We start from the raw sequence: 56,010 nt of genomic DNA, 5'->3' as shown, positions 1-56,010 counted from the left end.
AAAGATGCTAACTGACAAGAACGATCCCGCTAGGTCGGCTCTCGTCTGGAAAAATCTAATGTTCAGCACTAGCACCCGCAAAAAGGTGCATCGTAGAAATCATTTACACATGGGCAACGCGCCTCTCTGGCTTGAGCCTGACCTCATTGATGACTTCGCCAAACTCCTACAAGTGCCCAAACCCCTCCAGGAGGGTTACAGGCAACTGGCTAGAGTAAGGGCGCGGGAAAAAGACTGATCCACTTTTTACCCAACGCTCTCATCAGTGCGCTGCGAGCCGCTAACGGATCCAACGGCCGCAATTACGCACCAAAACAGAGCGCCAGTCCCATGGCGGTCCCATGGGGCTATTTTTTGGATGCTAAAAACCACAAACCCCCGACTTTCTCTAGGAAAATCAGGGGCTTGCGTTTTCATAATGTGGCGGTGAAGGAGAGATTCGAACGCCCGGTACGTTTGAATCTCTTTCTGCATTGGCGATAAATTTATTTATGGGAAATCCTGCTTTTTCAGCTTGGCTAAGCCTTGTTTGATGTGGCCTGCATTCTCACCAAGCGTTTGAAGGGCGCCACGAACGTTTTCACCAGTCGTCAACTCGCCACGCTCTTCTGTCCCCAACACCAACTCCATTATTGCCGCCTCTAACGCCAGTTGGTTCTCATACATCCTTTCCAGCACATCCGCTAGTGAGTATTCGCTCGCCATCAATATCGCCCTGGTTCCTAAAGCTTGAAGCATAGCAGCGGATATTCGCGGAGCCGATACGATCGAAGAGCTGCCGTCCTTGGCAGGGGGGTGGTACAGAAGTGGTACGGGGATTTTTATGGTGCGCTACAGGGTACGTATTTAAAGGTCTGTAGGGTTAGTGGTTCCAATCCATCATCGGGGCGACGGAGAAGCGGCGGGAGAGTGGGGCGGTTTGTAGGGGCATGGGGGAATCTGAGTTGGCGAGACGAATGGGGCGCAGTTTATCAGGAACGGATCTTGGGTGCCGGAGAGGCAAGTTTTGCGCGCATTACCACTTCTAGCGAGGACGTTGCCGTGTGTGGAATACGCCAAGGATCTGCAGTCGATCGCCCCGCACTCTTTACGGGATCAGATAAGACCAGTTGGGAACTGCCCATTCGAGGGTATGTTTCACCCGACCTTCGCGGCCTATGGAAGGAAACTGAGCGAGCCTGTCGACACTGGTGAAAATGGCATCCGAGAAGTCGTCAGCGGCTTTTGGATTTTCGAGAGCGATATAATTTGCTTCGGCTTCCAGATTTTTGAGTGTTTTTTCAAGCCCTCAACCCGCATTCTTGCTCCAGCGCCTAGCGCGCATGGCTGCCACTTGGTCATCAGTGGCGAATTTGCCTTCGTCGGCATCTTTTACCGCCAGCTCGATCTGAGCGGTTAGCGTTCTTTCGTGCTCGATGTAGTCACGAAGAACGTCCATCGCCAGGTAGCTCGCTGTCTGCCCGTTGGTTTTGGCTAGGTCGGCGAGAGAGTTGGACAGGTCTTCCGGCAGGTTTAGGGATATCCCAGTCATGGCGGCCTCGATGGTGGACGGTTGTGGGGCATCTTACACCTTGGTGTGCTTGGGTGGCTCAGCAGTCTGTCGTGAGGTGTATCTGGAAGTGAATTGCTTTTCGCTACCTACTCAAAATTAAGTATCGTGGTCTGGCTTCGATATCCGCCCATGAGTGACGCGGTTCACGTCATAGGCTTTCGTAAAGCCAACAAACTGGGAGGGCAAAAATAATGACCAGAAACTCCCGTTCTGAAAGGGTGGATGCAGTGAGCCCGGAATGGTCGGCTGAGGACTTTTCTAAGGCCAAACCAGCGAGCGAGGTGCTTGTGAGATTGTTTGGTAAAGCTCAGGCGAAGGAAATGCTCAAGCCCAAGCGGGGCAATCGGCAGTAACCAAAGAGCACTTCAAAGTTTGTTTTGATGCTGACGTGCTGGAGCGATTCTGGGCTTTCGGGCTAGGCTGGCAAAACGCGAATGAATGCCGCTTGGCCGATTGGCTCAAGACGCACACGACAGATGAACTGAGGGCTTAATGACTAAAGGTTTACCCTAAGACAGTTAGCCACCTAGTGATTGGCTTTTCCTTGCTACGGTATAAATAAATCTGTCTCCTTTTGCTACCCGATAACTCTTGCGTTAAATGGCACATTGCCATTTCATAGGGTTCGACGTTTTGTCAGGGAGTGATGGCTATGGCAGATTCAAAAGTTGGCGTTTTTTTTAAAACAGCTGCAATGTGGCTGCTGTGCGTGATCTTCGTGATCATCGGCCTTGCGGGGATGTTTACGAGCTTTCTTGCGGGGTGCGTCCTTCTCCTAGCTGCTTGCATCTTTGTCCCGCAGTTCAATCGAAAAATTAAAGATAAATTAAACGTCACGGTGACTCCAGGAGCGCGTGCGGTGATTGCCGTTGTTTGCCTCGGCCTATTTTTCTATACCGGCAGCAAATCTCTGGATGCCGATCGGGCCCAGCATCAGGTTCAGAAAGCCTTGGCGGACCAGCAGAAGGCCGAACAGGCTCAAAAGAAAAATCGCGAGGATGTTGCTGCGAATAAAGATGCAATCTTGGTAGAAATGCAAAGCCTAACCGCCAAGCAAGACTACTCAGGGGCAATCGCTCTAGGTAGTAAGTACAGCAATGTAGGCAGCCTCGAAATTGATCAAGCTCTTTCGCAGGTACACGCTAAAAAGGTAGACGCTGATAAGCAGCAACTTAAAGCGACGCTCCTCATTTCTCTGGGAAATATCAAGCAGGACGATTACAAAGGCCTAGCTTCTACTTACTCGCAGCTTGCTTCGATTGACCAGGCATACCAACCCAACGCTGACAAATTCTCCAAACTTTCTGACCAGCAAGTCCAAGAACAGAAGGCTCGTGAGCACGCTATTTCGGAAAAAGCACGTCGGCAGAGCATGGGCCTTACTTGGAACTATGCAGATAGTGAAGACAACATGTCCGGTAAGCTGGTCCGTCAAGCTTACGTGATGTCAATCAATACTGTTGATTTCAATTTTCCGTACCGAGGCGTTCAGCGAGCAACATTGACCATCCGCAAGCATCCGCGCTGGGGCACCTCGGTGTATGTGGCGATTAAGAAAGGTCAGTTCGTATGCGGGTACGATGACTGCGATGTTGGAGTGAAGTTTTCCAAAGGTAATTCCAGGCGCATGTCGGCGAGCGAGCCAGACGATCACAGCTCCAATCTGCTTTTCATCAGTAATGCTTCGTCGTTCATTACCCAAGCTCGGAAGTCCGATAAGGTTTACATTGAGGCCAGCTTCTACCAAGAAGGCAGTAGGGTCTTCGAATTCGACATCTCAGACCTTGAGTGGAAATAATTAGAGTCCGCGACTTATCGAGGCAGTCAGTATATTGCATGAGAAACTTCCCACACTTTTCTCGGCTTGCCCCTCAGACCTTCCATAGCTAACCTCCTCAAGTCGCTGCTAACCCAGTGGCCGGAGGTGGAAGTCCGTATTGCTAAGGCGTTTTTAACTCCCGAAAATATTTGGAGCTTCGCCCATGCACAACAACACACGCAGTTCTTCACTTGATCAAAGCGCATCGCCCGTCGATCCCAAGCTTCAAGCCGCAGCTCAGCGCGCAATCAATCATCACTTGCCCCCATCCGACGACGCTGCACCCACCGAACGCCCAAGCAACAACCTATTCCTCGTCAACCCAACCATCGACCCCGAAACCCTCCTGGCCAACGCCGCCGAGAACCTCGCATCCGCCAACGAAATGGCCGCCACCTTGGCATTCGATCTCGACGACTCCCAGCGCGCCATCGCCCTGGGCATTCAGCAGTTAATCGAGTTGAGCTCGCTGCTCGTTGACCGGGCCCAGGAGCAAGTTGCGCCTGTAACCGCCCCAGTCAAAGCCTGACAACTAACCCTGCCGCCTTACCCAAGGCGGCAACCTGAACTCATGCTGTCACCCAGCAAAGTTTCATAATTCCCTGCGTCGTTGAGGTCTAGGATTCCCTACAAGAGAGGACCCCAGCGCCTCCAGCCCACAGGGAACTGAAACCATGATTTCGAACCTCGTCAAAGTCGTGATGATCACCGGCACGTTGTTGTTAAGCGCTTGTTCATCTTCATCGAGCGTGACCAACAGCGACCCGTGCTTTTCAGGCGGGTGCCAGGCATTTGGCGACCATAGCCCCAGCAAAGCTGCCAAGATGAATTTTGGCGGTAGTGGGCTGGGCAGTAGTTATGGGGAGTATGGTTCGGGGTTGTTGCATGATGATTGATGAGTGGTGGGGCAAGCATTAATGCCTGCCAGTTAAGCGTCATCGCTTTCTGTAGGAGCGAGCTTGCTCGCGAAAAACCTCAACGATAACGCGGGCTTCCTGAAGAAATGCGGCGTCTGTGAGTTTTTCGCGAGCAAGCTCGCTCCTACAAGAAGCCCTCCTACAGTTTGATCCAGTAGGGCGTTAATGGCCGCCTTTCATCCGCCGGGCGATCAGGTAGAGGCCCAGGCCCACCAGCGCTGTGGCGGCGCCGATGTAGCCGGTGCTGGTCCAGCCGAGGCCGGCAGTGATGGCCATACCGCCAAACCACGGCCCCAGCGCATTCGCCAGGTTGAACGCCGCATGGTTCGACGCCGCCGCCAAGCTCGGCGCTTCGTGTGCGATGTCCATCAAGCGAATCTGCAACGGCGCTGCCAGCGCAACCATAGTGCCCACCAACCCCATGCTCAGCAGCACGCCCCACAGCGACGCCGCGGCGAAGGGGAAGAACAGCAGCACGGCCATCGACCACACCAATATCAAACCCACCGCCCGAAACTGCATGCGGTCAAACAGCTTGCCGCCGGCAATGTTGCCGATGATGCCGCCCACGCCAAAGGCGGCGAGGCCGAAGGGAATCCACTGGGGCGAGACTTTGGTCACTTCGAGCATGGTCGGCGCCAGGTAGCTGAATACGCAGAACATCCCGGCAAAGCCAATCGCGCCGATGGACAGGGCCATCCATACCTGGGGTTTGGTGAAGGCGCGCAGTTCTTTGCGTGGGTCGCTGCGTTGTTCGTCGTGGCGGTGGGGTACGAATTGCCAGACCAGGGCGATGGTGAGCAGGGCGATCACGCTGACCAGGGCGAACGCCGAGCGCCAGCCCAGGTGTTGCCCGAGGAAGGTGGCGATGGGGTTGCCCAGCAGCATGGCCAGGGTCAGGCCCATCATCACTCGGGCCACGGCGCCGGCGCGTTTGTCGGTGGGTACCATGCTGGAGGCAACCACGGCGGCGATGCCGAAGTAGGCGCCGTGGGGCAGGCCACTGATAAAGCGGAAGGCCACCAGCGAGCCGAAGGTGGGGGTGAAGGCGGTGGCGAAGTTGCCCAAGGCGTACAGGCCCATCAGCAACAGCAGCATGTGTTTGCGCAGCAGCTTGGCGCCGAGGATGGCCAGCAGCGGGGCGCCCACCATGACGCCAAGGGCGTAGGCGCTGATGGCGTGGCCCACCTGGGGTTCGCTCAGGCCCAGGTTCTGGGCGATGTCGGGCATCAGGCCCATGACGGCGAATTCGCCGGTGCCGATCGCGAAGGCGCCCACGGCCATGGCTGCTTCCATTTTGGCGGCGCTGCGCGCGGGCAGTACGTGCCCGGGTGTTTGCTGGATAGTCATGGGTAACTCTGTGTGGAGGGTGTGCACGAAGGACGTCGCCGATGCTACGCAAGCCGCGACGAAGGTGTCTAGAACCGCCATTTTCGGCAGAGTTCCACGCCTGTGACCGCAGGTCGCGGCTGCCAGGCTTGACAGGGGCGCATTAAAACCCGCGATTTAGGCCTGTCAATTGGCCAAACGGCGCATAAACGCTGTTTAGCGTGATATTCTGCGCGCCGTCTTGGGCTAGTCTTTCCCTGGTGCGTACACCCGTATACGTCCCAGCGGTTGGCTGTCGCCCAGGTAGCTGAAGCCAATAATGATAAGAAGTCAGCGCAGAAGGGACATAACAGTGAGGTCGATCCATCGGCCTTGTGTGCCCACCCTGCAGCCTTTATGTGACTGTGCAGACCCTGCGGTACGTTGCCTGACGTAGCGTGAACGAGGGTTACTCATGATCAGGGGCGGTAGGGCGGATGGCGTTTTATCATAGGTGCTACTGATGTTTAAAAAAGTAAACACTGCCCTGCTGGGGCTGGCTTTGTCGATGGGGATCACGTCCGTTCACGCGGAAGAGGCAAAGAAAGTCGATGTGCTGCTGATCGGCGGCGGCATCATGAGTGCAACCCTGGGTGTCTGGCTCAATGAGCTGGAACCGGACTGGTCGATGGAGATGGTCGAGCGCCTCGATGGCGTGGCCGAAGAAAGCTCCAACGGTTGGAACAACGCCGGTACCGGTCACTCGGCCCTGGCTGAGCTGAACTACACCCCGGAAGACAAGAACGGCAACGTTGAGATCCCTAAAGCGGTCGAGATCAACGAAGCGTTCCAGATCTCCCGTCAGTTCTGGTCCTGGCAGGTTCAGCAGGGCGTGTTGAAGAACCCGCGTTCGTTCATCAATTCCACTCCGCACATGAGCTTTGTGTGGGGCGATGACAACATCAAGTTCCTGAAAAAACGCTACGAAGCCCTGAAGGCCAGCCCGCTGTTCGCCGGCATGCAGTACTCCGAAGACCCGGCGCAAATCGCCAAGTGGGTTCCGCTGATGATGGAAGGGCGTGACCCCAACCAGAAAATCGCGGCCACCTGGAGCCCGATCGGTACCGACGTGAACTTCGGCGAGATCACCCGCCAGTTCGTCGCTCACCTGCAAACCACGCCGAAGTTTGACTTGAAGCTGTCGAGCGAAGTGCAGGACATCACCAAGAACGCCGACGGTTCGTGGCGTGTGAGCTACAAAAACCTCAAAGACGGCACCAAGACTGAAACCGACGCCAAGTTCGTGTTCATCGGCGCCGGCGGCGGTGCCCTGCACTTGCTGCAGAAGTCGGGCATTCCTGAAGGCAAGGAATACGCAGGCTTCCCAGTCGGTGGTTCGTTCCTGGTGACCGAGAACCCGACTATCGCTGAGCAGCACCTGGCCAAGGCCTACGGCAAGGCTTCGGTAGGTTCGCCACCGATGTCGGTTCCGCACCTGGACACCCGCGTGCTGGATGGCAAGCGCGTGATTCTGTTTGGCCCATTCGCGACCTTCTCGACCAAGTTCCTGAAGGAAGGCTCGTACCTGGACCTGCTGACCAGCACCACCACCCACAACATCTGGCCCATGACCAAAGTCGGTATTCGTGAATACCCACTGGTCGAGTACCTCGCCGGCCAACTGATGCTGTCCGATGACGACCGCTTCAAGGCGCTGCAAGAGTACTTCCCGAACGCCAAGCAGTCCGACTGGCGCCTGTGGCAAGCCGGCCAGCGTGTGCAGATCATCAAGCGTGACGAAGAGCAAGGCGGCGTGCTGAAGCTGGGTACCGAAGTGGTCAGCTCTGCCGACAACACCATCGCCGGCCTGCTGGGTGCATCGCCAGGCGCGTCCACCGCGGCTCCGATCATGCTGACCGTGCTGCAAAAGGTGTTCAAGGACAAAGTAGCCAGCCCGGCCTGGCAGGAAAAACTGCACCAGATCGTGCCAAGCTACGGCACCAAGCTGAACGACAGCCCTGAAGCGGTTGCCAAGGAATGGGCCTACACCGCCGGTATCCTGCAACTGACCCCGCCACCTGCGATCCCGCAGCTGGCTGCTCCACAGGCCACCGAGGCTGCCAAGCCTGCGGCTGAGCCAAGCAAGCCGGTTTCTGACCTGGCGCTGTAAGCCACACCCACGAAAAAGCCCGCTGAACCGGTGACGGTCAGCGGGCTTTTTTGTGGGCGGTGTTCAGACTCTGAAATACCTGACTTGCTCGTACAGGTGCAGTGCCAGTGCATTAGCGGTATCGCACAGCAGGTACAGATGCTGCGCGGGGAGGGCCGGCAGCTCCGTCATTTGCCTCAGCCCTTCGCCCATGCGGCTTTCCTCCATCAGGCCCACAGCCACGCCGCTGCGCACGCATGCCTCTACCGCCGATGAGTTGGGACTTTCCAGCAGTACGCGATGGTAAAACCCATGATCTTTCAGCACCTGTAACGCTGCCGCTCGATAAGGGCAACCCGCGATGGGCACGGTAACGGGCAATGGCACATTCGGCGGCGAGCTGAAACCCTCGGCCGCCACCCACAGCGGTTGCACGGGCCCCAGGCGTTCACCTTGCGCCAGGGGGCGTGGGCTGACGGTGAGCGTCAGGTCCAGCTGGTTGGCGATGAATAAACCCAGCAATTCCCCGCTGGTGCGCGCTTCGATTTCCAGCTCCAGCAGGGGGTTGTCAGCGATCAGTCGCGGCACAAACTCCTGTATGAAGGCGGGCGCATAGGTATCTGGCACGCCCAGGCGGATTTTGCCTTGCATGCGTTGGGGCATCAGTGAGATCAGCAAACGGTCATGGCTTTTCAGAAACTCGGTGGTTTCCCCCAGCAGTTTCTGGCCATACAGGGTCAATTCCACGCCCTGGTTGCTGCGGCTGAACAGACGCTGGCCGACCTGATCCTCCAGCTTCTGGATCTGCGTGGTCACGGTGGAGGCGCTGCGGTGCACATGCTCGGCCGCCTCGTTGAAGCGCCGAAAGCGTGCCACCGCATGGAAGGTGCGCAACAGTTCGATGTTCAGTTGTTTGGCCATGATTCTATTTTTTCGGATTGGTTGTTCCGGTTATTCAAATATACAGAAGCAGGCGCCGCCCTTAGCCTTTAACTCGATCACAGCGACGGGAGGCTATATGAAGCGATCTACCTTGGGGTTGGGGCTGTTGCAGGCGCTGTTTGTGCTGTCTTGGAGTTCAGGCTTCATCGGCGCCAAGCTGGGGACTCAGGGTGGAGATGCGTTCAACCTGCTTTTCTGGCGTTTTCTGTTGGTTTCGCTGTGCCTGGCGCTGTTTTTGAACAGGCGTTTGCTGAGGGTTTCCTGGCAGCAGATCCGGCATCACGCGGTCGTTGGTTTCCTGTCGCAATTTCTCTATTTGAGCTGCGTTTACGTGGCGATTCAGAACGGCCTGCCGCCCGGCATCGCGGCGATCATTGCGGCGTTGCAGCCGTTGATGACGGCGGCATTGTCGACGGGCATGGCGTCCGAACGCAGTGGCGGCTGGCAGTGGGTGGGCTTGATGATCGGCTTTGTCGGTGTGTCGATTGTAATTGCCGGGCAGTATGGCGGTGGAGGGCAGGGTGTCGGGCTGGTCATGTATCTGTTGCCTCTGGTGTCGGCACTTGGGTTAACGCTGGCGACCTTGTACGAGCGTCGCTCGGTGCAGGCCCAGGACAGCGGGTTGGTGTTGCCGCTGTTTATCCAGTCGCTGTTGACCCTGCTGGGTTTTACCGCGGCCGTGATCTACACCGACACCCTGAGCATTCCCCATGACACCAACGTACTGATCTCGATTGTGTGGCTGACCGTGTTCTCCACTTTCCTCGCCTACTTGAGCCTGTGGATGCTGCTGCGGGCGATGACTGCAACGCATGTGGCGGCGCTGGTGTACCTGGAGCCGCCGGTGACGCTGGTGTGGGCGGCGTTGATGTTTCGCGATGTGATCCATGCATCCACTTACGCGGGCGTTGCCGTAGTCGTGGCGGGGCTGGTGCTGGTGCGCCTGAAGCGACCGACTGTCGCCTGTACTTCCTGAGGCTTGCAGGTTCAGCAATCTGACAGACATCGCCTGTTAAAAAGTACCCAGGGCCAAGCAGGAGCGCGGCTGTAACAAGGGGGGATTTTTACCAGTGCAGGTGTTGGGCGTTCGCGCCCGAGGGTTTTGTATGTTGCTACGTTATGCAGCATTGGCCGCCGTGGTGGTGGCAGCGTCCGGGTGTGTACAAGAGCGTGTCGTGCACGAGCGCAGGCCGGTGCAACGTGAGTATGTTGAGGTGGTGGCGCCGCAGCCGCCACCGGTGCAGGTGATCGAAGTAGAACCGGCGGTACGCGAGGGTTATATCTGGTCACGCGGTTACTGGCGTTGGGAGGGCGGGCGTTACGTCGCGGTGCACGGCCATTGGGAGCCGGTGCGCCAGGGCTATCGTTATGTACACCCGCACTGGGTGCAGCGTAACGATGGCTACCATTGGCAGGTCGGTGGCTGGGTTCGCTGACCAAACCTCATCACCCTTTCCTCTGTAGGAGCGAGCGTGCTCGCGAAAAACGTCAACGGTTACGCGGGCATTCAGGTTGCACGCGGTGCCTGTGAGTTTTTCGCGAGCAAGCTCGCTCCTACACAAACAAAGCGGGCTAGCCGAGCCGTTTCATCCCCGCTGCCTTGGCCGCGTTCAGATCAAAGGTGGCGGTGTACTCGCACCCCGCCGCATGGCCACAGCGTTCAACCAGGCAGTCGGCAAAGTCGGCTTTGCCTGCGGTGAACTTGCGCAGTGCCTGCCAGATGATATCGGCGTGCTCGACGGTCAGCTCCCGCGTGTGCAACAAGGTTTCCAGCACCATTACCACGTCGCTTTTGGCCGACTGGTAGCAGGACTGCAACACCCACACCAACTCCGTAAGCGTCACCAGGCTGACAAAGCCTGGCGAGGCGGCGGTGAGCGATTCGATCAGTTGGGATGCTTTAGCGGATTGAACCGGGTCGTCCTGGGTCACGTAACGCACCAGCACGTTGGTATCCAGGCCAATCATCCAGCTGTTGCTCCCTGGGCCGCGATGGCGCGGTTCATGTCTTCGATAGACACGGCATGGGCGGGCTTGCGGATCAAACCCTTGAGGTCTTTGACGGTTTTGCTCGCGGCAATCATGGAAAACTTGCCGTCTTCCATTTCAACGAATTCCACCCGGTCGCCTGTTTCCAGGCCCAGGGCCGTCCTGACCTGGACAGGGATGGTGATTTGCCCTTTTGAAGTGAGTGTGGCGGTGGCCATAGTGAAGATCTCCATCGTGATACTCCTTACCTTAGGGTAAGGAATGACAGAGGACAATATCCGTTGGTCCATAGGTCGCTCGCTGAGGTGGGTGAGTTGGAAGGAATAGTAAAACCCTAGCCCGAACACTCGAACCTCACACGCCGGGACATGCCCCAAACAGATACAAACTATGACCGACCGCCGCTAGCTCATTGCACCACGCGGTAGCACGGTACATAGGCCGCGCCGCCTGGCAACTTCATGCGGTGCTGGGCCACGAAGGCCTTCAGCAGCTCATCCAGCGGTTTCATGATGGCCGGGTCACCGTGAATCTCATACGGGCCGTTTTCTTCGATCAGGCGAATGCCCTTGTCCTTGACGTTACCTGCCACAATCCCGGAGAACGCCCGGCGCAGGTTGGCCGCCAGTTCATGGGCCGGCAGCGCGTGGTTGAGTTGCAGGCTGGCCATGTTTTCGTGGGTGGGGTCGAACGGGCGCTGGAAGCCTTCGTCGATCTTCAGCAGCCAGTTGAAGTGGAACGCGTCGTTACGCTCGCGGCGGAACTGCTTCACCGCCTTGAGGCCAGTGGTCATCTGGCGGGCCACTTCAGCCGGGTCGTCGATGATGATCTGGTAATGCTTCTGCGCCGCTTCGCCCAGGGTGGCGCCGACGAACGCGTGCAATTGTTCCAGGTAAGGCGCGGCATGTTTGGGCCCGGTGAGCACCACCGGGAACGGCAAGTCGCGGTTGTCCGGGTGCATGAGGATGCCCAGCAGGTACAGGAACTCCTCGGCCGTGCCGGCACCGCCGGGGAAGATGATGATGCCGTGGCCGACACGCACAAAGGCTTCCAGGCGTTTTTCGATGTCCGGCAAAATCACCAGCTCGTTGACGATGGGGTTCGGCGCTTCGGCGGCGATGATGCCTGGCTCGGTCAAGCCCAGGTAACGGCCATTGGTGATGCGTTGCTTGGCGTGGGAAATGGTCGCGCCTTTCATCGGGCCTTTCATCACGCCGGGGCCGCAGCCGGTGCACACGTCGAGGCTGCGCAGGCCCAGTTCGTGCCCGACTTTCTTGGTGTATTTGTATTCTTCGGTGTTGATCGAATGGCCGCCCCAGCACACCACGATCTTCGGCTCCACACCCGGGCGCAGCGTACGGGCGTTGCGCAGCAGGTGGAACACGTAGTCGGTGATGCCTTGGGAGTTGCTCAGGTCGATACGCTGGCTGTCCAGCTCGTTCTCGGTGTAGACGATGTCGCGCAGGGCGCTGAACAGCATCTCGCGGGTGCTGGCAATCATTTCGCCATCGACGAAGGCATCGGCCGGGGCGTTGAGCAGTTCCAGGCGCACGCCACGGTCTTGCTGGTGAATACGCACTTCAAAGTCTTTGTAGGCGTCGAGGATGGTCTTGGCGTTGTCGATATGCGCGCCGGTGTTGAGAATCGCCAGGGCGCATTGGCGGAACAGGGTGTAGATGCTGCCGGTACCGGCTTCGCTCAGTTGCTGCACTTCACGTTGGGACAGGGTTTCGAGGCTGCCCTTGGGGCTGACGGAGGCGTTGATGACTTGACGTTGGGGCATTCTGATTCCTTGAAAGCATAGCCACCGCGCCCGCTTGGGGGCGATGGCTTGAGAAAGGTGAGCGCCACTTAAGGTCGCACGAGACGGATATTTACCTCAGGCGCAAGGCCGAGCGCAAATGCCGTCCAACACCATCATGCCGCAGAACTTACTGAATCAGCTTCCAGTTTTTGTAGAAAACCCGACGCAGGGTAAAGACCAGGCCGGCAAACCCTGCGATCACGGCGTTGAGCACCGAGGGCAGCAAGGTCGGGCGCACAATATCAATGAACAGGCAGTAGCGTTTGGCGTCGTTTTTGTTGAAGGACGCGTGCATCAGCGTGTCATCGAATATAAACAGCGGGTCGTCGTGCCAGTAGTGCTTGTGCTTGCCCACCTGGATATACACGCCCTCATGGTGCGGTGCCGGCGCCATGTTGTAGAGCACACGGAACATCATGCGCAGGGGGCCGAAGTGGAACGACGTCGAGCGGTTCTCGTTGAACACCGAGACGCCGATGGTTTTCACGAACGGCAGTTTCTTGCGCAGTTGCGGGATATCCAGGGTGGTTTCGATCGGGCGACCGTACCACTGGAAGAACAGCATGCCGCGTTTCTTCTCGGCCATGCGCTCGTCCAGGTAGCTGATGATTTCATCCTTGCGAGCCATGGCGTCGTCGATCACCTGTTGCAGGTCTTCGCGCCAGGCCGGTGGCAGGTCGTTCAGGGTGTAGACATGCCGGTTGCGGCTGCTGAGCAGGTCGAGCAGGGTGTTGAACGGTGCCAGCACCCAGGTATTACGGCCGTTGCCGATAAAATACTTCTTGATGGTGTCGCGGTCGTACAGGCCGTTACGCAGGAAGTCATAAACGCCGCAGCACACCACCAACAGCAGAAACACCAGGCAACTGCGCGGGAAACAGTAGATCAACAGCAGAACGCCGAGCACCCAGGCCAGGGACACCAGCTTTTTGCCGACAGCATTTTTGCTCATGAAACGAGGCTCCAAAGCCGAAATATATTGAAACAATATCGTCATCATAGGGGTTTATGAGGCGCGCAGGCGTTTTTTAATAGGGTGAAATTGTGAAGCCGCTGCACAATTTGTAACCGTTGCCGTGCAGGCTCCGACGTTTTGTGGATTGAATTTTGAGAACAGAAGATTTGCGACTATCGTGACGCTTCGGTTTTTCAGGCGTCATAGACCGGTACGATTGAAGTTGAATGGCCACTATTGGCCTTCGGCACCTTGGAAGAGGCAGAAATTTTTATGATCATCAAACCGCGGGTTCGTGGCTTTATCTGTGTGACCGCTCACCCTGTTGGCTGTGAAGCGAACGTCAAAGAGCAGATCGACTACGTAACCAAAAACGGCGTCATCGAAGGCGGCCCTAAAAAGGTACTGGTCCTCGGTGCCTCCACCGGCTACGGCCTGGCCGCGCGCATCAGTGCTGCGTTTGGCTGCGGCGCCGACACCCTGGGCGTGTTTTTTGAGAAAGAAGGCGAAGAAGGCAAACTGAGCTCCGCCGGCTGGTACAACAGCGCGGCGTTCGAGAAGTTTGCCGTGGAAAAAGGCCTGTACGCCAAGAGCATCAACGGCGACGCGTTCTCTGACGAGATCAAGCGCCTGACCATCGAAACCATCAAGAAAGACCTGGGCAAGATCGACCTGGTGGTCTACAGCCTGGCCGCGCCACGCCGTACCGACCCGCAAGGCGTGGTGCACACCTCCACCCTCAAGCCAATCGGCAAAGCTGTGACGTTGCGCGGTATCAACACCGACAAGGGCGTGGTGGTCGACACCACGCTTGAGCCTGCGACCCAGGAAGAAATCGACGGTACCGTGAAGGTCATGGGCGGCGAAGACTGGCAGCTGTGGATCGACGCCCTGCGTGACGCCGATGTATTGGCCGAAGGCGCCAAGACCACCGCGTTCACCTACCTCGGTGAGAAGCTGACCCAGGACATCTACTGGAACGGCTCCATCGGCGAAGCCAAGAAAGACCTGGACAAGAAAGTTTTGACCCTGCGCGAAAACCTCGCTGCGCTCAAGGGCGACGCCCGCGTGTCGGTGCTCAAGGCCGTGGTCACCCAGGCCAGCTCGGCGATCCCGATCATGCCGCTGTACCTGTCGCTGCTGTTCAAGGTGATGAAAGAGCAGGGCACCCACGAAGGCTGCATCGAGCAGGTCTACGGCCTGTTCAAAGACAGCCTGTACGGCAGCCAGCCGAAACTCGACGCCGATGGCCGCCTGCGTGCCGACCTGGCCGAGCTGGAACCGAAGGTCCAGGACGCCGTGGCCGCACTGTGGAACCAGGTGACCGACGACAACGTCAACGAGATCAGCGATTTTGCCGGTTACAAGGCCGAGTTCCTGCGCTTGTTCGGCTTTGAAGTCGACGGCGTGGATTACGACGCGGATGTGAACCCGACCGTCAAAATCAATGGCCTGATCCAGGCTTAAAACGCGGTAAAAAATGTGGGAGCGGGCTTGCCCGCGAAGGCGGTGTGTCAGTCGCAGCATCTGAGGCTGTACTACCGCTTTCGCAGGCAAGCCAGCTCCCACATTTGATCTTCGTTGCTTTAAGCATTACGTTCGCTCAATTAGGCCGTGCCTCCTCCCACCTGTCTTTTCAGACACTTCTTACACCCCGCCGCGCGCCTCCCTCTTGTAGATCTGTCAGACTCCAGCGGCTATCAAGCCACGCTAACGGAGGATCTGATGACGATTCGTGCAGTAGTTTTTGATTTCGGCGGTGTCCTGTTCGACTGGAGCCCGCAGCACCTGTACCGCCAGCTGATTGCCGACGACGTCGAGCGTCAGTGGTTTCTCGACACCATCTGCACCCAGGACTGGAACACCGAGCAAGATGCTGGTCGCTCCCTGGCTGAAGCCACCCGTACCCTGGTTGCCCAATACCCCGAGCACAAGGCCCTAATCCAGGCTTATTACGCGCGCTGGCCCGAAATGCTGCGGGCTGAATTGCCCGAGGGCGTGGCGATTCTCAAGGCGTTGGACCAGGTTGAGATGCCGCTGTTCGGGCTCACTAACTGGTCGGCTGAAACCTTCCCTTACGCCCGGGCCAACTACCCGTTCCTGACGCGTTTTCGCGACATTCTGGTGTCCGGCGAGGTGAAGCTGATCAAGCCTGACCCGGCGATCTACCACGCCAGCCTCAATCAGGTACGTAAACACTTGCCAGATGTCCAGGCCAGTGAAGTGGTGTTTATCGACGACGTCGCCGGCAATATCGAGGCCGCCATCGCGTTGGGTTGGCAGGGCATTCACCACGTATCGGCCGAGCGCACCGCCGCGCGTTTGCGTGAGTTGGGCGTGGCGTTCTAGCGCGCCCATTTCTCCATCACAAAGTCGACGAACGCCCGCAGCTTGGGCAGGCGGTAGCGGTCCTGGCGATACATCAGGTGCATGGGGCGGCTGGGCAGTTTATAGGCGGTCAGCAAGGCCACCAGCTTGCCGCTCGCAAGGTCCGGTTGCACCAGGGCATCGGCCAGCATGGTGATGCCCATGCCGTTGATGGCGGCCTGGCGCAAGCCTTGGGAACTGTTGATGGTCAATGAGCCGGACACCGGCACCTGCACCTCACCTTCATCGCCAGTCATGCGCCAGAGTTTATCGGTGTCGCGCCAGTTGTCGTTGGCGGGGTAGGCGAACGCCAGGCAGTCATGCTGCTGCAGGTCGGCCGGGGTTTGCGGTGTGCCGCGTCGCGCCAGGTAGGCAGGGGAGGCGCAAAGGGTGAGGGTGTAGGCCTGCAGGGGCCGGGCGATCAGGCTGGAGCTTTCCAGTTCACCGAGACGGATCGCCACGTCAAAACCGCTGTCGACCAGGTCCATGCGCTCATTGCTCATCACCACGTACAGGTCGATAAGGGGGTAGCGCTGGGCGAACTCACTCAAGGCCGGCACCAGGCGTTCGGTGCCGAACACCGGCGGCGCGGTGATGCGCAGGCTGCCTTTGGGGGTTTCGCTGTGGACCTGCTCGGCCAGTAGCTCGGAGTCGGCCACCAGCCCCAGCACTTCCAGGCAGCGCTGATAATACTGCCCGCCAAATTCGGTGAGGTTCTGTTTGCGCGTAGTGCGTTTGAGCAAGCTGACGCCAAGCCGTTGTTCCAGCGCTCGCAGATGGTTGCCCACCATGGTGGTCGAGATTCCGCATTCCTGCGCGGCGGCGGTCATGCTGCCGGTTTCGACGACTTTCACGTACACCGACATTGCCTGGAACAGGTCCATTATCAAGCCCTGGTTTAAAGTTATTGCAGCGATTCTACGTTTATCCAGCAAGGGTGGTTAACCATACTGGATCCACCCCAACGATGCACTGGAGCCGCCACCATGACCGCCGCCTGCCTGATGAGCACTTATCAACCCCTGGCCCTGAGCTTCACCCGCGGCCTGGGCACGCGCCTGTGGGACCAGCAGGGCCGCGAATACCTGGACGCCGTGGCCGGCGTGGCGGTAACCAATGTCGGCCACTCCCACCCCAGGTTAGTAGCCGCCATCAGCGAACAGGCCGGCTTGCTGCTGCACACCTCCAACCTCTACAGCATCGACTGGCAACAACAATTGGCCCGGCGCCTGGCCCAACTGTCCGGGCTGGACCGTGCGTTCTTCAACAATTCCGGCGCTGAAGCCAACGAGACGGCGCTGAAACTGGCGCGCTTGCACGGCTGGAAAAAAGGCATCGAACAGCCGCTGGTGGTGGTGATGGAGAACGCCTTCCACGGCCGCACGCTGGGTACCATGGCCGCCAGCGACGGACCATCGGTGCGCCTGGGGTTCCAGCGCCTGCCCGGCGATTTCATCAAGGTTGGCTTTGGCGACATGGCGGCTCTGGAGGCGCTCACCGCACAGTTCGGCACGCGCATTGCGGCGGTGTTGCTTGAACCGATCCAAGGCGAAAGTGGTGTGTTGGTGGCGCCGTCGGGTTACCTCAAAGCCCTGCGCGAGCACTGCACGCGCCACGGCTGGCTGATGATGCTCGACGAAATCCAGACCGGCATCGGGCGCACCGGCACCTGGTTTGCTTTCCAGCACGAAGGCATCGTGCCGGACGTGATGACCCTGGCCAAAGGCCTCGGCAATGGCGTGCCCATCGGCGCCTGCCTGGCCCGCGCCGCCGTCGCAGAGCTGTTCACCCCAGGCAGCCATGGCAGCACCTTTGGCGGCAACCCGCTGGCGTGTCGCGTCGGGTGTACGGTGCTGGAGATTATCCAGGAGCAAGGCTTGCTCGAAAATGCCGCACGCCAGGGCGAACACTTGCTGGCGCGGTTGCGCATGGAGTTGGAGGAACATCCCCAGGTGCGGGCAATTCGTGGCAAGGGCCTGATGATCGGTATTGAGCTGGCCAGCCCTTACCGCGACCTGGCCCAACGGGCGGCGCAGGAGCATGGGCTGTTGATCAACGTCACGCGGGGCAAGATCATTCGCCTGTTGCCGCCGCTGACGCTGGAGCGCAAGGAAGTGGAGATGATCGTACGGGCCATCACCCGCCTACTGGACTGAAAAAGTGTGGAGGGGGGGGCGATGCTCGTTCCCACGCTCTGCGTGGTAACGCCTCCTGTGACGCTCTGCGTCAAGCCTTAAGAGCGGACGCGGAGCGTCCAGGGCAGCATTCCTACGCGGAGCGTGGGAACGATCAGGGGGAGGGGCCATTCAGCCATTCCTGGTTCATGGTCTCCGTATCGCCCAAGTATTCCAGCAACCATGTCATGGCCGGCGACAGCTTGTTCTGCGCCCACGCCACACACGACGGGCTGGCTGGAAATGGCCGGCTCAACTGTAGCGCTACTAACTCCCCGCGCTCGATCCATGGCAACACCTGATGGGCCGGCGCCATGCCTACACACAGGCCATCGCGCAGGCAATCCAGGGCCGACGCCCAGTTGGGCACCACCAGGCGGCGCTGGTTATCCAGGGTCCAGGTGTCGCGCTTGGGCAGGTTGCGTGAGGTGTCGGTCATGCACAGCGAGGCAAAGGGGCGTAGTTGGTCATCACTGAGCAAACCTTCCACCGCCGTCAGCGGATGCCGTGCGCTGACCACGCACAGCCAGTTCAACAGGCCCATGTCGCGGAAGCTGAAGTGGCTGGCCACCGGCACCGCGCTGGTGGCGCCGATCACGATGTCTGTACGTTCATCCGCGAGTGCATCCCATACGCCGTTGTACACCTCGTATTCGAGCAGCAATTCCACTTCGGGAAACTGCCGATAGAAGTCGAGCACCAACTGCCGGCAGCGCTGAGGTTTGACGATGGAGTCCACGGCCACCTTCAACTGGCCGCTCCAGCCATTGGCCACCTGTTGGCACAGGCGCCGGGTGCCGAGCATTTTTTTCATCACGCCGCGGGCCTCGTCGATGAACAAACGGCCGGCGGGGGTCAGTTCCACGTCGCGATGCCGGCGTACAAACAACGGCACGGCCAGCCATTCTTCGAGCTGACGCACCGTGTAGCTGATTGCCGACGGTACGCGGTGCAGTTCCTGGGCGGCGGCGCTGAAGCTGCCATGACGGGCGACGGCGTCGACCACATCCAGGGAATATTCTGACCACATGTCGGCTGCCTTCAAAAATATTGATGAGAGTGTCCAATTATTATCGCTTCACACAGATATTGTCAGCTTCATAATGGGCGCCAGTCAGCAAATAGTTTGATGGCAGTCTCTACAAGGCTTCGATGAAAAATTCTTTTGGTTTTACTTGGTATCTGGCGGGGCTGAGCATGCTCGGTTATCTGGCCATGGACATGTACTTGCCGGCGTTTGGCGCCATGGGCGAGCAGTTGAATATCGGTGCTGGCGCGGTGGGCGCCAGCTTGAGTATTTTCCTCGCAGGCTTTGCAGTGGGGCAGTTGCTGTGGGGGCCGCTCTCGGACCGCCTGGGGCGCAAGCCCATCCTGCTCGCGGGCCTGAGCTTGTTTGTGCTCGGTTGCCTGGGCATGTTCTGGGTCGAAACCGCGCCGCAGCTGCTGGCCCTGCGCTTTATGCAAGCGATTGGCGTGTGTGCCGCCGCCGTAAGCTGGCAGGCCTTGGTGATTGATCGCTACCCGGCCGACAAGGCCCACCGCGTCTTCGCCAGCATCATGCCGTTGATGTCGTTGTCTCCAGCCCTGGCACCGCTGTTGGGTGCCATGGTGCTGAATCACTTTGGTTGGCAGGCGATCTTCGGCGTGTTGCTGGTGGTGTCGTTGCTGCTGCTGGTGCCGACCCTGTTCTTGCGCAACATGCCCAAGCGTCTGGAGCACAAGGGCAGCCCGGTGCGCCTGGGCTATGGGCAATTGCTCACCTCGCGGGTGTTTACCGGCAATGTGATGATCTTCGCCGCCTGTTCGGCCAGCTTCTTCGCTTGGCTGACGGCCTCGCCGTTCATCCTCGGTGGCATGGGCTACAGCCCCAATGACATCGGCCTCAGCTACGTACTGCCGACCCTGGCGTTTCTCATCGGCGGCTACAGTTGCCGCAGCGCCTTGCAGCGCTTGCCGGGTAAAACCCTGCTGCCGTGGTTGCTGGTCGCCTACTGCTTGAGCATGGTGGCGTTGTACCTGGTGGCCACCTTGAGCGTGCCGACCCTGACCACCTTGTTGATCCCGTTCTGCCTGATGGCGCTGTGCAACGGCGCCAGCTACCCGATTGTGGTGGCGAATGCGCTGATGCCCTTTGCAGAAAACTCCGGCAAGGCGGCGGCCCTGCAAAATACCCTGCAGTTGGGCCTGTGCTTCCTGGCCAGCCTGTTGGTGTCGTCGATGATCGAGCAACCGCTGTTGATCACGGTGATTGTGATGCTGGCGACGTCGCCGTTGGCGGTGTTGGGGTATTGGCTGGCACGCCCGAAGGGCAATTCTTCCGAACTGGCCAACGCCTGAGCTGACAAGACGATCAAAATGTGGGAGCTGGCTTGCCTGCGATAGCGGTGTATCAGTGCCAGATGGGCTAACTGACAGACCGCTATCGCAGGCAAGCCAGCTCCCACAGTTTTTTGCGTTTCTTCAGTTAGAACGTGACTTCCATGTTCAGCGTCGGCGTTGAGGTGCGGCTACCACGGCCGCCGTCCACGCCGAACTTGTTATGCCAGTACTCATAGCCCACTCCTAAATACAGGTTCGGCTTGACGCTTTTACCCGGTCGCACCGCCACCATCAGCGCTGTACGCATCAGCGCTTCCGCTGCGGTATCGCGGCCATGGTAATCCTCGCCTTTCTCTCCGACGTAGTTAATGAACCCCTGAAATTTCGCCGCATGGTTACCGATTTCGAACGGTCGCATCCACGTCAGATTGAGCATGTAGGTAGCGTCGAACGTATGGTTCGACTCTTGCGCGCCGGGGATGCCGGTGTGGTTCTTTTCCTTGTAGTACATCAGGCTCAGGTCCAGCACGCCGACGGTGTTGAACTTCAACGTGGGCCCGATCACCAGGGCGCGCTTCTTGGCGGAAGCGAAGTTGTTGTTGCGGTTGGCGTCGAAGCCCAAGGTCAGCGCGTAATCCTTGATCAGGCCCGTGCCCTGCGGCAGGTCGAACACGCGTGAGGCATACAGCTGATGCCGGTACACGGCGTACACCTCGCTGCCACCGTGGTCGGTGCCCTTGCGCGGGTCGCTGCTGTCGGACAGGAACACATCGAGATTGAGGAAATTGCTGCCGTAACGGTAGCCGCTGGCGTGGGTAAAGCTGTAGATGCGCTTGCTGAAGTCGTCGGGGTTGTTGGGGTTGGTGAAGTGCTGCCCGTAGCGAAACCCGACGCTGTTGTTCATCCATTCCACCGCGACAGCCTCCCCGCCGCCCAGAAGGGTTAATGCGACGGTGGCGCCCTGTAGTGCCTTTTTCATTCTTTTTGTCCTTTGGCGTTCTGGCTCGTGACGGCCGGATTGTTTTTGTAACGCCGTTGGAGGGTATCTTGTTCGATTGATTGTATACAACTCTATGGACATACAGTCTGAACATTGCATACAGTGAGCGCACAACAAAAACAGAGAACCCCTCACCATGACTATCCCGAAGGCGTCACCGCAGCGGCCCGAAGATGAAAATCTGGGCGTCGCCGCCAACATGGCTTACGGCCTGCAGCATGTGCTCACCATGTATGGCGGCATCGTCGCTGTGCCGTTGATCGTCGGCCAGGCCGCCGGGTTGTCGCCGGCGGATATCGGCCTGCTGATTGCTGCATCGCTGTTTGCCGGTGGCTTGGCCACGCTGCTGCAAACCCTGGGCCTGCCGTTCTTCGGCTGTCAGTTGCCGCTGGTGCAGGGCGTGTCGTTCGCGGGTGTGGCGACCATGGTGGCGATTGTCGGCAGCGACGGTGCCGGTGGCGTGCCAGCGATTCTCGGCGCGGTGATGGCCGCGTCCTTTATCGGCTTGTTGATCACACCGGTGTTCTCAAGGATCACCAAGTTTTTCCCGCCGCTGGTGACGGGCATTGTGATTACCACCATCGGCCTGACCCTGATGCCCGTAGCGGCGCGCTGGGCCATGGGCGGCAACAGCCGGGCGGCGGATTTTGGCAGCATGTCCAACATCGGCCTGGCCGCGCTGACCCTGGTGCTGGTGCTGCTGCTGAGCAAGATCGGCAGCGCAACCATCTCTCGCTTGTCGATCCTGCTGGCCATGGTGATTGGCACGGTGATCGCGGTGCTGCTCGGCATGGCGGACTTCTCCGGTGTGATGCAGGGGCCGATGTTCGGTTTCCCCACGCCGTTTCACTTCGGCATGCCCACCTTCCATGTGGCGGCGATCATTTCCATGTGCATCGTGGTGATGGTGACGCTGGTGGAAACCTCGGCGGACATCCTGGCGGTGGGTGAGATCATCGACACCAAGGTCGACTCCAAGCGCCTGGGCAACGGCCTGCGTGCCGACATGCTGTCGAGCATGTTCGCGCCGATCTTCGGTTCGTTTACCCAGAGCGCGTTCGCCCAGAACGTCGGCCTGGTGGCAGTGACCGGGGTTAAGAGCCGGTTTGTGGTGGCCACTGGCGGGGTGTTCCTGGTGGTGCTCGGCCTGTTGCCATTTATGGGGCGGGTGATCGCGGCCGTGCCCACCTCTGTGTTGGGTGGCGCCGGGATTGTGCTGTTCGGCACGGTGGCGGCCAGCGGGATTCGCACGCTGTCCAAGGTGGATTACCGCAACAACATGAACCTGATCATTGTTGCCACGTCCATCGGCTTCGGCATGATCCCTATCGCCGCGCCGAGCTTCTACGATCAGTTTCCAAGCTGGTTCGCGACCATCTTCCACTCGGGCATCAGCTCGTCGGCGATCATGGCGATTTTGCTGAACCTGGCGTTCAACCACTTCACCGCCGGCAACTCGGACCAGCAGTCAGTGTTCGTGGCAGGGACTGAGCGCAGCTTGTGCTTTCGCGACGTGGCCGCGTTGCGCGACGGCGATTACTACCGGGGCGGGAAGTTGTTTGATGCAGAGGGCAAGGAGATTCCGCTGGTAGCGGATACCTCAAAGAAAGCCGCAAAACCCGAAACCACTGAGGTTTAAACAGGTAGGAGCGAGCTTGCTCGCGAAAAACGTCAACGATGACGCGTGCTTCCTGAATAAACACGGCGTCGATGAGTTTTTCGCGAGCAAGCTCGCTCCTACAGAGGGCGGATTTCAGCCGGCCTTGAGGGCTTTGTGCGGCAACGAACACGCCTCATCCAAAAACTTCACCACCGTCCCCATGCACGCCTGGCGTTCTTCCACGTGGGGCATGTGGCTGGAGTCTTCAAACAGTGCCCAGCGCACGTTCTCTATCTCATCCAGGAACGGCTTGACCACCAACGGTGTGGCTTCGTCGTGCCGGCCGGAAATCACCAGGGTTGGCACCTTGATCGCTGACAGGCGGCCAATCACGTTCCAATCCTTCAAGCTGCCAATCACGTGGAATTCGGTCGGGCCGCTCATGGCGTGGTACACCGTCGGGTCGGCATCCACCTGGGCGAAGGTGCGTGCCACTTCTTCGGGCCACGGGTTGACCCGGCACACGTGCTGGTCATAGAAAATCCGTGAGGCCGCCAGATATTCCGGGTCTTGGTAGGTGCCGGCCTGCTCGTGCTTGAGCAGGGTTTCGTGCACGCCTTCAGGCAACAGCTTGCGCAGGCGGTTGGCTTCGCTGACCCAGGTGCGCATGCAGGTGGGGGAGTTGGCAGGAATAAACGCACGCAGGCCCTTGGGTTGCAAGATCGCGTGTTCGCTGCCGAGCATGCCGCCCCAGGATTGACCGAGGATCGCGTAGTTCTCGCTGATTTGCAGGTGGTCCAGCAGGTTGTTCAACTCGTCGAGGAACAGGCCGATGGTCCAGAACGACGGGTCTTTTTCTGGCAAGTGCGTGGAGCGGCCGTTGCCCAACTGGTCGTAGTGGATGACCGCATGGCCGCTGGCGGCGACGTCCTTGAAGGCGTCGACGTAATCATGGGTGCAGCCCGGGCCGCCATGGATGATCACCAAGGGCGTGCGGCCTGTGGTCAGGTCGCCCGTGACGCGATACCAGGTCTGATAGGCGCCAAAGGGCGCGTAGCCTTCGCGAACTTTTTCGATGAATTCCATTTCGTACCCTGCTCTGAAAAAAAGGATCAGGGTTACGATAGTCTGAACAAAAAGTTTAGGTAACTAGCAAAACAGATAGGTTTTTGCCCAAAGCTCAACCTTCCAGCAAGCGGTAATGGGTGGCCCGAACCACTGCCTGAACACGGTTTTTGGCCCCCAGTTTGTGCATCGCCGAGGCCAGGTGCAGGGTCACCACCGCCAGGGAACGGCTCAATTGCGTGGCGATTTCGGCGGCGGTCAGGCCTTCAGCCGCCCATTTCAGGCATTCGCGTTCGCGCTTGGTCAGGCGGATGTGCGGATAAGCCCGCACCTCCTTGCTGAACAGCGGGTACGCCGCTTCCTGGAGGGCATGGGTAATCAGGCTGAAATCGGCCAGCGTATGTTGGGCGTCCTTCAATACCGTGCGCGCCTTGCCGGTGCGTAAGCCGGTGAGCGAGGCAAAACCGCCCTTGGGCAGATGAATCGGCACACTGACGCCGCAGGTCAGCTGGCGTTCATGCAGGTAGGAAGAAACGGGGGCGTGGCAGGGGTCGATGATCTTTTGCAGGGCCGTCTCGGTCTTGGCCTCATAGGACCAGACAAACGGTGATACCGAGCTCAATGCCAGGTGTTGCACCGGGTCGATCTGGTAAAACCCTTCGCTGCACCATAAGGCGTGCCAGTCGGCCGGCGTATTGCGCAGTTGCAACAGCGAGGGCGTGATCAGTGCGCCGTTGAGGTCGATGGGCACCGGGCTGTAGTCATACACCAGGGCATCGAAGCCCAGTTGTTGGGCAAGGATAAACGTATTGTCCATCTGTTCATCCAGGCTCCTGCCCGGTATGAGGCGATTATTGAAGGCGGTCAGCTTGGCCAGCATCCGTTCTGCTCCCGAATTCATTTGAATCTCGACTTGCTGCAAGTAGAATGCCACGCCCCGGCGAAGGACTGCCAGGCCAAACCTATAAGAAATACTAGGTTATGGACGCACGGCATCCTCGGTAGTGTTGACCTGATAAACGGCCGCTACCCGCCAGGCCGATACAACACAAGGAATGTATGCATGTGGCGTGAAATTGCCCCCGACCAGCAGTACAACGTGCAAGTCGACGGCCATAACCTCGTGGTCTACAGCTTTGGCGAAGGCGATGAGGTGCTGCTGTGTCTCAACGGCGGGCCGGGCCTGCCGTGTGACTATCTGCGTGACGCCCATGGCTGGCTCAAAGCACATAACCTGCGAGTGGTTGCATTCGACCAGCTTGGCACAGGCGCATCAGCCAGACCGACCGATGCCGCACTGTGGGAAATCCGCCGTTATGTCGAAGAAGTCGAGACCGTGCGCCAGGCGCTGGGCTTGGGCCGCGTGCATTTGCTCGGGCATTCCTGGGGCGGTTGGCTAGGCATCGAATATGCCGTGCATTATCCCGGTGCGCTCAAAAGCCTGATCCTGGAAAACACCGTCGGCGACATTCCCCACCTGTCCCAGGAACTGGAACGCCTGCGCGGCGCCCTGGGCAGCGAAACCGTGGCCATGATGCAACGCCATGAAGCCATGGGCACCCTCGACCACCCGCAGTACCAGGCCGCCATCACCTTGCTCAACTACCGCCACGTGTGCCGCCTCGACGAATGGCCGGAGCCGGTCAAGCGTTCCCTGGGCGACTGGAACATGGGGCCTTACGAAACCATGCAAGGCCCCAACGAGTTCCTCTATATCGGCAACCTCAAGGACTGGAACCGTCTCAAGGAAATGGCCGAGTTCACGATGCCGATCCTGATCACCACCGGCCAGCATGACGAACTTACTCCCGCCTGTGCGATGCGCATGAAACTCGCGGCACCCCATGCCGAGTTGCATGTGTTCCCCAACAGCAGTCATATGCCGTTTTACGAGGAGCCGCAGGCGTATTTCCCGGTGCTGCTGGACTTTCTCGCTCGCCACCGAGGCTGACGCATGAACCTGGCGCGCTACCGTTTTGTGTTGTCCCGGCCCCTGCAATTGCTGCCGGTGCTGCTGGGCATCAGCCTGATCACTTTTGTGTTGGTGCGCTCGATCCCCGGCGACCCGGCGCGCGCCTTGCTGGGTTCGCGCAGCACGCCAGATGCGCTGTTGAAGATCCGCGCCCAGTTCGGCCTCGACCAGCCCTTGTGGCTGCAATACTTTTACTTCCTGAAAAACCTGCTCAAGGGCGACCTCGGCCAATCGCTGCTGTACAAGGTCGACGCTCTCAAACTGATCGTCACCCGCATCGAGCCGACCCTGGTGCTGGTGCTGGGCAGCGTGGTGCTGGCTTTGTTGATAGCGGTGCCACTGGCGACGATTGCGGCGCGCCAGCAAGGCCGTTGGGCGGACAAGCTGATCCGCGTGTTCACCACGGTCGGCCTGGGCATGCCGGCGTTCTGGCTGGGGTTGATGCTGATCCTGCTGCTCAGCGTGAAATGGGGCTTGTTCCCGGTGTCCGGTTACGGGCGCACCTGGCTGGACAAGGCGCACCATATGCTCTTGCCGTGCCTGACCATCGCCCTGGCGCTGTCGGCGGTGCTGGTGCGCAACCTGCGGGCGAGCATGTTGATGGAGTTGCAGGCAGACCATGTCACCGCCGCACGTGCGCGCGGGCTGCCTGAAGGCGCAGTGTTTCGCCGGCATGTGCTGCCCAACGCGCTAGTGCCGGCGGTCAACCTGCTGGCGGTCAACATCGGTTGGCTGATCAGCGGCACGGTGGTCATCGAAAGCCTGTTCGCGATTCCAGGCATCGGCCAGTTGTTGGTACGCGGCATTTTCACCCGTGACTACATGGTGGTGCAGGGCGTGGCGATGGTGCTGGCCTGTGCCACGGTGGTGGTCAACTTCCTGGCCGACTTGGTAACCGTGGCCCTCGACCCACGGGTGAAGATGCAATGAGCAGCCGCCCGATGATTGCCCCGTGGCGCTTGCGCCTGCGCTTTGGTTTTCGCAATGGCCGACTGACCGCCGCATGGGGTTTGTTGATCCTGTTCGCGTGGTTGGCCCTGGCGCTGTTTGCGCCGTGGGTCGCGCCCTACGACCCCATCGCCCAGGACACCAGCATCAGTTTGCTGGCCCCCAGCCTTGCCCATCCGTTGGGTACGGACAATTACGGCCGGGATATCCTCTCAAGGGTGATCTGGGGCGCGCGCATCGACCTGCAGTTGGCGATTATCGGGGTGATCTTCCCGTTCATCATCGGCACCTTTATCGGTGCGGTCTCGGGTTATATCGGCGGGCGTTTCGACAGTGTCTGCATGCGCGTGATCGATGTGGTGCTGGCGTTCCCGTTCCTGGTGCTGATGCTGGCGATCATGGCCATCCTCGGGCCGGGCTTGCAGAGTTTTTACATCGCCATGGCGCTGGTGGGTTGGGTGTCGTACGCACGCCTGATTCGCTCGCAGATCCTGGTGCTCAAGGAAAGCGAGTTTGCCCTGGCCGCCAAAAGCCTGGGCTTTGGCCATGGGCGCATTCTGTTCCGGCATTTGCTGCCCAATGCGCTGTTTGGTTCCATTGTGTTTTCCATGTCCGACGCGGTACTGGTACTGCTCAACGGCGCCGCCGTCAGTTACCTGGGCCTGGGGGTGCAACCGCCGACCGCCGAATGGGGGACGATGGTGGCCGAAGGGCAAGCCTTTATCACCACCGCCTGGTGGATCTGCACCTTCCCGGGCCTGGCCATCGTGACCTTGGCCATGGGCTTCAGCCTGTTGGCCGACGGAGTTGCGCAGGTATTGGGAGAGCGCTCATGAGCCTGCTGCAGGTGCGCGACCTCAGTGTGATCGCCAACAACGCTGGGCGTGATATCACCTTGGTGGATCGGGTGTCTTTCGACCTGGCCGAAGGTGAAATCCTCGGCCTGGTGGGCGAGAGCGGTTCGGGCAAGACCATGGCCTGCCGCGGCTTGATGCGCCTGCTACCGTCACCCAATCTGCGCGTGCAGGGCGGCGCGGTGCGGTTGGCCGGCCAGGACCTGCTGGCGCTGGATGATGCCGGTATGCGCGCCGTGCGCGGCGGGCAGTTGGGTATGGTCTTCCAGAACCCCAGCAGCCACCTCGACCCGTTGATGCGCATCGGTGAGCAAATCGCCGAGGGCATCCGCCTGCACCAAGGCGCGTCGAAAAAAGACGCGCGCCTGCAGGCGATCGAGGTATTGCGTCAGGTCGGGATTCCCGACCCCCAGGCGCGGGTCGACAACTACCCCCATGAGTTTTCCGGTGGCATGCGCCAGCGCGCCATGATCGCCGTAGCCCTGGGCTGCAACCCGAAGGTGCTGATCGCCGACGAGCCCACCACCGCCCTGGATGTGACGGTGCAGGCGCAAATCCTGCGGTTGTTGCTTGACCTGCGCGACCAGCGTGGCCTGTCGATCATCATGATCACCCATGACCTGGGCGTGGTGGCGCAAACCTGCGATGCCATCGCCGTGATGTATGCCGGGCGCCTGTGCGAGCACGGCAGCAAATACGAACTGCTGGCCCAACCGCAACATCCGTACACCGCTGGCCTGATCGATTGCCAGCCGGCCCACAGCAGCGGCCATGCGTTGTTGCGCACCATTGCTGGCCAGCCGCCGTTGCTCGATGCATTGCCCGACGGCTGCCGCTTCCACCCGCGCTGCCCACAGGCCGGCGCCTTGTGCACCGAGTTGCTGCCCCAGGGCGCACGCGTGGCCTGTCACTATCCGTTGGGAGAGCGCCCATGAGCCTGTTGCAGATCAAGGATCTGGAGGTGCGCTTTGCCGCGTCCGGCAGCGGCCTGCTGGGCCTCAACCGCCAGTGGGTGAGGGCGGTGAACGGGGTGTCGCTGAACCTCGCCGCCGGGGAAACCCTGGGGTTGGTGGGCGAGTCTGGCAGTGGCAAGAGCACCCTGGGCAGGGCAATTTTGCACCTCAACCCGATCAGCGCCGGGCAGGTGCTGTTCGACGGTATCGACATGGCCCATGGCAGCGCTATCGACATTGCCCGGCTGCGGCATGAGACCGCGATGATTTTCCAGGACCCGTACGCAGCGCTGAACCCTCGGCATTCCATCGGCGAAACCCTGGCCGAAGTGCTGCGGGTACAGCGCAAAGTAGCGGTGACGCAGATTCCCGCGCGCGTCAACGAACTGCTGGAACTGGTGGGCCTGCGCCCCGAACTGGCGACGCGTAAGCCGGGCTCCCTGAGTGGCGGCCAGTGCCAGCGCGTGGGGATCGCCCGGGCGCTGGCGGTGGAGCCGCGCCTGATCATTGCCGATGAATGCGTGGCGGCGCTGGATGTTTCGATCCAGGGGCAGATCATCAACCTGCTGCTGGAACTGCAACAGCGTATGAACCTGGCGATCCTGTTTATCGCCCATGACCTGGCCATCGTAAGGCGCCTATGCGACCGCGTGGCCGTGATGTACCTGGGCAAGATCGTCGAGGAAGGGCCGGTGGAGGCGGTGTTTACCGCGCCCCGTCACCCGTATACCGCGGCGTTGATCCAGGCCATCCCGGAGATCGATCCGCACCGCCCATTGCCAGCCCAGCCATTGCCCGGCGAGCCGCCCAGCCCGCTGAATCTGCCGACAGGCTGTGCCTTCCACCCACGTTGCCGGTATGCGCAAACCATGTGTTCCACGGTATTGCCCCCCACCCAATTCCTGCACGAGCATCGGTACAGTTGCGTGCTTGAAGACCCTTTGCTTTGACCCTCTGCCATTCATTAACAAGGAGTTGTGATATGCACTCGCGCCACTTGAAATTGCTCGCCGCCGCTACCCTCACGGCCTGGTCGCTGACCGCCGGCCTGGCCCAGGCCGCCGGTGTGCTCACCATCGGCTGCCGTGAAGACAGCACCACTTTCGACCCGATCAAAAGCGCGCAGAACCGCGACACCTGGGTGTTTGCCAACGTCTACGACACCCTGGTGCGCGTGGATAACCTGGGCACCAAGATGGAACCGGGCCTGGCCGAAAGCTGGGATATTTCCAAGGATGGCCTGACCTACACCTTCAAGCTGCGTGAGGCGAAGTTCTCTGACGGCTCGCCGATTACCGCCGCCGACGCAGCATTCAGCTTGCTGCGCATCCGCGACAACAAGGCCTCGCTGTGGAGCGACCCGTTCAGCCTGATCAACACCGCCACGGCCAGCGATGCCAAGACCCTGGTGGTCACCCTTAAAACCCCGGCGGTGGCCTTCCTCTCGCAACTGGCGTCGCCAACGGTGTCGATCCTGTCGGAAAAAGCCATGACCACGATGGGCGAAGACGCCTACTCGGAAAACCCGGTGACCTCCGGCGCGTTTACCGTGGACGAGTGGCGCAAGGGCGACCGCGTGATCCTGAAGAAAAACCCGAATTTCTGGCAGGCCAGCAGCGTGAGCCTGGACGGTGTGGAATGGGTGTCGGTGACCGATGACAACACGCGCATGCGCATGGTGCAGAACAATGAACTCGACACGGCGATCTTCGTGCCGTTCTCCCGGGTGCAAGAGCTGAAAAAAGACCAGAACGTGGTGATCCACGCCGACCCGTCCACCCGTGAAGATCACCTGTTGATCAACCACGAGCACGGCTTGTTGGCCAAGCCGCAAGTGCGCCAGGCCCTGGACATGGCCATCGACAAGCAATCGCTGGTCAAAGCCGTCACTTACGGTCAAGGCACCGTGGCTTATTCCTACATTCCAAAGGGCTCGCTGTACCACTACGCCAACAACCTGCAACGCCCGTACGACCCGGCCGAAGCCAAGAAGCTGCTGGCCGCTGCGGGTGCCCAGGATTTGAAGCTCAACTACGTGGTCAACGCCGGGAACGAGGCCGACGAGCAGATCGCGGTAATCATCAAGGACCAGCTGGCCAAGGTCGGCGTGACCGCCAACCTGCAAAAAGTCGACCCCACCCAAAGCTGGCAGATGCTGGTAGACGGTGAGTACGATATTTCGGTGATGTACTGGACCAACGACATCCTCGACCCCGACCAGAAAACCACCTTCGTGCTGGGCCACGACACCAACCAGAACTACATGACCCGCTACAAGAACGACCAGGTCAAGGCCTTGGTGGCCGCAGCGCGGATCGAGGCAGACCCGGCCAAGCGTGAGCAGATGTATGTGGAGTTGCAGAAGCTGGCCAAGCAGGATGTGAACTGGATTGACCTGTACTACAGCCCGTATATCAACATCTCACGCAAGAACGTAAGCAACTTCCTGCAGAACCCGTTGGGGCGTTTCACTCTGGAGGAAGTGGTCAAAAACTGAGATTTTAACTACACCACAAAACAAAGGTGGGAGCAGGCAAGCCAGCTCCCACCTTTGTTTTGCGGGGTGTCAGGGCTTATTGCGCGTCGAATGCCTGGCCATTGATGCCCGCACTGTCCGGCCCCATCAGGTACAGGTACACCGGCATGATCTCTTCCGGCGCTGGCCTTTCCATCGGGTTTTCGCCGGGGTATGCCTGGGCGCGCATGCTGGTGCGGGTACCGCCCGGGTTGATGCTGTTGGCGCGCACTGCGGCCACGTCTTCCAGCTCATCGGCCAGGGTTTGCATCAAGCCTTCGGTAGCGAACTTGGACACCCCATAGGCACCCCAATAAGCACGACCCTTGCGCCCGACGCTGCTGGAAGTGAACACCACCGACGCATCCTGGGACAGCTTGAGCAACGGCAGCAACGTGCTGGTCAGCATGAACATCGCGTTGACGTTCACATGTATCACCCGCATGAAGTTCTCGCCGGACAACTGCTCGATGGGCGTGCGTGGGCCGATGATCGAGGCGTTGTGCAACAGGCCGTCGAGGTGGCCGAATGCCTTTTCGATCATTGCTGCCAGCTCATCGTATTGATGGGGCAGGGCGGTCTCCAGGTTGAACGGGATCACCACCGGCTGCGGGTGGCCAGCGGCTTCGATCTCGTCATACACCTGGGCCAGGTTGGCTTCGGTCTTGCCCAGCAACAGCACGGTGGCGCCATGGGCGGCATAGGTTTTTGCCGCTGCCGCGCCAATCCCGCGACCGGCGCCGGTCACCAGGATGGTCCGGCCTTTGAGCAGTTCTGGCGGTGCAGAGTAATCAAACATAAATAGCCTCGACAAAATTCAAGGTGATACACCACTTGAAGTGGAATCCATTTCCTGTGGGAGCTGGCTTGCCTGCGATGGCGGACTACCTGTCGCCAAATGTGCTGGCTGGCAGGCCGCCATCGCAGGCAAGCCAGCTCCCACATTGATCTCAGTGTTGTTGAGATCTTCGAGCCATCAGCAACTGCACAGCGCGTTATCCAGCACCTTGCGCAATTCCAGCGGGTGATCCACCACCACGTCCGCGCCCCAGTGGCGTGGGTTGTCGTCCGGGTGGATATAGCCATAGGTGACCGCCGCCGTGCGCGTACCGGCGTCGCGGCCGGATTCGATGTCGCGCAGATCATCGCCCACGAACAGCACGCTGGCCGGGTCCAGGTTGAGCATCTTGCACGCCAGGATCATCGGCTCCGGGTCGGGCTTGCTGTTTTTTACGTGGTCTGGGCAGATCAGCACGGCCGAACGCTCGGCCAGGCCCAGGCGCTGCATGATCGGTTCGGCAAAGCGCACCGGCTTGTTGGTGACCACGCCCCAGATCAGCTTGGCTTTCTCGATGTCTTCCAGCAGCTCGGCCATGCCTTCGAACAGTTTGCTGTGGACTGCGCAATCCTTGAGGTAACGCTCCAGGAATTCCTGGCGCAGTTCCTCAAAGCCCGGCGACTCCGGGTCCATCGAGAAGGTCACGGCGACCATCGCCCGCGCACCACCGGAAATTTCATCGCGGATGTGTGCGGGGTTGATCGGCGCCAGGCCACGGTCGGCGCGCATGGCCTGGCAGATGGCGATAAAGTCCGGCGCGGTGTCCAGCAGGGTACCGTCCATGTCGAAGAGAACCGCTCGCAACTTCACAGGCTTACTCCTCGCGCAGGGTCTGGATCATGTAGTTGACGTCAACGTCGTTGGCCAGCTTGTAGTGCTTGGTCAGCGGGTTGTAGGTCAGGCCGATGATGTCCTTGACGGTCAGCCCGGCCTGGCGGCTCCACGCACCCAGCTCGGAAGGGCGGATGAATTTCTTGAAGTCATGGGTGCCGCGCGGCAGCAGCTTCATGATGTATTCGGCGCCGATGATCGCGAACAGGTAAGCCTTGGGGTTGCGGTTGATGGTGGAGAAGAACACCTGGCCGCCGGGCTTGACCATGCGGAAACAGGCGCGGATCACCGAGGACGGGTCTGGCACGTGTTCGAGCATTTCCAGGCAGGTGACCACGTCGAACTGCTCGGGCATTTCTTCGGCCAGGGCTTCGGCGGTGATCTGGCGGTATTCCACGCTCACGCCGGATTCGAGCTGGTGCAACTGGGCCACGGCCAGCGGCGCTTCGCCCATGTCGATGCCCATGACGGTGGCGCCGCGCTGGGCCATGGCTTCGCTGAGGATGCCGCCGCCGCAACCGACGTCCAGCACCTTCTTGCCGGCCAGGTTGACGCGCTCGTCAATCCAGTTGACCCGCAGTGGGTTGATGTCGTGCAGGGGTTTGAATTCGCTCTCGCGGTCCCACCAGCGGTGGGCCAGGGCTTCAAACTTGGCGATTTCGGCGTGGTCGACGTTGCTCATGGTCAATCCTCTGAATCTGATAAGTCGGTGTGTCGCGGCTGAACCCAAGGCTTCAGCCGCGTCGTTATTCGCTGTGCCCGCTGATGCGTTGGCCCCAGGCAATGGCCGTGGCGGTCAACTGTTGTTCATCCATGCGGGTCAATTGCCGGTCGTCGAGCAATGGTTTGCCGGCGACCCAAAGGTGTTTCACGCAATCGCGCCCGGTGGCATATATAAGCTGTGAGACCGGATCGTAGATCGGTTGTTGCGCCAGCCCGGAAAGATCAAAGGCGACGATGTCTGCCGCCTTGCCGACTTCCAACGAGCCAATCTGGCTGTCCAGGCCCATCGCCCTGGCACCGTTGAGCGTGGCCATGCGCAAGGCGCGGTGGGCATCCAGTGCTGTAGCGGAACCGGCCACGGCCTTGGCCAGCATCGCCGCCGTGCGGGTTTCGCCGAGCAAATCCAGGTCATTGTTGCTGGCGGCGCCGTCGGTGCCGATGGCCACGTTGACGCCAGCCTGCCACAAGCGCTCCACCGGGCAAAAGCCGCTGGCCAGTTTCAGGTTCGATTCCGGGCAGTGAATGACGCTGGTGTTGCTTTCTACCAGTAAAGCCAGGTCGTCTTCGCTGATTTGGGTCATGTGCACGGCCTGAAAGCGCGGGCCCAGCAGGCCGAGGCGAGCCAGGCGCGCCAATGGCCGCTCGCCGGTCTGCTCGACGGCTTGCTGCACTTCGAAGGCGGTTTCGTGAACGTGCATATGGATCACGGCGTCCAGCTCTTCGGCGATCACCCGGATCTTTTCCAGGTTGGCATCGCACACGGTGTAGGGCGCGTGGGGGCCGAAGGTGATCTTGATGCGCGGGTGGTGCTTGAGGTCGCCGAACAGCTCGATACCCTGGCGAATCGCCTCGTCGGCACTGCTGGCGCCGGGAATCGGGAAGTCGAGGATCGGCAACGCGATCTGCGCACGCATACCGCTGTTGTGCACGCAGTCGCTGGCGACCTTGGGGTAGAAATACATGTCCGAAAAGCAGGTGATGCCGCCCTTGATCTGCTCGGCGATGGCCAGGTTGGTGCCGTCGCGCACGAACGCTTCGTCGACCCACTTGGCTTCGGCGGGCCAGATGTGTTTTTCCAGCCATGTCATCAGCGGCAAATCGTCGGCCAGGCCACGGAACAGGGTCATGGCGGCATGGCCGTGGGCATTGATCAGGCCAGGGCTGAGCAGCATACCGGGCAGTTCACGCACCTCGCGCGCTGCCAGCTTCAACGCCGCGTCCCGTGGCCCGATAAAGGCAATGCAGCCATCGCGGATACCCAGGCCATGCTCCTTGAGCACCACGCCAGCGGGCTCGACGGGTACCAGCCAGGTCGGCAGCAGCAACAAGTCGAGCGGGGCGGCAGTGGAGGTCATCGCAGGCTTCTTCCCAGGCAGCTATAAAAGAAGGGCGAAGTATACCCGAGCGTCCTGGCTGGCGGATCGCTATAATCGGCGGCTTTTGTTCATGAGTGCGGGGTAAGGGATGCGCGACCGACTGTTGGCTGCAGAGAAAGTGAAGGCCATCCAATGGCGTGATGGCGCGCTGCACCTGCTCGATCAGCGCGTTTTGCCGTCCCGTGAGCGCTGGGTAGCCTGCGTTACCGTTGAAGCGGTGGCCGACGCCATTCGCACCATGGTGGTGCGTGGCGCGCCAGCCATCGGTATCTGCGCCGCCTATGGCTTGGTCCTGGCCGCCCGCGAGCGCATCGCCGAGGGTGGCGACTGGCAGGCCGCGTGGGAAGAAGACTACGCCTTGCTGGCCCATACTCGACCCACCGCATCGAACTTGTTCTGGGCCTTGCAGCGCATGCGCGACCGCCTCGACCGCCTCAAGCCGCACGCCGACCCGCTGGTGGTGCTGGAAGCCGAAGCCGTCGCGATCCATGAAAGCGACCGGGAGGCCAATGTGGTCATAGCCCAGTTGGGTATGGAGCGGATTCGCAAGCACCAGGGCAACGCCCAGGCGATCCTCACCCATGGCAACGCCGGCGCGTTGGCTTCCGGCGGCGTTGGCACAGCCCTCGGGGTGATTCATGCGGCGTATCTGGAGGGCTTGGTCGAGCAGGTCTATGTCAATGAAACCCGTCCATGGCTGCAAGGCTCGCGTCTGACGGCGTGGGAGTTGGCGGGCCAGGGCATCCCGGTGGCGGTAAATGCCGACTCCGCCGGGGCGCATATCCTCAAGACCAAAGGCGTGACGTGGGTGGTGGTCGGTGCTGACTGTATCGCGGCCAATGGCGATGTGATCAGCAAGATCGGCACTTATCAGCTGGCCGTGTGTGCCATGCACCATGGCGTGCGTTTTATGGTGGTGGCGTCGAGTTCGACCCTGGATTTGATGATGGCTACTGGTGATGATGTCGCCCTGGAGCAGCGCGATAGTGGTGAGTTGCTTGAGGTTGATGGGCAGCGGTTGGATGTCGCGGCGTTTAACCCTGTGTTTGATGTGACGCCTGCGGATCTGATTGATGTCATCGTGACTGAAAAGGGCGTGGTGGAGCGGCCGGATGTGGCCAAGTTGGCCAAGTTGATGTGCCGTAAGCGCCTGCATTGAGTGTGTGGGCGCCTGTGGGGGCGCTATCGCAGGCAAGCCAGCTCCCACCTTTAACGGTGTTCACAAATCAAAGGTGGGAGCTGGCTTGCCTGCGATTGGCCCTTGAAGTCAACAAAACTCCTGCATTCCACCCTCAAAAAAAAGCACCACCGCGCCTCTGAGCCCCTCTCGTCCCCTTCAAGCCTGTCATCCGTCAAATTACTAGCCTCCATGCGCATCAGGGGGATAGGTGCGTGGCGGCGATTGTGATAACATCCGGCGGTTTCCAGGGCTGCCCCGAGGGGTGGCCTATAACGTGCAGATCCGTGTCATAACTCGTTGATTTGTCGTAAGTCGTTGTCAGGCACCGTGCCGGCAGCGGCGAGCTTCGTTCGTCCCGAATGGATGTGACGAGGTTTCACCCGAAAAAGGAATCAGGCTTCTCATGGGCGAACTGGCCAAAGAAATCCTCCCGGTCAATATCGAAGACGAGCTGAAACAGTCCTACCTCGACTACGCGATGAGCGTAATTGTCGGTCGGGCACTGCCTGATGCGCGCGATGGCTTGAAGCCCGTGCACCGGCGTGTGCTGTTCGCGATGAGCGAGCTGGGTAACGACTGGAACAAGCCGTACAAGAAATCTGCCCGTGTTGTCGGTGACGTGATCGGTAAGTATCACCCTCACGGCGACACTGCGGTGTACGACACCATCGTTCGGATGGCGCAGCCGTTTTCCCTGCGCTACCTGCTGGTAGACGGCCAGGGCAACTTCGGTTCGGTGGACGGCGACAACGCCGCGGCCATGCGATACACCGAAGTGCGCATGACCAAGCTGGCGCATGAGCTGCTGGCCGACCTGCACAAAGAAACCGTGGACTGGGTGCCGAACTACGACGGCACCGAAATGATCCCGGCTGTCATGCCCACCAAGATCCCCAACCTGCTGGTCAACGGTTCCAGCGGTATCGCCGTGGGCATGGCCACCAACATCCCGCCGCACAACCTCGGTGAAGTCATCGACGGTTGCCTGGCCCTTATCGACAACCCTGAGCTGACCGTCGATGAGCTGATGCAATACATCCCCGGCCCGGACTTCCCGACCGCCGCGATCATCAACGGTCGCGCCGGCATCATCGAAGCCTACCGCACCGGTCGCGGGCGCATTTACATGCGTGCCCGCTCGATGATCGAAGACATCGACAAGGTCGGTGGCCGCCAGCAGATCGTCATCACCGAACTCCCGTACCAGCTGAACAAGGCACGCTTGATCGAGAAGATCGCCGAGCTGGTTAAAGAGAAGAAGCTGGAAGGCATCACCGAGCTGCGCGACGAGTCCGACAAAGACGGTATGCGCGTAGTAATCGAGCTGCGCCGTGGCGAAGTGCCTGAGGTGATCCTCAACAACCTCTACGCCCAGACCCAGCTGCAAAGCGTGTTTGGTATCAACGTGGTTGCCCTGATCGACGGCCGCCCGCGCATCCTGAACCTCAAGGACCTGCTGGAAGCCTTCGTGCGTCACCGCCGCGAAGTGGTGACCCGCCGTACCGTGTTCGAACTGCGCAAGGCCCGCGAGCGCGGCCATATCCTGGAAGGCCAGGCGGTTGCGCTGTCGAACATCGACCCGGTGATCGCCCTGATCAAGGCCTCGCCAACCCCGTCGGAAGCCAAGGAAGCGCTGATCAGCACGCCGTGGGAATCCAGCGCCGTAGTGGCCATGGTTGAGCGCGCTGGCGCCGACTCATGCCGCCCGGAGACCCTGGACCCGCAATACGGTCTGCGTGAAGGCAAGTACTTCCTGTCGCCAGAACAGGCCCAGGCCATCCTGGAACTGCGTCTGCACCGCCTCACCGGCCTTGAGCACGAGAAGCTGCTGGCCGAGTACCAGGAGATCCTCAACCAGATCGGCGAGTTGATCCGCATCCTCAGCAGCGCCGTGCGCCTGATGGAAGTGATCCGCGAAGAACTGGAAGTGATCCGCGCCGAATACGGCGACGTACGCCGCACCGAAATCCTCGATGCGCGTCTGGATCTGACCCTGGGTGACATGATCCCGGAAGAAGAGCGCGTGGTGACCATCTCTCACGGTGGCTATGCCAAGACCCAGCCGCTGGCGGCTTACCAGGCTCAGCGTCGTGGTGGTAAAGGTAAATCGGCTACCGGCGTGAAGGATGAGGACTACATCGCTCACCTGCTGGTTGCCAACAGCCACACCACGCTGCTGCTGTTCTCCAGCAAAGGCAAGGTGTACTGGCTCAAGACCTACGAAATCCCGGAAGCCTCCCGCGCTGCCCGTGGTCGTCCGTTGGTCAACCTGCTGCCGCTGGACAGTGACGAATACATCACCACCATGCTGCCGGTCGAGGAATACACCGAAGGTCACTTCATCTTCATGGCCACCGCTAAAGGCACCGTGAAGAAGACCCCGCTGGAATCCTTCAGCCGTCAACGCAGCGTGGGGCTGATCGCCCTGGAGCTGGACGAAGGCGACGTACTGATTTCCGCAGCCATCACCGACGGCGAACGCGAAGTCATGCTGTTCTCCGATGGCGGCAAGGTCACACGCTTCAAGGAATCCGACGTGCGTGCCATGGGCCGTACCGCCCGCGGTGTACGCGGCATGCGCCTGCCAGAAGGGCAGAAGCTGATTTCGATGCTGATCCCGGAAGAAGGCAGCCAGATCCTCACCGCTTCCGAGCGTGGTTATGGTAAGCGCACCGCCATCAGCGAGTTCCCTGAGTACAAGCGTGGCGGCCAGGGCGTGATCGCCATGGTCAGCAACGACCGCAACGGCCGTCTGGTCGGCGCGGTGCAGGTGCTCGATGGCGAGGAAATCATGCTGATTTCCGACCAGGGCACCCTGGTGCGTACCCGTGTGGCCGAGGTCTCGAGCCTGGGCCGTAACACCCAGGGCGTGACCCTGATCAAGCTGGCCAAGGACGAAAAACTGGTCGGCCTGGAGCGTGTGCAGGAGCCTTCGGAAGTCGAAGGTGAAGAGCTCGAAGGTGAGGAGTTTGAAGGCGAGGTGATCGCAGCCGGCGATGACAACGTTGACGAGCCAACCCTCGACGCTGCCGCAGACGAAGAAGAACCGCAGGAATAAGCGGACACACAGGGGGCGGATGAAGATTCGCCCCCTTGTTGTTTGTCCCCTATGAAACACAGCGCCCTTTGCCTGGACGCGGTCCATGTGGGAGCTGGCTTGCCTGCGATGCAGGCGCCTCGGTCATTCAGTGATACCGCGGCGCTGCTATCGCAGGCAAGCCAGCTCCCACAGATGCCCGCTTCAGAATGAGGGCGTTGCTGACATGATTGCAGCCCCACCAGATCAGAGTGAGATTGGATGTGAGCAAGAGAGCCTATAACTTCTGTGCCGGTCCCGCGGCGCTTCCTGAAGCAGTCCTGCAGCGTGCGCAGGGTGAACTCCTCGACTGGCATGGAAAAGGCCTCTCCGTGATGGAAATGAGCCATCGCAGCGATGAGTTCGTGTCCATCGCCAACAAGGCCGAGCAGGACCTGCGCGACTTGCTGGACATCCCATCCAATTACAAAGTGCTGTTCCTGCAAGGCGGCGCGAGCCAGCAGTTCGCCCAGTTGCCGCTAAACCTGCTGCCCGAAGGCGGCACTGCCGACTATATCGACACCGGTATCTGGGGGCAGAAGGCTATCGAAGAAGCCTCGCGCTATGGCCATGTCAACGTGGCAGGCACCGCCAAGCCCTATGACTACTTCGCCATTCCCGGCCAGAACGAGTGGAAGCTGTCCAAGGACGCGGCCTACGTTCACTACGTCGCGAACGAAACCATCGGCGGCCTGGAATTTGACTGGGTGCCTGAAGTCGGTGAGGTGCCACTGGTGTGCGACATGTCCTCGGACATCCTCTCGCGCCCGATCGACGTGTCCAAATACGGCATGATCTACGCCGGCGCGCAGAAGAACATCGGCCCGAGCGGCATCCTGGTCAATATCATCCGCGAAGACCTGCTGGGCCGTGCCCGTTCGCTGTGCCCGACCATGCTCAACTACAAGGTCGCGGCCGATAACGGCTCGATGTACAACACCCCGCCGGCGTTTGCCTGGTACCTGTCGGGCCTGGTGTTCGAATGGCTCAAGGAGCAGGGCGGCGTGGCGGCCATGGGCAAGCTCAACGAAGAGAAGAAGCGCGTCCTGTACGACTTCATCGACGCCAGCGGCCTGTACAGCAACCCGATCAACCTCACCGACCGCTCGTGGATGAACGTGCCGTTCCGCCTGGCTGACGACCGCCTGGACAAGCCGTTCCTGGCTGGCGCCGACGCGCGCGGCCTGCTGAACCTCAAGGGCCATCGTTCGGTGGGCGGCATGCGCGCCTCCATTTATAACGCCGTCGACATCCACGCCATCAATGCGCTGGTTGCCTACATGGCAGAGTTCGAGAAGGAACACGGCTAATGTCTGAGCAAGAACTCAAGGCCCTGCGCGTACGCATTGACAGCCTGGACGAGAAGGTCCTGGAGCTGATCAGTGAGCGTGCGCGCTGCGCCCAGGAAGTGGCACGGGTGAAGATGGCGTCCCTCGCCGAAGGCGAAGTGCCGGTGTTCTACCGCCCCGAGCGTGAAGCCCAGGTACTCAAGCGTGTGATGGAGCGCAACAAGGGGCCGTTGGGCAACGAAGAGATGGCGCGGTTGTTCCGTGAAATCATGTCGTCGTGCCTGGCGCTGGAGCAGCCGCTGAAAGTGGCTTACCTCGGCCCTGAAGGCACCTTCACCCAGGCAGCGGCCATGAAGCACTTCGGCCATGCGGTGATCAGCAAGCCGATGGCGGCCATCGACGAAGTCTTCCGTGAAGTGGCGGCCGGCGCGGTGAATTTTGGCGTGGTGCCGGTGGAAAACTCCACCGAAGGCGCGGTCAACCACACCCTGGACAGCTTCCTTGAGCACGACATGGTGATCTGCGGTGAGGTGGAGCTGCGTATCCACCACCACCTGCTGGTGGGTGAAAACACCAAGACCGACAGCATCAGCCGCATCTACTCCCACGCCCAGTCCCTGGCCCAGTGCCGCAAGTGGCTGGACGCCCATTACCCGAATGTCGAGCGCGTGGCGGTGTCCAGCAACGCCGAAGCGGCCAAGCGGGTCAAGGGTGAGTGGAATTCGGCGGCGATTGCCGGCGATATGGCCGCGGGCCTGTACGGCCTGACGCGCCTGGCCGAAAAAATCGAAGACCGCCCGGACAACTCCACGCGCTTTTTGATGATCGGCAGCCAGGAAGTGCCGCCCACCGGCGACGACAAGACCTCGATCATCGTTTCCATGAGCAACAAGCCCGGCGCGCTGCATGAGCTGCTGGTGCCGTTCCACGATAACGGGATTGACCTGACGCGCATCGAGACTCGTCCTTCGCGCAGCGGTAAATGGACCTACGTGTTCTTTATCGACTTCATCGGCCATCACCGCGACCCGCTGGTCAAGGGCGTGCTGGAGAAGATCAGTCAGGAAGCCGTGGCACTCAAGGTGCTGGGCTCTTACCCGAAAGCGGTTTTGTGAGGCTTTGACATGAGTGGCAACTTCCTCGCCCTGGCGCAGCCGGGCGTGCAACAACTCTCGCCTTACGTTCCAGGCAAGCCTGTGGACGAGTTGGCCCGCGAGTTGAATCTGGACCCGTCCAAGATCGTCAAGCTGGCGAGTAACGAAAACCCGCTGGGCCCGAGTCCCAAAGTGTTGGCGGCGATTCGTGAAGAGCTGGCCGAGCTGACCCGTTACCCCGACGGCAACGGTTTTGCGCTCAAGTCGCTGCTGGCGGACAAATGCCGGGTCGAGTTGAATCAAGTGACTTTGGGCAATGGCTCCAACGACATCCTTGAGCTGGTTGGCCGTGCCTACCTGGCGCCAGGTTTGAACGCGGTGTTCAGCGAACACGCGTTTGCGGTCTACCCGATCGTGACCCAGGCGGTGGGGGCGGATGCTCGCGTGATTCCTGCCAAGGACTGGGGCCATGACCTGCCGGCGATGCTGGCAGCCATCGATGCTCAGACTCGCGTGGTGTTTATCGCCAACCCGAACAACCCGACCGGCACTTGGTTTGGCGAGCAGGCACTGAACGAATTCCTGCAGGATGTGCCGGAGCACGTGCTGGTCGTGCTGGACGAAGCCTACATCGAGTACGCCGAAGGCAGCGACCTGCCCGACGGCCTGGATTTCCTCGCGGCCTACCCGAACCTGCTGGTGTCGCGTACGTTCTCCAAGGCTTACGGCCTGGCGTCGTTGCGGGTCGGTTATGGCTTGTCCACGCCTGTGGTGGCCGATGTGCTGAACCGCGTGCGCCAGCCGTTCAACGTCAACAGCCTGGCCCTGGCGGCCGCCTGTGCGGCGGTGCGGGATGCCGAATACCTGGAAGAAGGCCGTCGCCTCAATGAAAGCGGCATGCTGCAGTTGCAGGAAGGCTTTCGTGAGCTGGGCCTGGGCTGGATTCCTTCCAAGGGCAACTTCATCTGCGTCGACCTCGGCCAAGTGGCCGCGCCGGTGTTCCAGGGCTTGCTGCGCGAGGGCGTGATCGTGCGCCCGGTGGCCAACTACGGCATGCCGAACCACCTGCGTATCACCATCGGTTTGCCGGCTGAGAACAGCCGCTTCCTTGAGGCGCTGGCCAAGGTTCTGGCCCGTGGTTGATGTCACTGCATTGCAACCTGCTGTGCCTATGATCGGTCGCCTGGTGGTGGTCGGCCTGGGGTTGATCGGTGGCTCCTTCGCCAAAGGCCTGCGTGAAAGCGGCCTGTGTGGCGAAGTGGTGGGCGTGGACCTCGACCCCCAATCGCGCGCGTTGGCGGTGGAGTTGGGGGTGGTGGACCGCTGTGAGGCGGACCTGGCCGTTGCGTGCCAGGGCGCGGATGTGATCCAGCTCGCCGTGCCGATCCTGGCCATGGAAAAACTGCTGGCGGTACTGGCGGGTATGGACCTGGGGCAAGCAATTCTTACCGATGTGGGCAGCGCCAAAGGCAACGTGGTGCGCGCTGCACAACGGGCGTTTGGTGGCATGCCGCCGCGTTTTGTGCCGGGCCACCCCATTGCGGGTTCCGAGCAGAGCGGGGTGGAGGCCTCCAATGCGCAGCTGTTCCGTCGGCATAAGGTCATCCTGACGCCGCTGGCGCAAACCGATCCAACGGCGTTGGCAGTGGTGGATCGTCTCTGGCGCGAGCTGGGCGCGGATGTGGAGCATATGCAGGTGGAGCGTCACGACGAAGTGTTGGCAGCCACCAGCCACTTGCCGCATCTGCTGGCATTTGGCTTGGTGGATTCTTTGGCCAAGCGCAACGAGAACCTCGAGATATTCCGGTACGCGGCTGGTGGTTTTCGCGATTTCACGCGGATTGCCGGCAGCGATCCGGTGATGTGGCACGACATCTTCCTCGCCAATCGCGAAGCGGTGTTGCGCACCCTGGACACCTTCCGCAGTGACCTCGACGCCTTGCGCGACGCGGTGGATGCGGGAGACGGCCATCAACTGCTGGGCGTGTTCACCCGGGCACGGGTGGCGCGTGAACATTTCAGCAAGATCCTCGCGCGCCGGGCCTATATGGAAACCGCAGTGAACACCGATGACCTGACCTTCATCGCCAGCCCGGGTGGCCGCTTGAGCGGGCGCATTCGCGTGCCGGGTGACAAGTCGATCTCCCATCGATCGATCATGTTGGGTTCGTTGGCCGAAGGTGTGACCGAGGTGGAAGGCTTCCTTGAGGGTGAAGATGCCCTGGCGACCTTGCAGGCCTTTCGCGACATGGGTGTGGTGATCGAGGGGCCGCACCATGGGCGCGTGACCATTCATGGCGTCGGCCTGCAGGGCCTGAAGGCTGCGCCGGGGCCTATCTACGTAGGCAATTCCGGCACATCGATGCGCCTGTTGGCCGGTGTATTGGCGGCGCAGAGCTTCGACAGCGTGCTGACCGGCGATGCTTCGCTGTCCAAGCGCCCGATGAACCGCGTGGCCAAGCCGCTGCGGGAAATGGGCGCGATCATCGAAACCGGGCCGGACGGCCGTCCGCCACTGAGCATTCGTGGCGGGCAATCGCTCAAGGGCTTGAACTATGTACTGCCCATGGCCAGTGCCCAGGTGAAATCCTGCCTGTTGTTGGCGGGGTTGTACGCTGAGGGCAAAACCTCGGTGACCGAGCCTGCACCGACTCGCGACCACACCGAGCGCATGCTGCGCGGCTTTGGCTACCCGGTGGCGGTGCAGGGCGCGACGGCATCGTTGGCGTCAGGGCATGGGTTGACCGCTACGCGTATTGAAGTGCCAGGAGATATCTCGTCTTCGGCGTTTTTCCTGGTGGCGGCCTCGATTGCCGAGGGATCCGAGCTGCTGCTGGAGCATGTCGGTATCAACCCGACCCGCACCGGGGTAATCGACATCCTGCGGCTGATGGGGGCTGATATCACCCTCGAAAATCAGCGCGAGGTGGGCGGCGAGCCGGTTGCGGATTTGCGTGTGCGTGCCGCCGTGCTCAAGGGTATCGAGATTCCACACGCCCTGGTGCCGTTGGCAATTGATGAGTTCCCCGTGCTGTTTATTGCTGCAGCCTGCGCTCAAGGCCGCACCGTTTTACGCGGGGCCGAGGAGCTGCGCCTCAAGGAGTCCGATCGCATCCAGGTAATGGCCGACGGTCTGTTGGCCCTGGGTGTGAAGTGTGAACCCACGCCTGATGGGCTTATCATTGACGGTGGCCCGATGGGCGGCGGTGAAGTGCATGCCCATGGCGATCATCGGATTGCCATGGCGTTCAGTGTGGCTTCCCTGCGGGCGACGGCGCCTATTCGTATCCTTGACTGCGCCAATGTTGCTACGTCTTTTCCGAACTTTCTGACACTGTGTGCCCAAGTCGGCATCCGTGTTGCCCAAGAGGCTCAATTGTGAATATCAAAGCACCGGTGATTACCATCGACGGGCCTAGCGGCTCGGGCAAAGGCACAATCGCTGGCATTCTGGCCAAGCGCCTGGGTTGGTGTCTGCTGGATTCTGGCGCGCTGTACCGCCTGCTGGCGTTTGCTGCGCACAACCATGGTGTGGACCTGACCAACGAAGAATTGCTGACCAAACTTGCCGCCCATCTGGATGTGCAGTTCATTGCGGCGACCGAGGGTCAGCTGCAGCGCATTATTCTGGAAGGTGATGAAGTCAGTGATGTGATTCGCACCGAGAGTATCGGCGCGGGTGCCTCCCAAGTGGCCGCGCTGCCTGCCGTGCGCGAGGCGCTGCTGCAGCGCCAGCGCGCATTCCAGGAAGCGCCGGGCCTGGTGGCCGATGGCCGCGACATGGGCACGGTGGTGTTTCCCGAGGCGCCGCTGAAGATTTTCCTGACCGCCAGCGCCGAGGAACGGGCACGCCGCCGATACTTGCAGTTGAAGGGCAAAGTCGATGGTGTTAGTCTGTCGAGTCTGCTAGATGAGATCCGTGCACGCGATGAGCGTGATACCCAGCGTGCGGTAGCCCCGCTCAAGCCGGCGGCTGACGCCATACAGCTGGATTCCACGGAGTTGTCCATCGAGCAGGTGCTGGAACGCATCATGAGTGAAATCGCCATTCGCGATATCGCCGGGTGATCAAGAAGGCCGCAGGGGACCAGTCATAGTCCTGCGGTGGCTTCTTTTAACTGAAACTGACCCACACCGTCTGGGGTGTGGAGATGGGCGTATTCTTCGCCCTTATCAACAGGAATTAAAATGAGCGAAAGCTTTGCGGAACTCTTTGAAGAAAGCCTAAAAACCCTGAACCTTCAGGCAGGCTCCATCATCACCGGTGTTATCGTTGATATCGATTACCAAGCTCGCTGGGTAACCGTTCACGCTGGTCTGAAGTCTGAAGCTCTGATCCCGCTGGAACAGTTCTACAACGATGCTGGTGACCTGACTATCAATGTCGGTGACGAAGTTCACGTTGCTCTGGACTCGGTTGAAGACGGTTTCGGTGAAACCAAGCTGTCCCGTGAAAAAGCCAAGCGCGCTGAATGCTGGATTGTTCTCGAAGCAGCCTTCGCAGCTGAAGAAGTGGTCAAGGGCGTTATCAACGGTAAGGTTAAAGGCGGCTTCACTGTCGACGTTAACGGCATCCGTGCGTTCCTGCCAGGTTCTTTGGTCGACGTTCGTCCAGTGCGCGACACCACGCACCTGGAAGGCAAAGAACTGGAATTCAAAGTCATCAAGCTCGACCAGAAGCGCAACAACGTTGTCGTTTCCCGTCGCAGCGTGCTGGAAGCAGAGAACTCCGCCGAGCGTGAAGCTCTGCTGGAATCCCTGCAGGAAGGCCAACAAGTCAAAGGTATCGTCAAGAACCTCACCGATTACGGCGCATTCGTCGATCTGGGTGGCGTCGATGGCCTGCTGCACATTACCGACATGGCTTGGAAGCGTATCAAGCATCCTTCCGAAATCGTCAACGTTGGCGACGAGATCGATGTCAAGGTTCTGAAGTACGATCGTGAGCGTAACCGCGTTTCCCTGGGCTTGAAGCAGCTGGGCGAAGATCCATGGGTTGCTATCAAAGCTCGTTACCCAGAAAGCACCCGCGTAACCGCGCGTGTTACCAACCTGACCGACTACGGCTGCTTCGCAGAGCTGGAAGAAGGCGTGGAAGGCCTGGTACACGTTTCCGAAATGGACTGGACCAACAAGAACATCCACCCTTCGAAAGTCGTACAAGTCGGCGACGAAGTGGAAGTTATGGTTCTGGACATCGACGAAGAGCGTCGTCGTATCTCCCTGGGCATCAAGCAGTGCAAATCTAACCCATGGGAAGATTTCTCTGGCCAGTTCAACAAGGGCGATAAAATCTCCGGCACCATCAAGTCGATCACCGATTTCGGTATCTTCATTGGTCTGGACGGCGGCATCGACGGCCTGGTTCACCTGTCCGACATCTCCTGGAACGAAGTTGGCGAAGAAGCTGTTCGTCGTTTCAAGAAGGGCGACGAGCTGGACACCGTTATCCTGTCGGTTGACCCAGAGCGCGAGCGCATCTCCCTGGGCATCAAGCAACTGGAAAGCGATCCGTTCTCCGAGTACGTTCAAGAGAACGACAAAGGCGCCATCGTTAAAGGCACTGTGAAAGAAGTTGACGCCAAAGGCGCCATCATCGTTCTGGCCGACGATATCGAAGCGACTCTGAAAGCCTCCGAAATCAGCCGTGACCGCGTTGAAGACGCGCGCAACGTTCTGAAAGAAGGCCAGGAAGTAGAAGCCAAGATCATCAGCGTTGACCGCAAGAGCCGCGTGATTCAGCTCTCCATCAAGTCGAAAGACGAAGTGGAAGAGAAAGAAGCTATTCAGAGCTTGAAAGAAGCTGCTCCGGAAGCTGCTGCTGACACCACCATGGCGGCACTGCTGCGCCAGGCAATGGCTAAGCAGAACTAAGTTCTGTAAAGCTATAGAAAAAGGGCGACTTCGGTCGCCCTTTTTTGTGCCTGACGCCTCAACGGTAGGAGCTCGCTCGCGAAAAACTCACAGACCACACGTTCATTCAGGATTCATGATGTCCCCACGCTCCGCGTGGGAGCGCCTCTTGAGACGCTCTGCGTCTCGTCCGTTAGCGCCAGTGAGGCAGGGCGTCACTGGCTGCATTCCCGCGCAGAGCATGGGAACGATCACGATCAAGGGCCTTGCGATGCGAGGCCCTTTTTTTTGCCTGACATTTGATGAAGCAACTGCACCGAACCAAGGCATTCAGCCCAATGTCAGAACTGACTATAGTCTTGAAAACGGCTATTTCGCGTTGCTGACTCAATAAGGGTTTGAATGAACAGAATTATCGTAATACTCGCCTTGCTGGTACTTGCAGGCTGCTCCTCCACCAGCGCCAAGACCCACGCCAAGCGCGGCGTCAGCGGCATCGAGATCGACTGCTCTGGCCTGGGCAACAAGTGGGAAAAGTGCGAGAAGCGCGCCGCCCGTGAGTGCAAGATGCAGGGCTACAAGGTCATTACCCGTTCCGGTGATGCCGAGGACGAAGAGGGCGACTACCTGTTCGGCTGGAACCCTGCTGGCGCGGTGACGCGAACCATGTTGGTGATCTGTAAGTAAGGGGTTGACCGCTCGCTGAGCGTGTTTATTCAGCCTCAGATAAGTTGACACATGGGCTGTTCAAATTCATCAACTCATGCTAAAACCTTCGGAGCGCTTTTCCTAGCTGCTTGAAAAAGAAGGGAAAAATATGACGAAGTCGGAGTTGATCGAACGAATTGTCACCCATCAAGGGCTGCTCTCATCCAAGGATGTGGAGCTGGCTATCAAGACCATGCTTGAGCAAATGTCCCAATGCCTCGCCACCGGAGACCGCATCGAAATCCGCGGCTTCGGCAGCTTCTCCCTGCACTACCGCGCACCCCGCGTAGGCCGCAACCCAAAAACCGGCCAATCCGTCAGCCTCGACGGCAAATTCGTTCCCCACTTCAAACCGGGCAAGGAATTGCGCGATCGGGTGAACGAAGAAGAGGAAGAAGGCGTCTGAGTGTTTTTGGCGAAGGAGAAGGGTATGCGTGGGGTTAAGCGCGTTGCTGCAGTATTGATTGCAGTGCTTGCAGCGTTGGTGGTTTTGGCGTTTGTGCTGGAAAACCAGCAGGGCGTGGCACTGTCGTTCCTGGGGTGGAGTACTGCGCAGATGCCGGTGGCGGTGTTTGTGGTGGTGGCTTTGATTGTGGGGATGGTGATTGGGCCTGTGTTGGGGGTGGTTGTGCGCAGGCGTCGGGGTAAGGCGGTGGTTTAGTTTTAGGAGAAAGGGAAGAGCGGTATTGGCGACCGTTTGTCAGAAACCATGCCATGTCGCGCGCTTTGAACTGCCTACCTACCTAGCCCTGTTGGTTGCGACAGTTCTCCTAGAAAATCAGAATCGCCTGACAGACATGTCAAGACTTGTAATATGCCAAAGAGATGGCAGAATGGAATCTGTTCTCGATAACAGGCATTTTGTGCGCTCAAAATTTGGCAGAGACGCTGGGTTTTGGCGGTCATCCAATTAGAATAAAAAATACGCAATTTTGTCTGCATAACGAGCCCGCAGTTTCTCTTTGAAGGCAGGTTTTTGTTGTGAGTAGTAGCTTCCGCGTTCCCCCATTAAGATCCTCCGACGAAATAGATTTAATAACTCTATTAAAAAACGTCTTCCTTCAAAAAAAGCTCGTGTTCTTAGTGACCTTAGCTGTCACATTGATTGCAGTGTGCTATTCGTTTCTGGTAACGCCACAATACAAGATCAATGCGGTGTTGCGCCCTGCGGCCATCAACGAGTTGGATGCACTGAATCGCTCTGAGATTTACCAGTTGCCACCAGCGGACGCATTAGTCAAGGTTGGTGAGGCACTCGAATCCTACGATACTCGCTTAGCTTTCTTCAAAGCCAATCAGAGGCTATTCGCAAGGTTCGTTCGCCCAGGAGAAACGCTGGAGCAGAGTTTTGAGGCATTCAATCGTAACTCTATTCAATTAACGTTGCCTGATCCAAATAAAAAAGACGCTCTGAGTGATTATATAAAGCTTGAAATGACTTATCCCAAGGGTATTGATGGCGTAGCGATTCTGAATGGTTTAGTCGATTACGCTATTGGGACTGAGCGTGAGCAGATCAGTGCCGACGTTAATGTAATCGTTCAAAATCGGTTAAGGGAACTCCAGGGGAAATTCGATTCGGCCCGATCGAATTACAATGTTGAGAAAGAGGCCAAAATAGCGCGGTTTCGTGAAGCTGATTCATTGAAGCGTGCCCAGTTGCAGGACGAGTTGAAAGCCTTGCGGGCTCAATTGAAAGCGTTACGCAGCGATCGTATCTTTCAACTGAATGAAGCGATCGGAATTGCTAAAACTTTGGGTATTCAAAAACCGGCGACGCCTTCATCATTCGGTGAATCTGATAAGGCGGGTGCTGGCAGCGTAATTCGTACCGAAGTAAATAATCAGCAAATCCCACTTTATTTTATGGGGGTTGAGGCGCTTAAAGCTGAGATCACCGCATTGGAGCAGCGTAGATCGGATGATTTCACCGATCCTCGCGTGGCCCAGATCGCAAAGGAGCTTCAGTTGCTAGCGACCAATCGCGAAATTGAAGTGCTGAGCGCGCGTAAAAATGAGGATGTTTTTCTCGCTGGTGTCGAGTCCTTACGTGCGGAGATGACTCGTTTGAGTAACTTGAGTACCGATATGTCGACCCTCAAGCTAGTCACTATCGATCAACAGGCCCTTGAGCCGGTAGCGCCCTCTAAGCCTAACCGTCTATTGATAATGGCGCTTGGTTTGTTTGGCGGGGCTGTCTTAGCATTTTTTATTGCGCTTACTAGGATTATGGTCGTTACTGGCAGCGCCCCCAGAGTCGATGAAGATATAACCTCAAGCAGTCGTGTGCGCGGCGATGTTAAATCGACCAGTAGTGCTAAACCCAACTTATCCCAAATTAGTTGAGCGCCATGGAGTGATTGAGGTTTAATGGGCTCCCCCTTTTCAGAGCGTCACTATGGTGCGTCTTCGCTTTAAGTCCCGGGGAGGGGCAGTTTTGAAAAGCGTTTCCGGGCTGGATGTTTTGATCTTGAATTGGTTATTGCCGCAAAAAGGGTAGGTCAACTGAGAATTTTTTGTAGGAAATGACAGGTCGGGGTCCGTGCTGAGATCGCTTAGGATACATAGCTTGGCGTCCAAGTCCGCAGTGGATTGTGACGGTCGTAACGTAGTTACGAATCAGATTGTCGCTCTCAAGTGCTCGGATCCTACATGTCGGCGTGTTCCTGTTGCTGTCAGCCGGGCGCTGATAGATCCATTGGTAGCTGTGGTTTATCAGCTTTACGCCGTGGGCTCTAGGTACGTGCCCCCAGCTGATGATCAATTGCAGCAAATTTATGGCGCTGCTGATTCTTCTGGAACAGGTTGTAAACCTAATTTCAAGGTTACGGTTCCCCTCACCTACCCTCGACCATTGAATTCTTGGCCCAATACCGAGAAACTGCGTCAGAGTTTTTGCATTCACCTGGCAGAATGGCGCGGTGGTGTAATTCCATGCTAAAGGAAGTTTTAGAGAATGGCGGTTATTAAACGCAAAGGCATTATTCTGGCAGGCGGTTCTGGTACGCGCTTGTACCCGTTGACATTGGGCGTGTCCAAGCAGCTGCTGCCCATCTTTGACAAACCGATGATTTTTTATCCGCTATCCGTGCTCATGCTTGCCGGTATGCGCGAGATCCTGATCATTTCTACGCCAGAAGACTTGCCATGCTTCAAAAAAATGCTGGGCGATGGCAGCCAATACGGCATCGAACTCACCTACGCAGAACAGCCAAGCCCCGACGGATTAGCGCAAGCCTTCATCATAGGCGAAGAGTTTATTGCTGATGATCCTTGCTGCCTGATTTTGGGTGACAATATTTTTTATGGCCAGCATTTCTCGGACAACCTTAGCTCTGCGATGTCTCAAAACTCTGGCGCAACCGTATTTGGATATCATGTTTCAGACCCGGAGCGTTTTGGTGTGGTTGAATTTGATCACGACGGCCGTGCGCTTAGCATTGAAGAGAAGCCAACAGTTCCGAAGTCAAATTACGCAGTTACAGGTTTGTACTTCTACGATAATCGTGTTGTAGATATTGCAAAAAATATTAAGCCTTCACCGCGTGGTGAGCTTGAAATTACGGATGTTAACAAGGCCTATTTGGACGACAAATCATTAACTGTAGAGATGCTAGGTCGAGGCTTTGCCTGGCTGGATACAGGTACTCACGAGTCGCTGCTTGAAGCAAGCCACTTTGTTCATACCATTGAACATCGTCAGGGACTCAAAGTCGCTTGCCTCGAAGAAATAGCATTCAACAACGGTTGGATCTCACCAAAGCAACTAAGCGAGCAAGCTGAGAAGCTTAAGAAAACAGGTTACGGACAATATCTGCAGAAGCTTCTTAAAGAGGCCTCTGAAAAATGAAATTGATTCAAACATGCATTCCAGATGTTGTGATAATTGAACCAGCTGTTTACACGGATGCGCGTGGCTGGTTCATGGAAAGTTTTAATCAAGCGAAGTTTCAGGTGGCGCTGAAGGAGTTGGGGCTACCCGTACCGAGTGCATTTATTCAAGACAATCATTCTTACTCCTCGAAAGGGGTATTACGTGGACTGCATTTTCAGTGTGCACCTCACGCCCAAGGAAAATTAGTCCGGGTTGTAAGAGGTTCTGTATTCGATGTTGCAGTCGATATCCGCCCTTCTTCTCCTACCTATCTCCAATGGGTCGGCGCGGAGCTAAGCGGCGATAACAACCGTATGATGTGGATTCCGGAGGGCTTTGCTCACGGCTTTGTTGCGTTGGAAGATCATACGCACTTTTTGTACAAAACTACTGGTTACTATAATAAGGAGTCCGAAGGTGCCCTCCATTGGAACGACCCTAAACTATCCATCAAGTGGCCTGGGTTTATTGATTATAATGTCAGCGATAAAGATGATGAGGCCCCCGGGGTCGAAAGTTTATCGGTGATTATAGAATGAGCTTAATTAAACTTTTGGATATCAAGAAGTTAGGTGATCATCGCGGTCACCTCGTTGTTCTTGAGAATAACAAAAGTATTCCGTTCGCTATAAAGCGCGTCTATTACCTAACTGGCACGCAAGCGGGTGTACCTCGTGGGTTTCACGCTCACAAGGAGCTCACTCAAGCTGCCGTTTGTGTTTCAGGGCGTTGCCTCATGAAAATGGATGACGGAATAAACAAAGATGAAATTTGGTTGGACTCATCTGATAAAGCTATTGTCATTGATAAAATGATTTGGCACGAAATGCATGAATTCAGCGCAGATTGTGTGCTTTTAGTGTTAGCCGATGATTATTATGATGAAGAAGACTACATTCGAAATTATGATGTGTTTTTGGAGTTGACAAAACATGCCTAAAATTCATCCACTTGCTGACGTAAAAAGCAAAAACATCGGAAAAGACACCCGGGTGTGGCAGTTTGCGGTGATTTTTGATGGAGCGGTCATTGGCGAAAATTGCAACGTTTGTGCACATACACTAATAGAAAACGGTGTATCGGTGGGAAATAATGTAACGATTAAGTCGGGCGTATTTCTCTGGGAAGGGACAGTGATTGCTGATGACGTTTTCATCGGACCTAATGCCACATTTACTAACGATGCTATGCCTCGATCCAAAGTTTATCCGAAGAGTTTTTCTGGTATTACCATTAAACGAGGTGCCAGCATTGGTGCCAACGCGACGATCTTGCCGGGAGTAACTGTAGGCGAGGATGCGATGGTAGGCGCTGGCGCTGTAGTGGTTTCTGATATTCCAGAGGGTGCAGTCGTTGTGGGTAATCCAGCTAAAATTATTAGGTATTTTAAAAAATGATAAGTTTTCTAGATTTGAAATCAATCAATCAATTGTGTCGTCAGGAGCTGATCGACGCTTGCACCCGAGTCATAGATTCAGGATGGTATATAGGCGGTAAGGAACTCCAGCTGTTTGAACAGAGCTATGCTGACTATTGCGGGGCGAAGTATTGTATTGGTGTTGCCAACGGGCTTGACGCTCTGGTACTGGTCATCCGAGCCTGGAAGGAACTTGGTTACTTGAGTGAAGGTGATGAAGTTCTTGTTCCTTCAAATACATATATCGCTAGCATCCTTGCTATATCAGAGAATGGACTGATACCTGTTTTAGTAGAACCGGATCCTACGACCTTTAATATGTGTCCCCTTAAAGCAGAAGCTGCTATTTCTAGCAGAACCAAATGTGTTCTGCCCGTACATTTATATGGTCGTCTTGCGGATATGCCGGCCATCTTGGATGTTGCTGAAAGATTTGGTCTACTCGTTCTAGAGGACTCAGCCCAATCCCACGGGGCTAACTTGAATGGAAGGAAAGCAGGTAATTGGGGAGATGCCTCCGGTTTCAGTTTCTACCCTGGAAAAAATCTTGGTGCGCTGGGAGATGCTGGCGCAATCACTACAAATGATGAAGCGCTTGCGACGACGCTGAGGGCTTTACGTAATTACGGTTCTCACGAAAAATACAAAAATTTATACCGTGGGGTGAATAGCCGATTGGATGAAATTCAGGCAGCTTGTTTGTCTGTAAAACTTAAATATCTAGACGAGCAAACGACTCATCGCCGCCAAATTGCTGATCTGTACACCCGATCCATTGAAAACCCAGCAATTTTTTTGCCTGCGTCGGAAAGTTTCGAAGTTTTGCAGAATACGAGTCACGTGTGGCATGTATATACTGTGCTTTGCGAGCAAAGAGAAGCGCTCCAAGAACACCTCATTGAGTGTGGAATTCAAACTTTGATTCATTATCCGATTCCCCCACATCATCAGAAAGCTTATGCTGAGTTGGCGGGCTGCTCTTTCCCTATTTCTGAAAAAGTACATAATCAGATCTTGAGCTTACCAATCGGTCCAACTTTGTCGCTGACGGACGCTGAAGTAGTGGTAAAAGCATGTAATAGCTTCATGGTTAAAAATTAAATGAATCTTGTTAAAACCAGCTTTTTTAATGGAATAGCTGTTGTTGTTAAAATGTTGACCCTTTTGGGAATTAACAAAATCTTGGCGCTGTATGTTGGGCCGTCAGGCTACGCTGCGCTGGGCCAGTTACAGAATGCCCTTACGATGATCATAACGCTCTCCAGCGGTGCTGTTAATACGGGTGTTACTAAATATACTGCTGAATATGTCGACGAGCCGAGTAAGCAACATGCAGTTTGGAAGACCTCAACAGCTTTGGCTGTTGTAGGCTCTCTTTCTGTCGGTATTATGGTTGCGGCATTTAGCAATAGATTGTCAGTGTATTTTTTCAAAAAGGATGAGTATGCGAGTGTCTTTTTGTGGGTCGCTTTATCCCTGATATTCTTTACCTTTAATGCTTTGTTGATGGCCGTTATTAACGGAAAAAAAGATGTAAAAACATTAGTCGTCGCTAATATTTGCGGTAGTTTTTTATCACTAATAGTGACTGGTTTGCTTACTTGGTTTCTAGGGCTTTATGGTGCTTTAGTCTCTCTTGGGATATACCAGGCGCTGGCTTTCGTTACGACTGTTTTTTTATGTAGGCATGCAGAATGGTTTAGAGTTAAATATTTTTTTGGACGGTTTGATAAAGGTGTAGCTGTTAATCTAGCTAAATTCGCGGCAATGGCGTTGACCACTGCACTTTGTCTTCCTATCGCTCAGATATTGATTCGAGACCATTTAACAAGTGAGTTTGGAGTAGAATACGCTGGTTGTTGGGAGGCAATGTGGAGGCTAAGCAGTGCATATCTCTTGTTGGTGACGACTACTCTAGGTGTTTATTATCTTCCCCGCCTTTCTGAGCTTTTCGGCTACGCGGCTATTTTGAAAGAAGTTGTAGAAGGTTATAAAGTTGTGCTCCCTGTTGTTATCGCAGGTTGCGTGGTTGTATATTTTCTACGCGATTTTGTTATATATATATTGTTTAGCAATCAGTTTCTACCGATGAGAGATTTATTTGCGTTTCAGCTCATTGGTGATGTCATGAAGGTTGGAAGTTGGATACTTGCTTACGTCATGCTGGGTAAAGCGATGTATAAACTGTACATAGTTACAGAGATACTTTTTTCTATGTCATGGTATTTCCTAGTTTTGCTCTTCACTCGATGGCATGGTTTTGACGGAGTGGTTGAAGCTTATGCACTCAATTATTTTCTGTATTGGATTGTCATGGCTATTTGCGTAACGTGGGCGCTGAGCACCCACTCTAAGGGTAAGATCGCCACATCGATGAAGAGTTCTCAATGAAAATTTTAATTCCAATGCTTGCATTTTCAAGTGCTGGTGGGATGAGGGTATTATCAAGGCTCTCAAGTGAGTTGATAAAAGGCGGCCACGAAGTTGATTTTTTAGGTCCGCACTTTATCAATAGTCCTTATTATCCGACGCTAGCTAAAGTGAGAGTG

Annotated in this window: 54 protein-coding genes and 1 pseudogene (2 of these 55 running past the window's edge); 37 read left to right on the top strand and 18 right to left on the bottom strand. The window is 58.0% G+C overall.

The features are described 5' to 3' along the window. Nucleotides 1-238 carry the 3' portion of a hypothetical protein gene (locus PSH76_RS19645; protein ID WP_305492772.1) on the top strand. It extends 542 nt beyond the left edge of the window, so only the last 238 of its 780 coding nucleotides appear in the window; the start codon falls outside the window, past its left edge; it ends in the stop codon at nucleotides 236-238. 251 nt (nucleotides 239-489) lie between these two features. Here the strand turns inward: PSH76_RS19645 and PSH76_RS19640 are convergent, their stop codons facing one another. From PSH76_RS19640 to PSH76_RS19630, 3 genes and pseudogenes are all read right to left on the bottom strand, one after another. Beyond that, on the bottom strand, nucleotides 490-705 hold the full coding sequence (locus PSH76_RS19640; protein WP_305492771.1) for a hypothetical protein: 216 nt from the start codon (nucleotides 703-705) through the stop codon (nucleotides 490-492). 319 nt (nucleotides 706-1,024) lie between these two features. Continuing rightward, nucleotides 1,025-1,299: pseudogene (locus PSH76_RS30805) on the bottom strand (type II toxin-antitoxin system RelE/ParE family toxin). Further along, on the bottom strand, nucleotides 1,289-1,531 hold the full coding sequence (locus PSH76_RS19630) for a CopG family ribbon-helix-helix protein (protein WP_047710342.1): 243 nt from the start codon (nucleotides 1,529-1,531) through the stop codon (nucleotides 1,289-1,291). The pseudogene PSH76_RS30805 and the gene PSH76_RS19630 overlap by 11 nt, the downstream one beginning before the upstream one ends. A gap of 673 nt (nucleotides 1,532-2,204) precedes the next feature. Between PSH76_RS19630 and PSH76_RS19625 the strand changes: the two genes are divergently transcribed. From PSH76_RS19625 to PSH76_RS19615, 3 genes are all read left to right on the top strand, one after another. Continuing rightward, nucleotides 2,205-3,350, top strand: coding sequence for a hypothetical protein (locus tag PSH76_RS19625; protein ID WP_050499432.1), 1,146 nt, complete (start codon nucleotides 2,205-2,207; stop codon nucleotides 3,348-3,350). Nucleotides 3,351-3,534: 184 nt separating this feature from the next. Then, a complete protein-coding gene (locus tag PSH76_RS19620; RefSeq protein WP_305492770.1) occupies nucleotides 3,535-3,900 on the top strand; it encodes a DUF6124 family protein in 366 nt (121 codons plus the stop codon). A 145-nt stretch (nucleotides 3,901-4,045) separates the two neighbouring features. Beyond that, on the top strand, nucleotides 4,046-4,267 hold the full coding sequence (locus PSH76_RS19615) for a hypothetical protein (protein WP_278918455.1): 222 nt from the start codon (nucleotides 4,046-4,048) through the stop codon (nucleotides 4,265-4,267). A gap of 183 nt (nucleotides 4,268-4,450) precedes the next feature. Here the strand turns inward: PSH76_RS19615 and PSH76_RS19610 are convergent, their stop codons facing one another. Next, the gene (locus tag PSH76_RS19610; RefSeq protein WP_305492769.1) at nucleotides 4,451-5,638 is read right to left on the bottom strand and encodes an MFS transporter; all 1,188 of its coding nucleotides are present in this window, start codon (nucleotides 5,636-5,638) and stop codon (nucleotides 4,451-4,453) included. Between the two features lie 481 nt (nucleotides 5,639-6,119). Between PSH76_RS19610 and mqo the strand changes: the two genes are divergently transcribed. Beyond that, the gene (gene mqo, locus PSH76_RS19605) at nucleotides 6,120-7,766 is read left to right on the top strand and encodes a malate dehydrogenase (quinone) (RefSeq protein WP_034135222.1); all 1,647 of its coding nucleotides are present in this window, start codon (nucleotides 6,120-6,122) and stop codon (nucleotides 7,764-7,766) included. 63 nt (nucleotides 7,767-7,829) lie between these two features. On the opposite strand, the gene PSH76_RS19600 is transcribed toward mqo, so the two are convergent. Next, nucleotides 7,830-8,666, bottom strand: a complete 837-nt coding sequence (locus PSH76_RS19600; RefSeq protein ID WP_305492768.1) for a LysR family transcriptional regulator — start codon at nucleotides 8,664-8,666, stop codon at nucleotides 7,830-7,832. Between the two features lie 97 nt (nucleotides 8,667-8,763). Between PSH76_RS19600 and PSH76_RS19595 the strand changes: the two genes are divergently transcribed. Both PSH76_RS19595 and PSH76_RS19590 read left to right on the top strand, forming a co-directional pair. Next, complete coding sequence (locus PSH76_RS19595; RefSeq protein WP_305492767.1) at nucleotides 8,764-9,663, top strand: DMT family transporter; 900 nt, start codon at nucleotides 8,764-8,766, stop codon at nucleotides 9,661-9,663. A 130-nt stretch (nucleotides 9,664-9,793) separates the two neighbouring features. Further along, on the top strand, nucleotides 9,794-10,123 hold the full coding sequence (locus PSH76_RS19590; RefSeq protein ID WP_138762155.1) for a YXWGXW repeat-containing protein: 330 nt from the start codon (nucleotides 9,794-9,796) through the stop codon (nucleotides 10,121-10,123). Between the two features lie 136 nt (nucleotides 10,124-10,259). Here the strand turns inward: PSH76_RS19590 and PSH76_RS19585 are convergent, their stop codons facing one another. From PSH76_RS19585 to PSH76_RS19570, 4 genes are all read right to left on the bottom strand, one after another. Continuing rightward, entirely contained in the window at nucleotides 10,260-10,655 is a 396-nt protein-coding gene (locus PSH76_RS19585) for a PIN domain-containing protein (RefSeq protein WP_032892813.1), read from the bottom strand. Then, complete coding sequence (locus PSH76_RS19580) at nucleotides 10,652-10,909, bottom strand: AbrB/MazE/SpoVT family DNA-binding domain-containing protein (RefSeq protein WP_032892812.1); 258 nt, start codon at nucleotides 10,907-10,909, stop codon at nucleotides 10,652-10,654. Before PSH76_RS19580 ends, PSH76_RS19585 begins: the two co-directional genes overlap by 4 nt. Nucleotides 10,910-11,085: 176 nt before the next feature. Beyond that, a complete protein-coding gene (ppnN, locus tag PSH76_RS19575; protein ID WP_032892811.1) occupies nucleotides 11,086-12,459 on the bottom strand; it encodes a nucleotide 5'-monophosphate nucleosidase PpnN in 1,374 nt (457 codons plus the stop codon). A gap of 148 nt (nucleotides 12,460-12,607) precedes the next feature. Next, nucleotides 12,608-13,432 (bottom strand): aspartyl/asparaginyl beta-hydroxylase domain-containing protein, encoded by an 825-nt coding sequence (locus tag PSH76_RS19570; protein WP_056791828.1) that lies wholly within the window; start codon nucleotides 13,430-13,432, stop codon nucleotides 12,608-12,610. A 276-nt stretch (nucleotides 13,433-13,708) separates the two neighbouring features. On the opposite strand from PSH76_RS19570, the gene fabV reads away from it, so the two are divergent. Next, entirely contained in the window at nucleotides 13,709-14,902 is a 1,194-nt protein-coding gene (gene fabV / locus PSH76_RS19565; protein WP_056791899.1) for an enoyl-ACP reductase FabV, read from the top strand. A gap of 258 nt (nucleotides 14,903-15,160) precedes the next feature. Continuing rightward, entirely contained in the window at nucleotides 15,161-15,784 is a 624-nt protein-coding gene (locus PSH76_RS19560; RefSeq protein WP_305492766.1) for an HAD family phosphatase, read from the top strand. Here the strand turns inward: PSH76_RS19560 and PSH76_RS19555 are convergent. Continuing rightward, the gene (locus PSH76_RS19555; RefSeq protein ID WP_032892808.1) at nucleotides 15,781-16,686 is read right to left on the bottom strand and encodes a LysR family transcriptional regulator; all 906 of its coding nucleotides are present in this window, start codon (nucleotides 16,684-16,686) and stop codon (nucleotides 15,781-15,783) included. The two genes, PSH76_RS19560 and PSH76_RS19555, sit on opposite strands and share 4 nt — an antisense overlap. 102 nt (nucleotides 16,687-16,788) lie before the next feature. Here PSH76_RS19555 and PSH76_RS19550 point away from each other — a divergent pair, with 102 nt between their 5' ends. Beyond that, a complete protein-coding gene (locus PSH76_RS19550) occupies nucleotides 16,789-17,958 on the top strand; it encodes an aspartate aminotransferase family protein (RefSeq protein WP_094774422.1) in 1,170 nt (389 codons plus the stop codon). 133 nt (nucleotides 17,959-18,091) lie between these two features. On the opposite strand, the gene punR is transcribed toward PSH76_RS19550, so the two are convergent. Beyond that, nucleotides 18,092-19,006, bottom strand: a complete 915-nt coding sequence (punR, locus tag PSH76_RS19545) for a DNA-binding transcriptional activator PunR (RefSeq protein ID WP_305492765.1) — start codon at nucleotides 19,004-19,006, stop codon at nucleotides 18,092-18,094. A 122-nt stretch (nucleotides 19,007-19,128) separates the two neighbouring features. On the opposite strand from punR, the gene punC reads away from it, so the two are divergent. Continuing rightward, nucleotides 19,129-20,313 (top strand): purine nucleoside transporter PunC, encoded by a 1,185-nt coding sequence (gene punC / locus PSH76_RS19540; RefSeq protein ID WP_305492764.1) that lies wholly within the window; start codon nucleotides 19,129-19,131, stop codon nucleotides 20,311-20,313. A 127-nt stretch (nucleotides 20,314-20,440) separates the two neighbouring features. On the opposite strand, the gene PSH76_RS19535 is transcribed toward punC, so the two are convergent. Further along, nucleotides 20,441-21,274 (bottom strand): nucleoside-binding protein, encoded by an 834-nt coding sequence (locus PSH76_RS19535; RefSeq protein ID WP_305492763.1) that lies wholly within the window; start codon nucleotides 21,272-21,274, stop codon nucleotides 20,441-20,443. Between the two features lie 157 nt (nucleotides 21,275-21,431). Here PSH76_RS19535 and PSH76_RS19530 point away from each other — a divergent pair, with 157 nt between their 5' ends. After that, nucleotides 21,432-22,934 (top strand): nucleobase:cation symporter-2 family protein, encoded by a 1,503-nt coding sequence (locus tag PSH76_RS19530; protein ID WP_032892803.1) that lies wholly within the window; start codon nucleotides 21,432-21,434, stop codon nucleotides 22,932-22,934. 114 nt (nucleotides 22,935-23,048) lie between these two features. Here the strand turns inward: PSH76_RS19530 and PSH76_RS19525 are convergent, their stop codons facing one another. Both PSH76_RS19525 and PSH76_RS19520 read right to left on the bottom strand, forming a co-directional pair. After that, complete coding sequence (locus PSH76_RS19525; RefSeq protein WP_169855518.1) at nucleotides 23,049-23,981, bottom strand: proline iminopeptidase-family hydrolase; 933 nt, start codon at nucleotides 23,979-23,981, stop codon at nucleotides 23,049-23,051. 94 nt (nucleotides 23,982-24,075) lie between these two features. After that, nucleotides 24,076-24,840: a LuxR family transcriptional regulator gene (locus tag PSH76_RS19520; RefSeq protein ID WP_305492762.1), complete on the bottom strand. Its 765-nt coding sequence runs from the start codon at nucleotides 24,838-24,840 to the stop codon at nucleotides 24,076-24,078. A 183-nt stretch (nucleotides 24,841-25,023) separates the two neighbouring features. Between PSH76_RS19520 and PSH76_RS19515 the strand changes: the two genes are divergently transcribed. Genes PSH76_RS19515 through PSH76_RS19490 form a run of 6 tightly spaced genes read left to right on the top strand, consistent with a single transcriptional unit; the run spans nucleotide 25,024 to nucleotide 31,184 of the window. Beyond that, nucleotides 25,024-25,911, top strand: a complete 888-nt coding sequence (locus tag PSH76_RS19515; RefSeq protein WP_003189751.1) for a proline iminopeptidase-family hydrolase — start codon at nucleotides 25,024-25,026, stop codon at nucleotides 25,909-25,911. 3 nt (nucleotides 25,912-25,914) lie between these two features. Next, the gene (locus PSH76_RS19510; RefSeq protein ID WP_032892800.1) at nucleotides 25,915-26,862 is read left to right on the top strand and encodes an ABC transporter permease; all 948 of its coding nucleotides are present in this window, start codon (nucleotides 25,915-25,917) and stop codon (nucleotides 26,860-26,862) included. After that, on the top strand, nucleotides 26,859-27,716 hold the full coding sequence (locus PSH76_RS19505; RefSeq protein ID WP_305492761.1) for an ABC transporter permease: 858 nt from the start codon (nucleotides 26,859-26,861) through the stop codon (nucleotides 27,714-27,716). The genes PSH76_RS19510 and PSH76_RS19505 overlap by 4 nt, the downstream gene beginning before the upstream one ends. Continuing rightward, on the top strand, nucleotides 27,713-28,669 hold the full coding sequence (locus tag PSH76_RS19500) for an ABC transporter ATP-binding protein (protein ID WP_305492760.1): 957 nt from the start codon (nucleotides 27,713-27,715) through the stop codon (nucleotides 28,667-28,669). The genes PSH76_RS19505 and PSH76_RS19500 overlap by 4 nt, the downstream gene beginning before the upstream one ends. Next, nucleotides 28,666-29,637, top strand: coding sequence for an ABC transporter ATP-binding protein (locus tag PSH76_RS19495; protein WP_098952357.1), 972 nt, complete (start codon nucleotides 28,666-28,668; stop codon nucleotides 29,635-29,637). The genes PSH76_RS19500 and PSH76_RS19495 overlap by 4 nt, the downstream gene beginning before the upstream one ends. Before the next feature lie 32 nt (nucleotides 29,638-29,669). Further along, the gene (locus PSH76_RS19490) at nucleotides 29,670-31,184 is read left to right on the top strand and encodes an ABC transporter substrate-binding protein (RefSeq protein ID WP_169918660.1); all 1,515 of its coding nucleotides are present in this window, start codon (nucleotides 29,670-29,672) and stop codon (nucleotides 31,182-31,184) included. Between the two features lie 76 nt (nucleotides 31,185-31,260). Here the strand turns inward: PSH76_RS19490 and PSH76_RS19485 are convergent, their stop codons facing one another. From PSH76_RS19485 to PSH76_RS19470, 4 genes are all read right to left on the bottom strand, one after another. Next, nucleotides 31,261-32,001 carry a YciK family oxidoreductase gene (locus tag PSH76_RS19485; RefSeq protein WP_305492759.1) on the bottom strand — a complete coding sequence of 247 codons (741 nt, stop codon included), beginning with the start codon at nucleotides 31,999-32,001 and terminating at the stop codon, nucleotides 31,261-31,263. Between the two features lie 177 nt (nucleotides 32,002-32,178). Next, a complete protein-coding gene (gene mupP / locus PSH76_RS19480) occupies nucleotides 32,179-32,850 on the bottom strand; it encodes an N-acetylmuramic acid 6-phosphate phosphatase MupP (protein WP_305492758.1) in 672 nt (223 codons plus the stop codon). Nucleotides 32,851-32,854: 4 nt separating this feature from the next. Further along, complete coding sequence (gene ubiG / locus PSH76_RS19475) at nucleotides 32,855-33,553, bottom strand: bifunctional 2-polyprenyl-6-hydroxyphenol methylase/3-demethylubiquinol 3-O-methyltransferase UbiG (RefSeq protein ID WP_003189760.1); 699 nt, start codon at nucleotides 33,551-33,553, stop codon at nucleotides 32,855-32,857. A 64-nt stretch (nucleotides 33,554-33,617) separates the two neighbouring features. Further along, a complete protein-coding gene (locus PSH76_RS19470) occupies nucleotides 33,618-34,949 on the bottom strand; it encodes a TRZ/ATZ family hydrolase (protein ID WP_098952354.1) in 1,332 nt (443 codons plus the stop codon). 109 nt (nucleotides 34,950-35,058) lie between these two features. Here PSH76_RS19470 and mtnA point away from each other — a divergent pair, with 109 nt between their 5' ends. The 19 genes from mtnA to PSH76_RS19375 form a co-directional block, all read left to right on the top strand. After that, nucleotides 35,059-36,129, top strand: a complete 1,071-nt coding sequence (gene mtnA, locus PSH76_RS19465; protein ID WP_305492757.1) for an S-methyl-5-thioribose-1-phosphate isomerase — start codon at nucleotides 35,059-35,061, stop codon at nucleotides 36,127-36,129. Nucleotides 36,130-36,553: 424 nt separating this feature from the next. Further along, complete coding sequence (gene gyrA, locus PSH76_RS19460) at nucleotides 36,554-39,208, top strand: DNA gyrase subunit A (protein WP_032892792.1); 2,655 nt, start codon at nucleotides 36,554-36,556, stop codon at nucleotides 39,206-39,208. Between the two features lie 242 nt (nucleotides 39,209-39,450). After that, nucleotides 39,451-40,536 carry a 3-phosphoserine/phosphohydroxythreonine transaminase gene (gene serC, locus PSH76_RS19455; RefSeq protein ID WP_305492756.1) on the top strand — a complete coding sequence of 362 codons (1,086 nt, stop codon included), beginning with the start codon at nucleotides 39,451-39,453 and terminating at the stop codon, nucleotides 40,534-40,536. Next, on the top strand, nucleotides 40,536-41,630 hold the full coding sequence (pheA, locus tag PSH76_RS19450; RefSeq protein WP_003172650.1) for a prephenate dehydratase: 1,095 nt from the start codon (nucleotides 40,536-40,538) through the stop codon (nucleotides 41,628-41,630). Before serC ends, pheA begins: the two co-directional genes overlap by 1 nt. Before the next feature lie 9 nt (nucleotides 41,631-41,639). After that, nucleotides 41,640-42,752, top strand: a complete 1,113-nt coding sequence (gene hisC, locus PSH76_RS19445) for a histidinol-phosphate transaminase (protein ID WP_305492755.1) — start codon at nucleotides 41,640-41,642, stop codon at nucleotides 42,750-42,752. Between the two features lie 28 nt (nucleotides 42,753-42,780). Further along, a complete protein-coding gene (locus PSH76_RS19440; RefSeq protein WP_305494479.1) occupies nucleotides 42,781-44,991 on the top strand; it encodes a bifunctional prephenate dehydrogenase/3-phosphoshikimate 1-carboxyvinyltransferase in 2,211 nt (736 codons plus the stop codon). After that, complete coding sequence (cmk, locus tag PSH76_RS19435) at nucleotides 44,988-45,677, top strand: (d)CMP kinase (RefSeq protein WP_003189772.1); 690 nt, start codon at nucleotides 44,988-44,990, stop codon at nucleotides 45,675-45,677. Before PSH76_RS19440 ends, cmk begins: the two co-directional genes overlap by 4 nt. 120 nt (nucleotides 45,678-45,797) lie before the next feature. After that, nucleotides 45,798-47,483: a 30S ribosomal protein S1 gene (gene rpsA, locus PSH76_RS19430; RefSeq protein WP_003189774.1), complete on the top strand. Its 1,686-nt coding sequence runs from the start codon at nucleotides 45,798-45,800 to the stop codon at nucleotides 47,481-47,483. 381 nt (nucleotides 47,484-47,864) lie between these two features. Then, nucleotides 47,865-48,149, top strand: coding sequence for a hypothetical protein (locus tag PSH76_RS19425; protein WP_278917810.1), 285 nt, complete (start codon nucleotides 47,865-47,867; stop codon nucleotides 48,147-48,149). 130 nt (nucleotides 48,150-48,279) lie between these two features. Then, nucleotides 48,280-48,576 (top strand): integration host factor subunit beta, encoded by a 297-nt coding sequence (gene ihfB, locus PSH76_RS19420; protein WP_003189779.1) that lies wholly within the window; start codon nucleotides 48,280-48,282, stop codon nucleotides 48,574-48,576. A 24-nt stretch (nucleotides 48,577-48,600) separates the two neighbouring features. Next, nucleotides 48,601-48,831: a lipopolysaccharide assembly protein LapA domain-containing protein gene (locus PSH76_RS19415; protein ID WP_305492754.1), complete on the top strand. Its 231-nt coding sequence runs from the start codon at nucleotides 48,601-48,603 to the stop codon at nucleotides 48,829-48,831. A 320-nt stretch (nucleotides 48,832-49,151) separates the two neighbouring features. Then, a complete protein-coding gene (locus PSH76_RS19410) occupies nucleotides 49,152-50,516 on the top strand; it encodes a Wzz/FepE/Etk N-terminal domain-containing protein (protein WP_305492753.1) in 1,365 nt (454 codons plus the stop codon). A gap of 610 nt (nucleotides 50,517-51,126) precedes the next feature. Further along, a complete protein-coding gene (gene rfbA / locus PSH76_RS19405; RefSeq protein WP_278917809.1) occupies nucleotides 51,127-52,020 on the top strand; it encodes a glucose-1-phosphate thymidylyltransferase RfbA in 894 nt (297 codons plus the stop codon). Further along, nucleotides 52,017-52,583, top strand: coding sequence for a dTDP-4-dehydrorhamnose 3,5-epimerase (gene rfbC / locus PSH76_RS19400; protein WP_305492752.1), 567 nt, complete (start codon nucleotides 52,017-52,019; stop codon nucleotides 52,581-52,583). The genes rfbA and rfbC overlap by 4 nt, the downstream gene beginning before the upstream one ends. Then, nucleotides 52,580-52,984: an FdtA/QdtA family cupin domain-containing protein gene (locus PSH76_RS19395; protein ID WP_305492751.1), complete on the top strand. Its 405-nt coding sequence runs from the start codon at nucleotides 52,580-52,582 to the stop codon at nucleotides 52,982-52,984. Before rfbC ends, PSH76_RS19395 begins: the two co-directional genes overlap by 4 nt. Further along, nucleotides 52,977-53,441 (top strand): acyltransferase, encoded by a 465-nt coding sequence (locus PSH76_RS19390; protein ID WP_305492750.1) that lies wholly within the window; start codon nucleotides 52,977-52,979, stop codon nucleotides 53,439-53,441. The genes PSH76_RS19395 and PSH76_RS19390 overlap by 8 nt, the downstream gene beginning before the upstream one ends. After that, nucleotides 53,438-54,562, top strand: a complete 1,125-nt coding sequence (locus tag PSH76_RS19385; RefSeq protein ID WP_305492749.1) for a DegT/DnrJ/EryC1/StrS aminotransferase family protein — start codon at nucleotides 53,438-53,440, stop codon at nucleotides 54,560-54,562. The genes PSH76_RS19390 and PSH76_RS19385 overlap by 4 nt, the downstream gene beginning before the upstream one ends. Beyond that, nucleotides 54,563-55,852, top strand: coding sequence for an O-antigen translocase (locus PSH76_RS19380; protein ID WP_305492748.1), 1,290 nt, complete (start codon nucleotides 54,563-54,565; stop codon nucleotides 55,850-55,852). Then, nucleotides 55,849-56,010, top strand: the 5' end (the start) of a protein-coding gene (locus PSH76_RS19375; protein WP_305492747.1) for a glycosyltransferase family 4 protein. Its footprint extends 897 nt past the window's final position; 162 of the gene's 1,059 nt are visible here — the first part of the coding sequence; the start codon lies at nucleotides 55,849-55,851; its stop codon lies beyond the right edge, outside the window. The genes PSH76_RS19380 and PSH76_RS19375 overlap by 4 nt, the downstream gene beginning before the upstream one ends.

The sequence above is a fragment of the Pseudomonas sp. FP215 genome (genome assembly GCF_030687795.1).
GTDB lineage: Bacteria > Pseudomonadota > Gammaproteobacteria > Pseudomonadales > Pseudomonadaceae > Aquipseudomonas > Aquipseudomonas salmasensis.
The sequence above is the reverse complement of the archived record's forward strand: the minus strand, read 5'-3'. Positions and strand labels throughout refer to the sequence as shown.

Bases quoted from the DNA above. Each gene is read 5' to 3' on its own strand.
- PSH76_RS19485 (WP_305492759.1), bottom strand. From the start codon at position 32,001: ATGTTTGATTACTCTGCACCGCCAGAACTGCTCAAAGGCCGGACCATC.
- rpsA (WP_003189774.1), top strand. From the start codon at position 45,798: ATGAGCGAAAGCTTTGCGGAACTCTTTGAAGAAAGCCTAAAAACCCTG.
- PSH76_RS19395 (WP_305492751.1), top strand. From the start codon at position 52,580: ATGAGCTTAATTAAACTTTTGGATATCAAGAAGTTAGGTGATCATCGC.
- PSH76_RS19500 (WP_305492760.1), top strand. From the start codon at position 27,713: ATGAGCCTGCTGCAGGTGCGCGACCTCAGTGTGATCGCCAACAACGCT.
- fabV (WP_056791899.1), top strand. From the start codon at position 13,709: ATGATCATCAAACCGCGGGTTCGTGGCTTTATCTGTGTGACCGCTCAC.
- PSH76_RS19490 (WP_169918660.1), top strand. From the start codon at position 29,670: ATGCACTCGCGCCACTTGAAATTGCTCGCCGCCGCTACCCTCACGGCC.
- PSH76_RS19415 (WP_305492754.1), top strand. From the start codon at position 48,601: ATGCGTGGGGTTAAGCGCGTTGCTGCAGTATTGATTGCAGTGCTTGCA.
- hisC (WP_305492755.1), top strand. From the start codon at position 41,640: ATGAGTGGCAACTTCCTCGCCCTGGCGCAGCCGGGCGTGCAACAACTC.
- PSH76_RS19610 (WP_305492769.1), bottom strand. From the start codon at position 5,638: ATGACTATCCAGCAAACACCCGGGCACGTACTGCCCGCGCGCAGCGCC.
- mtnA (WP_305492757.1), top strand. From the start codon at position 35,059: ATGCGCGACCGACTGTTGGCTGCAGAGAAAGTGAAGGCCATCCAATGG.
- PSH76_RS19555 (WP_032892808.1), bottom strand. From the start codon at position 16,686: ATGGACCTGTTCCAGGCAATGTCGGTGTACGTGAAAGTCGTCGAAACC.
- PSH76_RS19510 (WP_032892800.1), top strand. From the start codon at position 25,915: ATGAACCTGGCGCGCTACCGTTTTGTGTTGTCCCGGCCCCTGCAATTG.
- PSH76_RS19535 (WP_305492763.1), bottom strand. From the start codon at position 21,274: ATGAAAAAGGCACTACAGGGCGCCACCGTCGCATTAACCCTTCTGGGC.
- mqo (WP_034135222.1), top strand. From the start codon at position 6,120: ATGTTTAAAAAAGTAAACACTGCCCTGCTGGGGCTGGCTTTGTCGATG.
- PSH76_RS19380 (WP_305492748.1), top strand. From the start codon at position 54,563: ATGAATCTTGTTAAAACCAGCTTTTTTAATGGAATAGCTGTTGTTGTT.
- PSH76_RS19520 (WP_305492762.1), bottom strand. From the start codon at position 24,840: ATGCTGGCCAAGCTGACCGCCTTCAATAATCGCCTCATACCGGGCAGG.
- PSH76_RS19620 (WP_305492770.1), top strand. From the start codon at position 3,535: ATGCACAACAACACACGCAGTTCTTCACTTGATCAAAGCGCATCGCCC.
- PSH76_RS19590 (WP_138762155.1), top strand. From the start codon at position 9,794: ATGTTGCTACGTTATGCAGCATTGGCCGCCGTGGTGGTGGCAGCGTCC.
- rfbA (WP_278917809.1), top strand. From the start codon at position 51,127: ATGGCGGTTATTAAACGCAAAGGCATTATTCTGGCAGGCGGTTCTGGT.
- ihfB (WP_003189779.1), top strand. From the start codon at position 48,280: ATGACGAAGTCGGAGTTGATCGAACGAATTGTCACCCATCAAGGGCTG.
- PSH76_RS19470 (WP_098952354.1), bottom strand. From the start codon at position 34,949: ATGACCTCCACTGCCGCCCCGCTCGACTTGTTGCTGCTGCCGACCTGG.
- PSH76_RS19385 (WP_305492749.1), top strand. From the start codon at position 53,438: ATGATAAGTTTTCTAGATTTGAAATCAATCAATCAATTGTGTCGTCAG.
- PSH76_RS19515 (WP_003189751.1), top strand. From the start codon at position 25,024: ATGTGGCGTGAAATTGCCCCCGACCAGCAGTACAACGTGCAAGTCGAC.
- PSH76_RS19570 (WP_056791828.1), bottom strand. From the start codon at position 13,432: ATGAGCAAAAATGCTGTCGGCAAAAAGCTGGTGTCCCTGGCCTGGGTG.
- PSH76_RS19595 (WP_305492767.1), top strand. From the start codon at position 8,764: ATGAAGCGATCTACCTTGGGGTTGGGGCTGTTGCAGGCGCTGTTTGTG.
- pheA (WP_003172650.1), top strand. From the start codon at position 40,536: ATGTCTGAGCAAGAACTCAAGGCCCTGCGCGTACGCATTGACAGCCTG.
- PSH76_RS19600 (WP_305492768.1), bottom strand. From the start codon at position 8,666: ATGGCCAAACAACTGAACATCGAACTGTTGCGCACCTTCCATGCGGTG.
- PSH76_RS19425 (WP_278917810.1), top strand. From the start codon at position 47,865: ATGAACAGAATTATCGTAATACTCGCCTTGCTGGTACTTGCAGGCTGC.
- gyrA (WP_032892792.1), top strand. From the start codon at position 36,554: ATGGGCGAACTGGCCAAAGAAATCCTCCCGGTCAATATCGAAGACGAG.
- PSH76_RS19640 (WP_305492771.1), bottom strand. From the start codon at position 705: ATGGCGAGCGAATACTCACTAGCGGATGTGCTGGAAAGGATGTATGAG.
- PSH76_RS19390 (WP_305492750.1), top strand. From the start codon at position 52,977: ATGCCTAAAATTCATCCACTTGCTGACGTAAAAAGCAAAAACATCGGA.
- punR (WP_305492765.1), bottom strand. From the start codon at position 19,006: ATGTGGTCAGAATATTCCCTGGATGTGGTCGACGCCGTCGCCCGTCAT.
- punC (WP_305492764.1), top strand. From the start codon at position 19,129: ATGAAAAATTCTTTTGGTTTTACTTGGTATCTGGCGGGGCTGAGCATG.
- PSH76_RS19530 (WP_032892803.1), top strand. From the start codon at position 21,432: ATGACTATCCCGAAGGCGTCACCGCAGCGGCCCGAAGATGAAAATCTG.
- ppnN (WP_032892811.1), bottom strand. From the start codon at position 12,459: ATGCCCCAACGTCAAGTCATCAACGCCTCCGTCAGCCCCAAGGGCAGC.
- rfbC (WP_305492752.1), top strand. From the start codon at position 52,017: ATGAAATTGATTCAAACATGCATTCCAGATGTTGTGATAATTGAACCA.
- PSH76_RS19630 (WP_047710342.1), bottom strand. From the start codon at position 1,531: ATGACTGGGATATCCCTAAACCTGCCGGAAGACCTGTCCAACTCTCTC.
- PSH76_RS19505 (WP_305492761.1), top strand. From the start codon at position 26,859: ATGAGCAGCCGCCCGATGATTGCCCCGTGGCGCTTGCGCCTGCGCTTT.
- PSH76_RS19580 (WP_032892812.1), bottom strand. From the start codon at position 10,909: ATGGAGATCTTCACTATGGCCACCGCCACACTCACTTCAAAAGGGCAA.
- PSH76_RS19495 (WP_098952357.1), top strand. From the start codon at position 28,666: ATGAGCCTGTTGCAGATCAAGGATCTGGAGGTGCGCTTTGCCGCGTCC.
- PSH76_RS19615 (WP_278918455.1), top strand. From the start codon at position 4,046: ATGATTTCGAACCTCGTCAAAGTCGTGATGATCACCGGCACGTTGTTG.
- PSH76_RS19440 (WP_305494479.1), top strand. From the start codon at position 42,781: ATGATCGGTCGCCTGGTGGTGGTCGGCCTGGGGTTGATCGGTGGCTCC.
- ubiG (WP_003189760.1), bottom strand. From the start codon at position 33,553: ATGAGCAACGTCGACCACGCCGAAATCGCCAAGTTTGAAGCCCTGGCC.
- PSH76_RS19625 (WP_050499432.1), top strand. From the start codon at position 2,205: ATGGCAGATTCAAAAGTTGGCGTTTTTTTTAAAACAGCTGCAATGTGG.
- PSH76_RS19585 (WP_032892813.1), bottom strand. From the start codon at position 10,655: ATGATTGGCCTGGATACCAACGTGCTGGTGCGTTACGTGACCCAGGAC.
- PSH76_RS19550 (WP_094774422.1), top strand. From the start codon at position 16,789: ATGACCGCCGCCTGCCTGATGAGCACTTATCAACCCCTGGCCCTGAGC.
- PSH76_RS19525 (WP_169855518.1), bottom strand. From the start codon at position 23,981: ATGGAATTCATCGAAAAAGTTCGCGAAGGCTACGCGCCCTTTGGCGCC.
- PSH76_RS19560 (WP_305492766.1), top strand. From the start codon at position 15,161: ATGACGATTCGTGCAGTAGTTTTTGATTTCGGCGGTGTCCTGTTCGAC.